Raw genomic sequence first — 55,237 nt, 5'->3', positions numbered from 1 at the left:
ACAAGAGCGTCGGCGCGGATGCTGTCGGCGATCTGGCCGATGGTGCGGGCCTGCGGGTTGTCGGGGTGCACGTCGTAGTACTTCGCCATCCGCCGAGCTTATGCCGCCGGTGCGGGTCGGCGGCGCAAGGGGGCCGGGTTCGGGGACACGGGCCCCCGCCGTCCGGGGCCCGGGCCGGAGGAGAGCCCTCCGGACGTGAGGTAACGTCCCCGACCGGTGTGCCGGAAGCGGCACCAGGAGCGAGGGGAAGGCCCAGGTGGCTGGCCGAGAGGACGGGAACCGGCAGCAGGAGACTCAGGCCGGCACGGGTCCGGCGTGGGCGGCGGAACTGCTGGAGCATCTGCGCCCGGCCGGGCGCGACGTCCGCAGAGTCGTCGCCTGGCTCTCCGGCACCGTGGGCGCGACCGTCGCCCTCCAGGACGCCGCCGGGAACCTCGTCGCCGGAAACCGGCTCCCCCTGGACGAGGACCTGGTCGCGGACATCACCGCCGGCCGGATCGCCTCAGCGGCCTGGGAAAGCCAGGAACGCCACCTGCGACTGGTCAGGGTGGAACACCCGTCCCACGCGTGCGTGCTCGCCGTCTCCCGGCACACCCCCTTCGACCGGCGGGCCTCCGACATCGTCACCCACACCGCCCAGGTGGTCGAGCTGCTGCTGACGGTGAGCGAGTCGAACGCGGCCGGATACCGGCTGCGCCGGGCCACCGCCGATCTGCGCCTGGCGATCCTGCAACTGCTCATGGTCGAGGACACCATCGCCGCCCGTCGCGTCGCCGCGGGACTCTGGCCCGGCCTGCTCGACGCCGAGACGGCGAGCGTGTACGTCGTCGAGTCCGCCCCCGCCGCACGCGACCGCATCGCCGAGGAGTGCCTGGACAGCACCCGGGAGGACGCCCTCGTCGTGCGCTGCCCGGCCATGGACGGGCACGTGATCGTCGTCGGCCCCCGGGAGGCCACGGGCGACGCCCTGCGGTCCCTGGTCCGACGCCACCCCGACCTCTTCCTCGGCGGCAGCGTCCGGCAGAGCCTCGCCCGGACCGCCACCGCCTACGGGCAGGCCGTCAGCGCCCTCGCCGTCGCACACTTCCGGCCCGACAAGACGGCCGTCTACGCCGAGCGCACCCACCCCGAACGCCTCATGGACCCGGTGGCGCTGCGCGGCTGGACGTCCCGGGTGCTGCGCCCGCTGGACACCCTGCCGCACCACACCCGCGCCGAACTCCTCGCCACCAGCCGGCTCGGCCTGGAGTTCACCGCCGTCAACGCCGCCAAGGTCCTCGGCGTCAGCCGCAACACCGTCCGCGCCCGCATGGAACGCGTCGAGACCCTGCTCGGCACCGACTTCACCGACCTCACGGCCCGGGCCGTCGTCCACCTGGCGCTCAACACCCAGATCGGCCTGCCCGACACCCCGCGCGCCGACGGCACCGAAGACCCCGGGCTGCGGCTCGCCGACCTGCTGTCCGGCCCCGCCGTACGCACCTGGGCGCAGGACCTGCTGGGCCGGCTGGACGCCGACACCAGGAACCCGCGCCGGACGCTGCGCACCTGGATCGCCGCCGGCGGCAACGCCGAACGGGCCGCGCAGGCCCTCGGCGTGCACGCCCAGACCGTGCGCGAACACGTCCGCAGCGCCGAACCGGTCCTGGAACGCCAGCTCCTCGCCGCGGGCACCGACCTGTACGAGGTCGTGCTGGCGCACCTGGCCGTGGGCGACCTCGATCTGCCGGAACTCCGGCGCCCCGCCTGAGCCGGTCCTCCGCCGGGACAACCGGTGTGCCAGGTCAGGGCGGGACGAAACCGGGCCATCCGGACTCAGCTGTGCACGGGTGAGCCCCGCTGAGCGTGCAGTGGGCATCGACACGGTTCACAAGGCCACGGCCCTGGACGTAGGTTCAACCAACAGCGGGGGCACGACCGGAACGGGGGACCGGTCGCGCTCCCGCGCGCTGCTCTCACGCGGCGGCGCCCGCCGGTGCCGTCAGCCCCGCAGCCGCACCGGGATCTCCTGCCAGCCGAACGCGATGAACGACGGCACCTGCCGCAGACCCTCGTCGCCCTCGGCCAGACGCAGGCCGGGGAACCGCTCGAACAGCGCCGGCAGCGCGGTCAGGGCCTCCAGCCGGGCCAGCGGCGCCCCGATGCAGCGGTGCACGCCGATCCCGAACGCCAGATGGTCGTCGGCGCCGCGCGCGGCATCGAACCGGTCGGCGTCCGGCCCGTAGTGCGCGGGATCGAGCCCCGCGGCGGCGTACGTCGTGATGATGGCGTCGCCGGCCGGGATCGTCACCCCGCCGACGACGACGTCGGTGACGGCGAACCGCAGCGGCAGTGACGCGATCGACGGGTGCGCGCGCAACGTCTCGTCGACGACCGCGTCCCAGCCGATCTCGCCGGACCGCACGGCCGCCAGCTGCCCGGGACGGCGGAGCAGGGCGACCACCGCGTTGCCTATCAGGTTCACCGTGGTCTCGAAACCGGCGCCGATCACCAGCAGGAGCGTGTACAGCAACTCCTCATCGCTCAGCCGGTCACCGTCCTCGTCCCGGACCCGGATCAGCTCCGTCGTCATGTCGTCCCCGGGGTGCGCGGCCCGGTGCGCGATCAGGGCGGGCAGCACCGTCCCGATCTGCCGCTGCACGGACGCCGCGTGCTCCGGGCTCGGGTCGGAGGTGTCCATGATGGCCGCGATGAGCCGGCCGGTGTCCTCCCGCAACTCTTCCGGCACGCCCATCAGTTCACAGATCATCCGCATCGGCAGTGGATGCGCGAAGCCGGCCTTGACGTCGACGACCTCGCCGTCGGCCGCCTCCAGCGCGGCCAGCAGCTCCGCCGTGATCGCCTCCACCCGGGGCCGCATCGCCTCGGTGCGCCGGTGCGTGAAGCTGGGCGCGACCAGTTTGCGCAGCCGGGTGTGGTCCGGGCCGTAGGTGGAGAGCATGTTGACCACGCCGACCCAGCCCAGGATCCAGGCCCAGGACGGTTTCTCGGCGATCTCGGGCCACAGCCGCCAGTGCAGCCGCGGGTCCTTGCTGACCCGCGGGTCGAGGATGAGCTCCTTCAGCGTGTCGTACCGGGTGGGCGCCCAGGCGGGGATGCCGCCGGGCAGCTCCACGGGCACGATCGGGCCCAGGGCACGCAGCCGGGCGCTCTCGGCGGCGATGTCGGTGCCTAACGGGTCCAGAGCGATGCGGTCGGTCACGGTCACGGTCGGCCTCCTGGCTGGTCGGGGGTGCGGGGGCTGAAACGGACGGGCAGCGCCGTCAGCGAACGGTGGAACGGACCGGGCCGCCACGTCAGGCGCTCGCGCGGCAGCACGGGTTCGAGGTCGGGCAGCCACTGGGTGAGCCGTTCGATCGCCTCGGTGGCGATGAGCAGGGTGTGCTGCTTGACCGGGCAGGCGTGCGGGCCCGCCGACCAGGACAGGTGCGAGGCGTCGGACCGGTGCCGGCTCGCCCCGGGCTCCCGCTCGGCCGCCTCGGCGAGCGCTCCGTAGGAGATCACCACCGGGACAGCGGCCCTGATCCAGGCCCCGTGGAAGGTGACGGGCGTACGGGCGTAGTGGATGCCGTAGTTGGCGAGCGGCGTCTCGTGGTGCAGGACCTCCAGCACCGCGTCCGTCACCGGGCGGGCGCCGCTGGTCAGCGTCGAGTAGTAGGCCGGGTTGCCGAGGATCCGGGACAGCGCGTTGGACACCAGGTTGGCCGTCGGCTCGTGCCCCGCGCCGAGGGTGAGGAACACCTGCCAGGTGACCTCCTCGGGGGTCAGCCCCGCCGGGTGGTCCAGCAGCCAGCTCGGCAGGTCGTCGCCGCGCCGCTCGGTCTTGGCGGCGATCAGCTCCAGCACGTACCCGCCGAACTCCGCCTCGCCCTGCGCCGCCTGGGCGCCGCCCTCGATCAGCTTGCCCAGCGCGGCGTTGAGCCGGTCGCTCGCGCTGTCCGGCAGCCCGAACAGGCTGTTGAACACCAGCGCCATCAGCGGCCGGGTGAACTCGCCCACCAGGTCGGCCTCGCCGCGCGGCCCGATCCGGCTCACCAGCAGGTGCACCGCCCGGTGCACCCGGGCCCGCAGATCGTGCGGCTCCACCAGGTCGAAGGCGTCGATGAGCGAGGTGCGGTAGCGCAGGTGGGCGCCCCCGTCGGCGAACAGGGTGTTGGGCCGCCAGCGCATCATGCCCAGCACCGGCGAGTCGTCGGGGACGGTCGCCTCCCACGGCCGGGGATCGTGCGAGAACGTCTCCGTGTCGTGCAGCAGGTCCAGTGCCGCCCGACGGTCGGTGACGACGTACGCCGGGACACCGGGCGCCAGTTCCGCCCAGCCGACCGGACCGTGGGCGCGCAGGGCGGCGTAGTAGGGGTGGGGGGCGCGGGCGAAGCCGTCCTCCCACAGGCGGACGGGCGCGGCGAGGGAGAAGGCCTGCTCGGCGGGGGAGGGGTGGGTCACCGGGGCTCCGGGGGAGGGTCTTGGTCGATCAGGTGCTGCACCAGCGCGAGCAGGGCGTCGACCGACGAGTCCGCCTCCCGCGCGTCGCAGGTCACCATCGGGGTGGTGGGTTCCAGGTCCAGGGCGGCGCGCAACTGCTCGGGCGTGTGGTGGCGGGGGGCGTCCGGGAAGCTGTTGAACGCGACCGCGTACGGCAGTCCGGTCTCCTCCACCAGCCCCAGCACGTCGAACGAGGCGTCGATCCGGCGGGCGTCGACCAGCACGAGCGCGCCGAGCGCCCCGTAGGCGATGTCGTCCCACAGCGGCCGGAACCGCTCCTGGCCCGGGGTGCCGAACAGGTACAGCACGACGCCGCCCGGCAGGCTGATCCGGCCGAAGTCGATGGCGACCGTGGTGGTCGACTTGTCCCGTACGCCGGAGAGATCGTCGACCTGCGCGGACGCCTCGGTGAGCTGCTCCTCCGTGTGCAGCGGGCGGATCTCGGAGACGGAGCGGATCAGGGTGGTCTTGCCCACCCCGAACGGCCCCGCGATCAGGATCTTCACCAAGTCCTGGGCGGTGTCGGGGAGATGGACGTCCGCACCGCCGGGCCGGTCGTCAACGGTGCTTGAGGTCGCGCAGGCCATCGGCCACTCTCTTCAGCAGGTCGGGGTCAAAGCGCCGGGCGGGCGGGATAGGAGCGCGGGCCAGTACCAGGCCGCGGTCGAGGAGGCCGGCGGCCAGCACGAGCACCGCGGAGACGGGCAGCCGCAGCAGGGCGGCGGCCTCCAGCACCGTCAGCGACCCGTACTCCAGCTCCTCCAGCAGGGCCGCCTGGGCGGCGGGCAGTTCCGCGGGGGCCGGCTCACCGCTGCCGGTGAGGACGGACAGCCGCTCCAGATGGGCACGGCTGGGCCGCGCCACCCCGCCGGTGGACAGGTACGCGGGAACCAGGGGCCGGCCGCCACGGCGGCCCGTCATGCCGGCGTGTCGCCGTCGGCACCTCGGGGCCCGGCGGCCATGGCCTTCTCGCCCAGCCGCGCCACCTGCGAGTGCACCCGGTGGGCGAGCAGGTCCAGCCGCACCTCGGGATCGCCGTACGCGGCGACGCAGGTGCCGTGGTCCGTCGGCACGATGAGCACATAGCCGTGGTCCGACTCGATGACGACCTGCCGGATCTCGGCCCGGTCGGTGTCGGCGAACGCCGCGGCCGCGGTACGGCAGGCGCCCTGCACGGTGCTGGTGATCGCCGCGACCCGCTCGGCCGACGGCCGTGACAGCGCGTCGGTGTAGCCGGTGACGAGTCCGTCCCGGGTGAGCAGGGCGGCGGCCACGACGTGCGGCACCTCCAGAACCGGTTCGAGCACCCATGCCGTGTCCCCCGCTGCGCGGCTGGTCATCGAGCCGTTCCCCCTTCGTCGTCGTTGCTGTGGGCGTCCTCGGACGCCGGGTCGGCCGTGGTCGCGGCCGGACTACCCTCAGGTACGGCTGGGACGGCGCCGGTGTTCGACCCGGCGGCGAACCGCGCCGCCGCGGTGCCCGACTGGAGGGCACCGAGGGCGGCGGCGGACTCCTCCGGGCGGCGGGGGCGGCGCTGTGGCGCGCCTTCGGCCGCGGCGGGACCGGCCGGAGCCGTGGAGCGGCCGCGGCGGCGCCGCTGGGGGAGGCCGCCGCTCTCCCGCGGGCCGTGGTGGCCGACGGCGGCCGGGGCGTCGGCGTCCTGCTCCCTGCCGTAGCCGTGATCGTGGCTTGTGGCGGGGGGAGGCGGCCCGGGCCTGTGCGACGCGGCGGCCGGCTCGGATCCGGCCGAGTCCTCGGAGCCGTCAGGGGCGTCAGGGGCGTCGGCCGGGGCGGATTCGGGTGCGTGCGGCGGGACGGCTGGGGCGGCCGGGGCGGGCCGGGGTGTCGGGGGGTCCGGGCGGGGCGGGGCTTGGCGAGGGGCGGAGGCCGAAGGGGGCGGATCGCGGGGTGGGGTGCGGGTCGGACGGGCCGGGGCCCGGAACGTGGGACGCGTGGGGCCCGTCGGAACCGCTTCCGGCGTCCCGCACCGCCGCCCTCCGGGTCGTACGCGGGGCGCTGGCGGCCGGAGGCAGTTCCTCGGGGTCGATCCGCGTCAGCAGATGGCTGTCCACCCGCAGCACCGCCCGGACTCCTCCGTACGGCGACGGGGAGGTCAGGTCCACGCTCAGATCGAACTGCCGGGTCAGCTGGCCGACGGCCGCCAGCCCCATGCGCGGCGGGTCGCCGAGCTCGGTCAGCAGGATCGGGTCCGAACCGGCGACCATCCGCTGGGCCCGGGCGCGCTCGTCCTGCGTCATGCCCAGGCCTGCGTCATCCACGGTGACGCACACCCCGTGGTGGACCGCCTCCAGATTGACCACGACCTCCGTGTCGGGCGCGGAGTGCCGCAGCGCGTTGTCGAGGAGCTCGGCGACGATGATGGCGACCGGCTCGACGGCGTGCGACACCAGAGCCGTACCGGCCGCGAGGTGGTTGCTGACCCGGACGCGCCGGTAGCCCGCGAGCCGGGCCTGACCTCCCGTCACCGCGTCCACGAGGTGGGATTCCTCCCGGGCGAGCCCCACCCAGGCCCCGCACACCACCGCGGCGATCTGGGCGCGCCGCAGCGACTGCTCGTTCTCGTGGTCCAGCTCGAACAGGGTCTGGGCCAGCTCGGGGTCGTCGTAGCGCTGCTGCAGTCCGCGCAGGGCGTCCTGCAACCGGTACAGCGCCGCCTGGATCTCCCGGGTGGCCCCGCGCATCCCGGCCTGCGCCGCCGCGTCGATCCGGGTGCGCTGCGCGGCCAGCTCGGCGTGCAGGCCCTTCAGGACCTGCTCCAGGGCGGAACCCAGCGGCGAACCGGCCAGCTGCGGGTTCAGCGGGCCGGGCTCGGTGACGTGGGAATGTGCGGCCTGCCGGGCCGCGGCGGGCACCCGCCGCGCCGCCAGATGCTCGACCTCGGAAGTGAACGCCCGCGACGTCCCTTCGAGTTGGGCCCGCAGTGCGACCGTCTTGGCGCGCTGCGCGGCCAGTTGCCGCCGTGAGCGCAGCAGGCCGCCGCCGAGGGCGAACGCGGACAGTGTGCCGAGGGCGAGGGCGCCGACAGCCAGGTCCGGTACTTCGATCATCGAGTCGATTCCAGGAGGGAGTCGGGCAGGGGCGGGTTCGAGGTGCTCTGGTGAGAGCCCCGCAGCACAGTACACACCGTCATCGACCGGTCTCGCACGGTGTCGCGCCACTTCGTTCCGAAAGTGACCGGCGTCTGGGGGTTTCCGAGGTAAGTGTCCTAATTGCCGTACAGGAGAGGGCAGTTGATGATGCGTACGGGTCTGACCGTCCGACGCCCGTGACCGTGATCCCGCCGTCACCGCCTGTGACCGGAATCGACTGTGTGCCCCACAGGAGGAGGGGTACCCGTCCGGCGCCTGAAGAGGTCCGCTCCGCGATAAGGAGGCCCGCATGAGCAGTGGATCGGAGACCGGCGGTGTGACCGGTACGCAGGACAAGGACTACAACCTGATCTGGTATGTCGAGGCGTGCCTGGACAATGCCCTGCGCCTGGAGAGCTACATCCAGGACGCGGAGCGCGCCAAGGACACCGAGGTCGCGGACCTGTTCCGCAAGGCCCAGGCGGACAGCCGCAAGGGCGCCGAACTGGGCAAGGGACTGCTGCGCGCCCGCCTCGACGGAGGCTGAGGCTCACCGGCCCCCGAAGGTCCGGACCCCGCGGGGGTCCGGGCTTCCTCCGTGTCAGAGCCTCCGTGTCAGAACTTCTGAGCCTCAGAGCCGGAAGATCTCGCTGACCCGCTCGGCGAGTTCGTCCTCCGTCAGCGTGCCGTCCACGGTGAGGGCGGGCAGCCCCAGGCGCGCGGTCTCCTCGTGCAGCCGCTCGGTGAACAGGGCGTCCCGGACGGCGATGTTGTGCTCCGCCCGCAGCGGATCACCGGTCCGCTGGGTGAAACTCCCCTCGGATGCGGCACGGCTCCTGAACGCGGCCCGGCGGAATTCCGGTGTGGGCAGCAGCCAGACGGCGTGTCCGGGCTCGGTGAGCGGCTCCACCAGGTGCGGCAGCAGGCGGAATCCCTCGACGACGACAGGCGTCTCCCTGGGCATCCGCGCGAGATCCTCGACGATCAAACCGAAGGCCTCGCCCCGGAACCAGTGGAACGTGTCGAGCATGGTCCGAGGGGACCGGCGGAGCCATCGCTCGTCCATGTCCATGGCCATGAACGCGTGCAGGAGGGGCGCCTCCGCGGCGGTGGTCCGACGCGCGTGATCCGCCATCACATCGTCGGTCGCGTAGAGACGCCAGCCGTGCCGGCCGGCCAGCCGGCGGGCGATCGTGGACTTGCCCGCGCCGCTCCCGCCCCCGATCCAGTAGACGTGCCGCACGCTTCGCCCCTCCTGTGGCCCGGCCCCGTTGTCAGTGGCGGACGCCACGATGCCGGCAGTCCACCATCGCATCCCCGGGCGAGAAGGAGTTGATCGTGCGCAGGCCGGTCGGGGAAGAGGCCCATGTGCACTACGGGCAGATCCACGTCCACGGCGACCCGGACAGCTACGGGCCCACCGCCCGCCCCGGAACCGGCCGGTACGGCATGCTCGTCGGCTTCGGGCCGCCGGGTCCGTCCCTGCGTATCTCGCAACCGCACGTGGCCCTCCCCGCCGTGAGCGGCGCCGCCGAACCCGACCCGCTCCGGGCGGCCGTGGACACGGTGTACGCGGCCGTCGTCACCTACGGTGAGGGCCGGCCCGCCCTCCTCGCTGACATGGGTTCCCTCCGCCGGGAGTGGCGCGCCGGGTCACGTGGACGTGAGTGACCCCGCGGTTGCGGGTACCCGGCCCGTCCCGCCAGGACCGGCCGGGCGGTTGCTCACGGCACCGGCCCGGCCGGCGCCGGTCACGAGCCGAAGGAGCCCACGCACATGACGGACGTATCCGGTACCGGCCCCGCTCCGGGCGACGACCGCAAGGTACTCACCAACCGCCAGGGCCATCCGGTCTACGACAACCAGAACCAGCGCACGGTCGGCGCCCGCGGCCCCGCCACGCTGGAGAACTACCAGCTCCTGGAGAAGATCAGCCACTTCGACCGGGAGCGCATCCCCGAGCGCGTCGTGCACGCCCGCGGCGTCACCGCCTACGGCCACTTCGAGGCCTACGGCACCTGGGGCGACGAGCCCATCAGCCGCTACACCCGGGCCAGGCTGTTCCAGGAGCGCGGCAAACGCACGGATGTCGCCGTCCGCTTCTCCACCGTCATCGGCGGCCGCGACTCCTCCGAGGCGGCCCGCGACCCGCGTGGTTTCGCCGTCAAGTTCTACACCGAGGACGGCAACTGGGACCTGGTCGGCAACAACCTGGGTGTCTTCTTCATCCGCGACGCCATCAAGTTCCCGGACGTCATCCACGCCCTCAAGCCGGACCCGGTGACCTTCGAACAGCAGCCGGGCCGCATCTTCGACTTCATGTCGCAGACGCCCGAGGCGATGCACATGCTGGTCAACCTGTTCAGCCCGCGCGGCATACCCGCCGACTACCGCCACATGCAGGGCTTCGGTGTCAACACGTACAAGTGGGTGAACCCCGACGGCGACACCAAGCTCGTCAAGTACCACTGGATGCCCAAGCAGGGCGTACGCAGCATGACCGAGGAAGACGCGGCCAACGTCCAGGCCGACACCCTCGGCCACGCCACCAAGGACCTGTACGAGGCGGTCGCCCGCGGTGACCACCCGGAGTGGGAGCTGCTCGTCCAGATGATGGACGACCACGACCACCCGGAGCTCGACTTCGACCCCCTGGACGACACCAAGACCTGGCCCGAGCAGGACTTCCCGCCGAAGCCGGTGGGCCGGATGGTGCTCGACAGGATGCCGCAGGACTTCTTCGCCGAGAACGAGCAGATCTCCTTCGGCACCGGCGTCCTCGTCGACGGCCTGGACTTCTCCGACGACAAGATGCTCATCGGCCGGACCTTCTCCTACAGCGACACCCAGCGCTACCGGGTCGGCCCCAACTACCTGCAGCTCCCCGTCAACCAGGCCAAGAACGCGGACGTGCGCACCAACCAGCGCGACGGCCAGATGGCCTACCACGTGGACGGCGGGGGCGAGAACCCGCACGTCAACTACGAGCCGTCGATCACCGGCGGCCTGCGCGAGGCGCGGTACCCGACCCACGACGAGCAGGGTCCCGAGATCACCGGCCGGCTCACCCGCAAGCGCATCCCCCGCACCAACGACTACCTCCAGGCCGGGCAGCGCTACCTGCTGCTGGAGGACTGGGAGCGCGAGGATCTGGTGAAGAACTTCATCGGTCAACTGTCTCAGTGCGACCGGGCGATCCAGGAGCGCATGGTCTGGCACTTCCTGCTCGTCGAGAACGACCTCGGTCTGCGGGTCGGCGAAGGACTCGGCATCGGCCCGGAGGACGTGGCCGGACTGGAGCCACTGGCGAGCCAGGACCTCACGGACGAGGACCGCGAACGCCTCGCCAACCTCGGCAAGAACGAGCCGCGCGACGTGGAGGGCCTCACGATGACCCACTGCGTCCCCGACGAACGGCACGTCGTGACCCGCTGACGGGTCACCCCTCCCGGGCCGAACGGGCCACCGCGAGGGCCTGTTCCGCGTAGTCCCGGCCGAACAGCACGGCGTGCACCAGCAGCGGGAACAGCTGGTGCACGCCGACGCGGCCCGCCCAGCCGTCCGCGAGCGGCGCCACCTCCTGGTAGCCGTCCAGCACCCGCTCCAGATGCGGACAGCCGAACAGGCGCAGCATCGCCAGATCCGTCTCCCGGTGCCCGCCGTGCGCGGCCGGGTCGATCAGCCACACCCGTCCGTCGGCCGCCCACAGCACATTGCCGCTCCACAGGTCGCCGTGCAGCCGCGCGGGCGGCTCGGCCGGCCCCGCCAGCGCGGGCAGCCGCTCGCACAGACGCTCCACGACGGCCGCCTCACCGGCCAGGACCGTGCCCTGGTCGACCGCCCGCCGCAGATAGGGCAGCACGCGCTGCTCGGCGTACCAGGGCGGCCAGTCGGTGCCCCGCTCGTTGCGCATCGGCGCGAGCCCGATGTACGCGTCCACCGGCCCGCCCGGTGGCGACGCCCCGAACGCGGGCGCCCCGGCGGCGTGCAGCGCCGCAAGGTCCCGGCCGAACCGCACGGCCGCCTCCCGGCTCGGCCGCCCCTGCGCAATGCGGTCGATGACCAGCCGGCCCTCCTCGTGCCCGTGCACGCCCGGCAGCGGCACGCTGCCGGCGGCGGCCAGCCACCGCAGCCCCGCCGCCTCGGCCCGCGCCGCCCCCGGTTCGGCTGACCGCTTGACGACCACGACCCGCCCGTCGTCGAGAGTGACCTCGGTGAGAGCCACCGACAGCGGTCTCGCATCGCTGACCGCCCGTCCGGTGAGCCGGGCCACGACATCGGAACAGACGGTCATACGAGCTCCTTCTCGATCCTCAAGGGGCGTTCCGACTCCAGGACATGCGCCACGCGCCGGTCACGCGGGACGGTGAAATCCCGCCGCCGGCCGACAGAACCGGCCACCGCCGGGGGAGCAGTCGGGTCATGACGAGTTCACCGTTCCAGCGCACCATCGCCCTGCCCGCCCCCGTGTGCGAACAGGCCGCACAGCACCTGGAGCAGGCCGCGCACCGGGCCATCGACGGAGCCGCGATCCCCCTGAAGGCGTTCCGCACGGCCGCCGACAACGACTTCACCCTGCCGGTCTCGGTCGTCGAACAGGCGGCGGCCTGCCTGCTGGTCCTCGCCACCGAGACCGCCCAGACCGTACGCCCGTCCGCCCTGCGCGCCACCATCACGGTCGCGCTACGGCTGCGCGACGCCGTACAACTGGCCCATCAGCCCGCCCTCAGCAGCAGGTTCTGGTGAGCCCGGCCCGGTCCCTCAGGCAGCGCGGAAGGCGACCAGAACCTGCTTGTGGCGCAGTGCCTCCAGCGTGGCGTGCTGCCGCCGGGCCCGTTCGATGAGTTCGTCAAGCTGCCGGGCGTCGAGGCGTTCGTCCGTGGTGGCCAGATCGCGGAGCGTCTCCCAGCCCGCCATCTTGCCCTCCACACCGAGCGCCAGCGCTTCCAGCTCCCAGAGAGTGCTCAGCGGGGACCGCCGTACCAGGCTGCCGTTGCTCTTCAGCCGCCCCACCTGCTCGGCCGCCCGGCCCGCGTAGACCTTGTAGCGGCGTACCGGGACGTCCAGCCGCCGCATGATGTGCAGCAGGCTCGTCCGGTCGTCGGCGATCTCGGCGGCGACCGGGGCCAGCGCGTCGGCGAGCGCCGAGCCCCGGCACGAGCGCAGCAGGTAGCGCACCCGCGCGGTCCCGGCGGTGGAAGCGGCGAGATGGTCGTTGAGGTAGATGCCCAGCAGGGACATGTCGGTGGCCGGGGCACGCTCGGCGCCCGGCGAATCCGCTCGCTGTTCCGTCATGACGCGGCTCCTGTCGTACTCCGGTCCTGCTCCACGGCCACCGTCGTGGTGATCCGCACGAGGCAGGGAGGGCGGGGCGTCGAGCCGGTCCCGAAGCGCACGGGGGGCTCGACCGGGACGAGGGCACCGAGGCTCTCGCCCTCGTAGGTGACGGTGGCCGAGGTGACCGGGTGCAGATCCCGGGCGCCGTACCACTGGTGCCGTCCGGCCCGGGCGCTGCCGTGGGTGCGCGCTCCCAGCAGCAGACGGGCGGGCCGGTCCCACAGCGCGATCCAGCCCGGACGGGTGGCGAGCCGGCCCGGGACCGCCCGCAGCGCCAGGCCCGGCAGATTCCGGCGGCCCGTGCTGAAGCGCAGGTGGAGCGGCGGGGCGGTCACGGTCCAGTGCCGGCGGCCGGCGACCCGCACCCCGACCGGTACGACCCGCACCTCGTCGAAGACGTACGTACCGGCGACGAAGTCCGCAGTCTCGCCGGTCGGCGCCAGCAGCAGCCGGCGTCCGCCGGCCTCCTCGACCATCACATCGCTGAACGGCCCCCACGGCGACCGCGGCCAGTGCCCGAGCACCACCCGGACACCGGACGTCGTGCCGATCCCCGCGATCCAGCCGTCGAAGCGCAGCGAGCGCACCGGCGACCGGGCACCTGCGCGCCGGGCCGGACCAGCGGGTTCGCGGCCGTGGGGGAACACGCGGGCCGGGTGCCCGGCCCCTCTGCCGCGAAACGAGCCGCCGCGGCGGTGCGGCTTCGCCCGTCGGCCGATGTGGCCGAGGCCACGTCCCGGACGAGGTCCCGGTCACGTCCGGGCTCCGGATGCGGCGGTTACCGTCTACGACCAGATCCCCGCTCCCTTCCTCCGGACGGCCCGGCAGTGCAAGCAGATCTCTCCCCGGTCATCGCGGCCACCGCCCAGTGGCTGACCCACGCCTTCCCCGCCTCCGGCGGCGCCCTGGCCTCGGCCCTGTGCGAGGTCCAGGCCCGCCAGGCCGTGACGGTCGCGGCCTGGCTCAGGTACCCGACGGCGATGGACGCCGCCCTGCTCGACATGGCCGGACCCGGCGGCTCCGGGCGGCTCGACTGGGTCACCGGCGCCGACGCGGCCCTCGGCGACGACCCGGACGCACACGCCTGGCGCACCTGGGTGGACGAGGTCGTGGCCAGCTGGGCGGCCTGTCTGCTCACCGACCCGGAGCTGGCGGCCCGGGCCGTGGCCGCCCTCGCCGACGGCAGCCACAGCACCGCGGCACCGGCCGAGTTCCGCCGCCTCACCGCCCCCGACGACGGCGACCGGAGTGCCGCGGCCCTGCTGCGCCACCCCGACCTCCTCGCCCCCGTCGCCGACCTGCACCAGAACCAGCTCCTCGACCGCCTGAACCCGGGCCGCACGCTGATCGCCTGACACCCGGGCCTCCCCGGCCACCGACCGGTACTCCCACCTGCCGCCGGTCTCCGACGGGCACCGCCGGTGGTGTCCGCCCCGCCGGAGGGCGGCCTGTGCCCGCCCGGCGATGCTCCGCACGGACGGCCCTTGCCCGGCGATGCTCCGCACGGACGGCCCTCGCCCGGCCCTCCCTCCGCCCCGGCCACGCATCCGGCCCACGCGGACCGCCCCGTTCCCCGGCTCCTCACCCTCCGTGACTCACCGGTTTGCCGTACATGGCCGTGCCGTGCGCGCAGGGTCGTCGGAGGCTGAGCGCGGGCTCGACGGCCCTCCGGCCAGCCCTTCGCCGGACCGCAGCGGCCGTCGTGCCGCGCGCCGCCGCCGACGGAGGAGTGACCGACATGACCACCGCCCTCTCACGGAACTGGGAACACGCCGTCGTCACCGGCGGCGCCGGGTTCGTCGGTTCCCATCTGTGCGCCGCCCTGCTGGACGCCGGCGCGGCCGTCACCTGCGTGGACGACTTCAGCACCGGCCGGCCCGAGAACATAGCGCCGCTGCTCGAACAGCCCGGCTTCACGCTCGTCCAGGCCGACGTCGCCGAGGAGCTGCGGATCAAGCGGCCGCCGGACCTCGTCCTGCACTTCGCCTCCCCGGCGTCCCCGGCGGACTACCTGCGCCTCCCGCTGCACACGCTGGAGACCGGCAGCCTCGGCACCCGCAACGCCCTGGAACTCGCCCACTCCTGCGGCGCCCGCTTCGTCCTCGCCTCGACCTCCGAGGTCTACGGCGACCCGCTGCAGAACCCCCAGGACGAGCGCTACTGGGGCAACGTCAACCCCGTCGGCCCGCGCAGCGTCTACGACGAGGCCAAACGCTTCGGCGAGGCGCTGACCACCGCCCACGCCGACGCCCAGGGCACCGACACCTGCATCGTGCGGCTGTTCAACACCTACGGCCCCCGGATGCGCGGCCACGACGGACGCGCGGTGCCCACCTTCGTCCGGCAGGCCCTGGCCGGTGAGCCGCTCACCGTGACCGGCGACGGCCGCCAGACCCGGTCGTTGTGCTATGTCGACGACACCGTGCGCGGCATCCTCGCCGCCGCCGCCCACGGCATGCGCGGCCCCGTCAACATCGGCAACCCGACCGAGATCACCATGCTCGACCTGGCGCGCCTGGTCGTCGAACTCGCCGAGTGCTCCTCGGAGATCCGCTACATCGAACGCCCGGTGGACGACCCGGCCGTGCGCTGCCCGGACATCACCCTGGCCCGCGACAAGCTCGGCTGGGACCCGCAGGTCCGCGCCGAGGAGGGGCTGCGGCGCACCATCGCCTGGTTCCGCGAGGCCGGCACCGAGGAGTGACCCCGCCCGGGTACACCGCACCCCCGCGCCCCGATGTCCCCGACCGCCGAAAGGCCCGCCTCCCCATGCGCATCCTCGGAATCAACGCCCTCTTCCACGACCCGGCCGCGGCCCTGGTGATCGACGGACGGACCGTCGCCGCCGCGGAGGAGGAGCGGTTCTCACGGCGCAAGCACGGCAAGAGGCCCCTGCCGTTCTCCGCCTGGGAACTGCCCGAGCAGGCCGCGGCCTGGTGCCTGAAGCGGGCCGGGCTGCGCCCGCAGGACCTCGACGCGGTCACCTACTCCTTCGACCCCCGACTCGCCCGGCCCGCCGCGGACATGGGGCTGGACGACCCCTGGGACCACCTGCGGCTGACCTACGCCCGCGAGGCACCCGCCTTCCTCAAGACCGCCCTGCCCGGTCTCGACCCCGGCCTCGTCCGCTTCGTCCCGCACCACATGGCCCACGCCGCCTCCAGCGCCTTCGCCGCGCCGGACGCCGGGAACTCCTCCGTCCTGGTCCTCGACGGCCGTGGCGAACGCGCATCCCACCTGGCCGCCCGCCGGGTGGGCCCCCGCCTGGAGGCGCTGCACGCCCAGGACCTGCCGCACTCGCTCGGCCTGGTCTACGAGGAGCTCACCGAACACCTCGGCTTCCTGCGCTCCTCCGACGAGTTCAAGGTCATGGCCCTCGCCTCCCACGGCAGGCCGCGCATGCTCGCCGAACTGCGCCGCCACGTGTACCCCACCGGAGACGGCGGCTTCCACGCCACCGGCGTGCCCTGGCACGAGCTGTGTCCGCCCCGCGGGCCCGACGAGCCGTGGACGCAGGACCACGCCGACGTCGCCGCCAGTGCCCAGGCCGTGCTGGAGGAGACCCTGCTCGACCTGGTGCGCTGGCTGCACGGCCGGACCCACGACCGGGTGCTCACCCTGGCCGGCGGCGTCGCCCTCAACTGCGTCGCCAACTCCCGTATCGCCCGTGAGGGCCCCTTCTCCCGGGTGTGGGTGCAGCCCGCCGCGGGAGACGCCGGGACCGCCCTGGGCGGAGCCCTGCTGCTGTCCGCAGTGGAGGGCGACGAGCCGGAGGCCATGACCGGTGCCGACCTCGGCCGGGAGTGGTCCGACGCCGAACTCGGAGCCTGGCTGAAGGCCGCCGCCGTCCCCTTCGAACGGCCCCCGGACATCGCCGCCACCGTCGCCCGCGCCCTGGCGGACAACGGGATCGTCGCGTGGTTCCAGGGCCGATCCGAGTACGGCCCCCGGGCCCTCGGGCACCGCTCCCTGCTGGCCCACCCCGGCCACGCGGGCAACCTGGAACGGCTCAACGACGTCAAGGGCCGCGAACAGTTCCGGCCCGTCGCCCCCATGGTCCTCGCCGACCGCGCAGCCGACCTCTTCGACGGCCCGCTGCCCAGCCCGTACATGCTGTTCGTCCACGACGTGGCCCCCGCGTGGCGGGAGCGTGTCCCCGCCGTCGTGCACGTCGACGGCACCGCCCGCATCCAGACCGTCGACCCGGCCCGCGAACCGCTGGTCGCGGCCATGCTCGGCGAGTTCGAGCGGCTCACCGGCCTGCCCGTGGTCGTCAACACCAGCCTCAACACGGCCGGCCGGCCCATGGTCGACGACCCGCGCGACGCCCTGGAGTGCTTCGGCTCCTCGCCCGTCGACCTGCTGGCCATCGGCCCGTACGCGATCCGGCGCGGCGACCTCTTCCGTACCGACCCCCGCAGCGACGACGCCGGAGGCCCCCTATGACCGGACCCGACGCCGAGTACGCCGTGGTGATCCCGACCCTCGGACGGCCCAGCCTGGGCGCATGCCTGCACGCCCTCGCCGGGGCCACCGGGCCCGGCCCGGCCCGGATCGTCCTCGTCGACGACCGGCCCGACACGGAGCGGACCGCCCTCACCGCCGCCGTCCCGCCGTCCCTGCGCGCCCGCACCGTCGTCGTGCCCGGCGGGGCACGCGGACCCGCCGCCGCACGCAACCTCGGCTGGCGGGCCGCCGGTGACGTGCCCTGGATCGTCTTCATCGACGACGACGTCGTCCCCGGACCCACCTGGGGCGACGACCTGACCCTGGACCTGGCCGCGGCGACCGCGCGCACCGCCGGGATCACCGCCCGCATCGAGGTGCCCCTGCCCGCCGGCCGGCGCCCCACCGACTGGGAACGCAACACGGCCGGTCTCGCCGACGCCCGCTGGATCACCGCCGACATGGCCTACCGCCGGGACGCGCTGGTGGCCGTCGGGGGATTCGACGAACGCTTCCGGCGGGCCTTCCGGGAGGACGCCGACCTCGCCCTGCGCACGCTCGACGCCGGCTGGACGCTCACCACCGGCCGGCGCACCACCACCCACCCCGTACGGCAGGCCGGGCGCTGGATCTCCGTGCGCCTCCAGGCCGGCAACGCCGACGACGTGCTGATGACCCGGCTGCACGGCCGTCACTGGTGGCGCCGGGCGGAGGCCCCCCGCGGGCGCCTGCCCCTGCACCTGGCGGTGACCGGAGCGGGAGTCACGGCGCTCGGCTGCGCCCTGCTCGGCCGGCACCGGGCCGCCGCGGCCTGCGCGGCCACCTGGCTGGCCGGCACCGCCGAGTTCGCCCTCGCCCGCATCCTGCCCGGACCGCGCACCCGCGACGAGGTGCTCACCATGACGATGACCAGCGCCCTCGTCCCGCCCGCCGCGACCTGGCACTGGCTGCGCGGGCGCCTCGTGCACCGCAAGGCCCGGCCGCACACCCCGTTCCGGAGCGGCGAGCCGACGCCGGTGACCCGCCCGGCGGCCCGGGAACGGCTGCGGTCATGACGCCGCGCCCCGGCCCCTGGCTGCTCCCCGGGCAGGTGCGGCAGCGCCCGTACGATCCGGGCAGCCCACTGCCCGCGGCCGTCCTCTTCGACCGCGACGGCACGCTCGTCTCCGACGTCCCCTACAACGGCGACCCGTCGCGGGTCGCGCTCATGCCCGGTGCCCGGCAGGCCGTGGACGCCGTGCGCGCCGCCGGGGTGCCCGTCGGTGTCGTCACCAACCAGTCGGGCGTGGGCCGGGGACTGCTGACCCGGCGCGAGGTCGAGGCCGTCCGGCTGCGGGTGGAGGAGCTGCTCGGGCCGTTCGCCGTCTGGGCCGTGTGCCCGCACGTGCCGCAGGAGGGCTGCGACTGCCGCAAACCGGCCCCCGGCCTGATCCTGGCCGCGTGCCGCCGACTCGCCGTCCCGCCGGAACGCACCGCCGTCATCGGCGACATCGGAGCCGACATGCAGGCGGCGCGGGCCGCGGGGGCCCGTGGGGTCCTGGTTCCCACGGGCGTCACCCGTGCCGAAGAGGCAGAGGAGGCAGAGGCCACGGCACCGGACCTGCCGACGGCCGTGCGTCTCGTCCTCGCCAGGGCCGTCGCGGCCCGGGAGCCGCGATGACGCCGAGCCGCCTACCCCGCACCCTCGTGGTCCGCCTCGACAGCTCCGGAGACGTACTCCTGGCGGGCCCCGCCGTACGGGCCGTCGCCGCCGGGTCCTCGTACACCGCGCTGCTCTGCGGACCCCAGGGCGCCCCGGCCGGGCGGATGCTCCCCGACGTCGACGAGGTGCTGACGTTCGACGCCCCCTGGGTCGGCCTGGAGCCGCCCCCGGTCACCCGGGCGGCCACCCGGCAGCTGATGGAGACGCTCTCGGCAGGCCGCTTCGACCGCGCGATCGTGCTGGTGTCCTACCACCAGAGCCCGCTGCCGATCGCCCTCCTGCTGAAACTGGCCGGGATCGGACGGACCGCCGCCGACTGCGAGGACTACCCGGGCGCACTCCTCGACCTGCGGCACCGCAGACGGCCGCACCGTCACGAGGCTCTGGCCGCCCTCGACCTGGCCCGCGCCGCGGGCTTCGAGCTTCCGCACGGCGACGACGGCCGGCTGCGCGTCCTGCCGCCGCCGCACACCACCCACCTCACCGGGCCCGGACCGTACGTCGTCCTCCATCCCGGCGCGGCCGTGCCCGCACGGGCCTGGACACCGGGCCGGGCGGCACGTGCCGTGGCCGCGCTGTCCGAGGCCGGGCACCGCGTGGTCGTCACCGGCGGGCGCGCCGAGCGCGAGCTGACCGCCCGGGTGGCCGGGCGGCACGCCCTGGACCTCGGCGGCGCCACCGACCTGCCGCAGCTGGCCGGAGTCCTGGCAGAAGCCCGGGCCGTGGTGGCCGGCAACACCGGCCCGGCGCACCTGGCCGCCGCCGTGGGCACGCCTGTCGTCAGCCTCTTCGCCCCGGTCGTGCCGGCCGAACGGTGGGCCCCCTACGGCGTACCGCACATCCTGCTCGGCGACCCGCACGCCGCATGCGCGGACACCCGCGCCCGGCACTGCCCGGTGCCGGGACACCCCTGCCTCGACGGCATCGGCGACGCCGAGGTGCTCGCCGCCGTGGCGGCCCTCACGGGCCACCCGGCGGACCGGGGAGAACACACCCAGCGAGGAGCGGCCGTATGAACATCCTGCTGTGGCACGTGCACGGCTCGTGGACGACCGCGTTCGTCCAGGGCCCGCACACCTACCTCGTCCCGGTCACCCCCGGCCGCGGCCCGGACGGCCTCGGGCGGGCCCGCACCTTCACCTGGCCGGCCTCGGTCCGCGAGGTCACTCCCGAGGAACTCCGCGACACGCAGGTCGACCTGGTCCTTCTCCAGCGGCCCCACGAGTCGGCGCTGGCCGAACGGTGGCTCGGCGGGCGCCGCCCCGGCCGGGACGTACCCGCGGTGTACCTGGAGCACAACGCGCCCGACGGCGACGTGCCGGACACCCGGCACCCGTGCGCCGGCCGCGACGACCTGACGCTCGTCCACGTCACCCACTTCAACCGGCTGTTCTGGGACTGCGGAACCACCCGCACCGAGGTCATCGAGCACGGCATCGTCGACCCGGGCCACCGCTACAGCGGCCGGCTCGCCCGCGCCGCCGTCGTCGTCAACGAACCCGTGCGACGCGCCCGGTACACCGGAACGGACCTGCTGCCCGTCCTGGCCGAGGCCGTGCCGCTCGACGTCTTCGGCATGGGCACCGAAGGCCTGGCCGGACACCTGGCCCTGCCGGCCGACCGCTGCCGCACGGCCGATCTTCCCCAGAGCGAGCTGCACACGGCCCTGGCCGAACGCCGCATGTACCTGCACCCGGTGCGCTGGACCTCACTCGGCCTGTCCCTGCTGGAGGCGATGCACCTCGGCCTGCCCGTGCTGGCGCTCGCCACCACTGAGGCGGTCGAGGCGGTCCCGCCCAACGCCGGCACCCTGACCACCCGCCCCGACGTCCTGGCCCGCGCCGCCCGCCGCTACCTCCACGAACCGGAGGCGGCGGCCGCGGACGGAGCCCGCGCCCGGCAGGCGGCCCTCGAACGCTACGGGCTCAAGCGCTTCCTGGCCGACTGGGAGCGCCTGATCACGGAGGTGTGCTCATGACCCCGTCCCTCACCCCCCTCCCCGCCGGACCGCGCGGCGGCGACCCGCTCGACCCGGGCGTCCTCGCCATCGCGCTCGTCTCCGAGCACGCCAGCCCCCTGGCCGCACTCGGCGGCGTCGACGCCGGCGGACAGAACGTTCACGTCGCCTGCCTCGCCGCCGCACTCGCCGACCGCGGCCACCGCGTCACCGTCCACACCCGCCGCAACGCGCCCGACCTGCCCTGCCGGGTGGAGCTGCGCGACGGCGTCGAGGTGCACCACGTACCCGCCGGGCCGGCCGAGCCTCTCCCCAAGGACGAGCTCCTGCCGCACATGGACGCCTTCGGCCGCCACCTCGCCCGCGCCTGGCGCACCCGGACCCCCGACGTCGTGCACTCCCACTACTGGATGTCGGGCCTGGCCGCCCTGCGCGCGGCCCGCGAGCACGACCTGCCCCTGCTGCACACCTACCACGCCCTCGGCACGGTGAAGAGGCGGCACCAGCGGCTCGCCGACACCAGCCCGCCGGAGCGGATCCCCGGCGAGATCGAGGTCGGGCTGGGCTGCGACCGCGTCATCGCCACCTGCCGGGACGAGGTCCGTGAACTAGCCCTCATGGGCATCCCCGCGCACCAGGTCGGCATCGTGCCGTGCGGGGTCGACACCGACCGGTTCACCCCGAAGGGCCCGGCCGCGCCGCGCGGCCCGCACCCGCACCGGATCCTCCAGCTGGGCCGGCTCGTGCCGCGCAAGGGCACCGCCGTCACCGTCACCGCACTGGCCCGGCTGCCCGGCACCGAGCTGGTCGTGGTCGGCGGGCCGCCCGCCGACCGGCTCGACGGCGACCCGGAGGTGCGGCGGCTGCGCGGCATCGCCCGGGACGCCGGGGTCGCCGACCGCGTCCGCTTCACCGGCGCCCTTCCCAGCGAGGAGGTGCCGTCGCTGCTGCGTTCCGCGGACGTCGTCGTGTGCCCGGCCGACTACGAACCCTTCGGCATCGTGCCGCTGGAGGCCATGGCCTGCGGCGTGCCCGTGGTGGCCACCGCGGTCGGCGGGCAGCTCGACACCGTCGCCGACCCCGGCACCGGGCGGCTGGTGCCGCCCCGCGACGCGGCGGCCCTGGCCGCCGCCGTCGCCGCACTGCTCGCCGACCCGGCGGCCCGCGCCGCCTGCGGAGCGGCCGGCCGCCGTCGCGTCCTGAGCCGGTACGGCTGGGGCCAGGTCGCCGTCGCCACCGAGGCCGCCTACTGCGAAGTCCTCGACACCGAGCCCGCCGCGACCCGCGCCGGCTGACCGCCCGGCCCCCGCTCCCCGCCCGACGACAGCCACCAAGGCCCGACGTGCCACATCCGAAGGAGGTGCGGGTTCGCCGCCTTCACCGACGGCGGTACGCCCGATCGACATGAGCGAACCCCCCGCACACCCCGTCCTGGAAACCGCGCGACTGCACTGCCGGTCACTGGAGGAAGCCCTCGGAGGGTTCCGCAGGCACGGCCTCGACCGGGTCGCGGACTGGGGCGGCCGTCTCGCCGACGTCCTCACCGGCGGCGGACGGCTGCTGGCCGCGGGCAACGGCGGCAGCGCCGCCCAGGCCCAGCACCTCACCGCCGAGCTGGTCGGCCGCTACCGCCGGGAACGCCGCGCCTACTCCGCGCTCGCCCTGCACGCCGAGACGTCCAGCATGACCGCCATCGGCAACGACTACGGGTTCGACCACGTCTACGCCCGTCAGGTCACCGCCCACGGCCGCCCCGGCGACGTCCTCATGCTGCTCTCCACCTCCGGGCGCAGCCCCAACCTCATCGCCGCCGCCGTGACGGCCCGGCAGGCCGGACTGCGCGTGTGGGCCCTGACCGGACGCGGCCCCAACCCCCTCGCGGAAGCCGCCCACGCCTCCCTGTGCATCGACGCCGGCAGCACCGCGAACGTCCAGGAGATCCATCTCGTAGCCGTCCACCTGCTCTGCGAGTGCTTCGACACGGCCGTAGCCGCACGGTCGGCACGCCGCGCGGTCCTCACCCACGGGAGCACCTCATGACCGTGCCCCGCCCTCTCGTCGTCGTCGGGGACGTGCTCCTCGACGAGGACATCGAAGGCGTCTCCCCCCGCCTCTCCCCGGACGCCCCCGCCCCGGTCGTCGACGTCACCGGCGACCGCCGCCACCCCGGCGGAGCCGGTCTGGCCGCCGCCCTCGCCGCCCGCGGTGGCCGGGACGTGGTCCTGGTGACCGCGCTCGGCGACGACGAGGCCAGCGAGGCGGTACGGCGCGGGCTGCGCGGCCGGGTCCGCCTGCTGGAGATCCCGCTGGACGGCACCCTGCCGGTCAAGACCCGCGTGCTCGCGGGCGGGCGGCCGGTGGTCCGCATCGACCGGGGCGGCGGCACCCCCGGCGAACCCGGCGACGCGGTCCGTGACGCACTGGCCGGCGCGCACGCCGTCCTGGTGGCCGACTACGGCCGGCACACCGCCGGGGTCCTGCGGCCGCTCCTGGAGGACGCCGCCCGTCGTACGCCCCTGGTGTGGGACCCGCACCCCAAGGGCGACCCGCCCGTGCCGGGAGCCCGCCTCGTCACCCCCAACGCGGCCGAGGCACAGGCGCTGCACCCCGGCTCCGGGGAGACCTCGCTGGGCGCGTTCGCCGAGAGGGGGGCCCGGCTCGCCGAGCGCTGGCGTGCCGCCGGGGTCGCCGTCACCCTCGGGGAGCGCGGGGTGCTGCTGGTCCGGCCGGGCTCCGGCACCCCGATGCTCGTCCCCGTGCCCTACCGGGCCGCCGGGGACCCCTGCGGCGCGGGCGACTGCTGCGCCGCCACGACGGCGGCGGCCCTCGCCGACGGCCTGCTGCCCGAGGAGGCGCTGCAACGGGCCGTCGCCGAGGCGGCCGCGTTCGTCGCGGCGGGCGGCGCGGGCAACCCCGGCCTGTGGCGGACCGAGCCCGCGGCCGGCCCCGCGGTCGAGCCCGCGCACGACGCGTTCGGCCTCGCCGAGCGGGTCCGGTCCCGGGGCGGTACCGTCGTCGCCACCGGCGGCTGCTTCGACCTGGTGCACGCCGGTCACGTCGGCCTGCTGGAGAGCGCCCGGCGCATCGGCGACTGCCTCATCGTGTGCCTGAACTCCGACGCGTCCGTCGCCCGCCGCAAGGGCCCGGGCCGCCCGCTCAACCCGGCGGCGGACCGCGCCCGCGTCCTGGCCGCGCTGGGCAGTGTCGACGCCGTCACGGTCTTCGAGGAGGACACTCCCGAGGCGGTACTGGCCCGGCTGCGGCCGGACGTCTGGGTCAAGGGCGGCGACTACTCCGTCCAGGACCTGCCCGAAGCGGAGGTGCTCCGCACCTGGGGCGGCCAGGCCGTGGTCCTGCCCTACCTCGACGGCCGCTCCACGACCCTGCTGGCCCGCCGGGCGGCAGTGGCGGCCAAGGCGGCGATGCGGCCGTAGGACGCCTGGGACGCAGCCCTGCCGGTGTGTGCCGTGCGCCGGGAGTCGTCGAGGGCCGCGCAGCATCCCCCAGCCCCGGCCGGCCGCCGCCGGGGGCCACACACCCCGCGGGCCCTGGTGACGAGCCTGGCTCAGGCGGCCGGGCTCAGCGCCGGCTTGCCCAGCGTGTCGTGCTCCTCCTTGCGGAGCACCACCGGCGCCGCGGCCCGGCGCCGGCGCAGCAGGGAGCCCGTCCCGATCGCGCCGGCGATGAGCAGTCCGCCGGTGACGAGGGCGCCGCGGGGCCCGGCCAGTTCCATGAGGAGGCCCAGTGCGGGCGGGCCGCCCAGACCCCACACCGTGCCGATGCTGCCCCACACGCCCAGCACCCGTCCCCGCAGGTGGGCGGGCGGGTCGGTCTGCAGGACGGCCGTACCGGCGGTGTCGGAGACGGACTCCACCACGGCCATGGGCAGTACCAGCACGATCAGCACCGCCAGCGACGGCGACAGCCCCGCCACCACCTGCAGCAGCGCCCCCGCGGCCGCCAGCGCGCCCACGAGCCGTACCGACGGCCGGCGCAGCCGGGCGCCCAGAACCGCGCCGAGGATGCCGCCGGCGGCGAGCACGGTCGACACGGTGCCGAACGAACCGGCGCCTCCCGCGAGCGGCCCGGTGACCAGCACGGCCAGGGTGAGCCCGTAGTTGCGGCCGAACACCGCGCTGATCCCGGTCACACCCGCCAGCGCGACCAGGCGCGGCCGCCGCGCGAAGTAGGCCAGCCCCTCGCGCACGGTCAGATCCGAGCCGACGCCCCCGGGCTCCCGGCCGGTCTGCCGTACCGCACCGGCGGCGGGGCGCAGGAAGGGGATGACCGAGGCCACGAAGAGGAACGAAAGGCCGTTCGCGAAGTACGCGGCGGACGTGCCGAGGAACCCGACCGCGACACCGGCCAGGGCCGCTCCCACCAGGCGGCCCGCCTGGTGCACCAGCGCCCCGACGCCGATGGCCGAGGGCACGTCCTCCGCGGGCACGAGGTCATTGCCCAGCAGCGCGCACGCCGGGTTGTCGACGGTCGCGACGACACCCGTGACGGCGGCCAGCACCATCAGCGAGGTCATGTCGATCCGGTCCAGCGCCACGAGGACGGCCGTGGTGAACGCGATCGCGCCGAGCAGCGCCTGGCTCACGGCTGCCGTCAGCTTGCGGGGCCACCGGTCGACGGCGGCCCCGCCCAGCACGCTGATCAGCAGCGCCGGGGCGGCCTGCACGGACATGGAGAGACCCGTCGCGGCGGCGGACCCGGTGATCTCCAGGACCAGCAGGTTCTGCACGGTGAGCTGCATCCACGTACCGGCGTTCGACACGAAGTTCGCGACGGACCACCAGCGCATGCTGCGGTACCGCAGTGACCGCCAGGGCGAGCGTGAGCCGGGCAGGGCAGGGGGAGGGGAGGAAGACACAGTGCGGTACTCGAAGACGAGTCGGAGGACTCAGGAGAAGGGGACGAGGGGCGGGGCACACCGGCCGCGCTGCGCGGTGGCTCCCCTCGACGGGTACGGCGCCGCCCATCGTGGCAGAGAGGACCGGAGAAGCGGTTCCTCCGCATCTCGATCCGCCGTCCCGCACTTCCAAATCCTCTGCCGCGCACGGGCCTTGAGGTCACAGTGTGGTTACTCACACGCACACGGAAGCGGGGCCCGTCGCCTCGGCGACGGACCCCGCACAGACGGTGACGGCGACTGCCCTACTCGAACTTGCCGCGGCCGCTCAGCGCGTCCCGCAGCCGGTCCACCATCCCGGTGCCCGGGGCCAGGAGCTTGTTCGCCGGGGGCTTGTCGGGGGCCGCCGGGTGGGGCCGGGTCGGAGCGGTCTTCTTCGCCTTGCGCACCTTGTCGCCCAGCTCGTTGAGCGCGTCCATCGGACAGGCCTGCCGCAGCCGCGGGAAGAGGTTGCCCTCCTCGTCGGCGATGTGCGAGCGGATCTCGCTCATGAGCATGCCCATCAGCCGGTCGAAGTCGGCGTCGCCCGCGTCACAGCCCTCCAGGTCCTTCATGATCTGCTCGGCCGTGGCGTGGTCCTGGAGCTCCTGGTCGGCGATGGCGTCCCCACCGGCCACGTGCTCGCGGACGGCCGGGTACAGGTAGGCCTCCTCGGCCACCGAGTGCCGTACGAGCTCCATCGTGACCTGGTCGGCGTACACCTTGCGGTCCTGGTGGCCGGACGGCAGTGCCTCGATCCTGCCGAACATCTCCTCGACCTCGCGGTGATCGGTCACCAGCTCGTCGATGACGTTTCCTCCGTGTCCCATGTCCTTCACCTCCAGCGCTCGGGTCCCCCCGGCCTCATGCGGTCAACGTGCGGTCCCGCCGGTGTCGTACCGGCGGTTCAGGTGGTTCAGGCGGGGAGCTTGGCCCGGACGCGCCCGGCCGCGGCGGCCGGCCGTGCGGTGGCGCGAACGGAACGGCGCACCAGACCCGCGTCGCGCCGCAGACCACGGGCGGCGTGCGTGCCACGCCACACCACCGAGGGGCGGGCGCCGGTGTCGTCGGCGGCGATCAGCAGCCCGCCGAGCATGGACAGGTTCTTGAAGAAGTGGATGCGCTGCTGTGCCCGCTCCTCGGGGTCCTCCGCCTCCCAGAAGCGGTGCCCGGCCAGCGTGGTGGGCACCAGGGTGGCAGCGATGGCCAGCGCCGCCGGACGCGGCATGCGCCCCGTGGCGAGCATCAGCCCCGCGGCGACCTGCACGGCGCCGCTGAGGCGTACGACCTGCTCGGTGCGGTCCGGCAGGGCCGAGACGCGCTCGGTGACCGGTTGGACGACGGGCTCGGCGGCGTCGGCGACCTGCTTCGGGTCGCGGACGGAGCTCATGCCGCCCGTGAGGAACATCGAGGCCAGCATGGGGCGGCCGAGCACTCGCAACAGACTCATGGCCCTCTCCAGGGGGTCGGTGGGTACAGCGTTCGCCGGGTTCCCCAGCCGGAGCCGAACCACTCACACCGCCCGGTGCCGCGTCCAGGTCTCCTCGCGCAGTTCTCCGGACAGCAGGACGTCGGTTGCGGTGCAGGCGAGTACCTCGCCCGTGATCGCGACGAACGGGTGGAGGGCGGGCATCCGCGTGCTGACGTTGCCGATGTCGGACGATCCCAGGTACACGCGGGCGCTGGCGGCGCCGGCAGCCTCCGCCCCAGCACGGCCGGCACGTTGAACAGGTCCACGAGCGCCGCCTGCGCGCGACCCCCTAGGTCGGGTTGCCCGTGGGGTGGGCGGCCCGGCCGTGGAAGGCGACCCGGTACTGCACCTGCGCGGTCAGCGGCGCCCGCGTCCAGCTGTGACGCGGCCGACTCCACGGTCCGGACTCTGCGGGTCGCGGCGCGCGGCGCGTGACGCACGCGCGAGATGTTGAAAATGTTATTTAAGTGAATTCTGAGAAAGTTGGCATGCTTTGTCCGATTCCGGAGATCCGAAAGGTGAAGGTACTCGCTCAGCTCAAGGAGATGGTGCTATGCCTTCCAAGGAAAAGGTCATCGAGGAACTGACCGGCGTCCCGAGTGTCGACATCGAGGCGGCACTCGACCCGACCGAACTCGACGGCGTCTACCGCGACAGCCGTGAGTGCGCAGCACTGGCACTGTCCTCCGGGGCAACCAAGCTGCTGCTGTCGCCGCCGACCCCGCGCCCGAAGAAGGGCTAGTGATCGACGGGAGTAGTCAATGGAGCAGTCTGGCACTTCGACCCTCTTGCAGGGCGCGGTGCAGGGCCTCGCCTCCAGTGTGGTCTCCGCCCTCCGGGGCGGAGACCACGCGCGAGCGGCCGCCCCCGGGCCGGTCGACGTGGAGGAGGGAGGCCTCGCACTCGCGGCCGTCCGCGTGCTGGGAGCCGACGCGCTGTTGCCGGCCGTCCTGCTGGGCACCCCGCCCGACCCGGACGAACTCGCCGTGTTCCGCAAGTCCGCGGAGTCCTTCCCGCCCCGCCCCGACGCGGCACCCACCGTGCTGTGGAGCCACTGGGCCATGGGGCGCACCCTGCGCGTGCTCGACCCGCCGTCCGCCGCCGCCCCCACCGACGGCACGGAACCCGGTGGTGAGTGGCTCGACGGCGCGAGCTGGCAGGTCCTGACCCATCAACTGGCCGTGCTGGCCCCCCTCGCTCTGCCCGGCGAGGACTGCGCCGTGTCCCGCCTGGCACAGGGCCGCCCCGTGGACGTCGCCCGCGGATTCGTGCGCGCGGTGCGCCGCAGGGACTGGCGGCAGGCCGCCGGTGCCGGCCGCTGGCTCACCCTGCTGCACGGCGTCCCCGAAACGCTCGGTCTTGCATCGGGCCTGGACTTCGTGGAGCTGATGGGCGGCCACGACCCGCTCGTCGCACTCCAGGTGACGGCGGCCCGCCGCCTGCGCACCGGAGCGCCGGTGTGACGACGGCACAGGCCCCGGAGATCCGGCAGGTGGCGCGGGCCGCGCTGGCCTGGGCGTCCGCGCACCGCGCGGACTTCGCCCTCGGCGAGGACGCGCTGGCCGCCGACGGACAGGTCAACAGCAGTTGGAAGCCGCTCGGCGAGCTGGCCCAGGTCTGCGCGAGCGTCACCCGCCGCACGCCCGCCGCCGACCCCCTGCACGCCTGCGCGGCCGACCTGCTGGCCTTCGCCTGGCGGCAGACCGGCGACGGCGAGCTGTTCCTCCTGCTGCAACGGCTGGAACCGTTCGCCACCTACCCCCTGGAGGTCTACGCCGCCCTGGCCGCGGCCGGATACCGGCACCCCGCCTACGAAGCCGCCACCGCCACCGTGGCCCGCACCCGCGGCTGGCAGCTCACCGAGCAGGAACCGACCCGCCGCCTGGGCGTCCTCAAGGCCGGGGAACGGGCCGGCACGCACCGGGACGAGTCCGCGGAGCGGGTGCTGCGCCGCACCTGGCTGGGTGGCCTCCCGGAACCCTGGACCTTCGAGCGGTCCGCCGGATATGCGCTCACCCACGTCGTCTTCCACCTCACCGACTGGGGACGCGCCACCACCGGGGGAGTGCCGTCCGACCTCACCGCCTACCTCGCCGACTGGCTGCCGCCCTGGCTCGACACCTGCCTGGACGCGCGGATGTGGGACCTGTGCTGCGAACTGCTCGCCGTGGCCGCGAGCGTGCCCGGCCTGCCCGGCGACGCCGTACCGGCCGACGCCTGGGAGCGGATCGCGGCGGTACAGGACGCGTCCGGCGCACTCCCCGAGGAGGGGGACGCGGGCGACCCGGGCCGTTACTTCGCGCACCACTACCACTCCACCCTCATGGCGGCCTTCGCGGCGGCTCTCACCGCCGGACAAGGAGCACCGGTATGACCGACACCCGCCTGATCCACACCGTCGGAGTGGGCGCCATCGAATGGCTGTGGGCCCACCGGGACGGATTCCGCCTGGAGCCCGACGTCGACCCCGAAGTCGGCTTCCTGGAGCGCTTCAAGCCCGTCGGTGAACTGGCGCTGATCTGCAAGGTGCTGTTCCGCGAGGGAGTGGCCGGCTCCCGCCAGGCCGAGCTGGCCCGCCGGCTGCTCGACCACGCCTGGCGCGAGACCCTCGACGGCGGCACGATGCTGGTCCGCGGACAGCGGACCGAGCCGATCTCCCCCATCCCGTTCGAGGTGTACCTCCCCTTCAGGGAACTCGGCTACAGCCAGCCCGACATCGAGCGGGCCGCCGTACTGAACCACCGGCTCGACAGCTGGGTCGCGTTCGAGACGACCCCGACCAGGCGGCTGGGCCTCTCCGCGTTCCAGCGCCGCTACGGCCTCACCCCCCGCCCGCCCGAGGCCGACCTCGTGGGCGCGACCTGGCTGGCCCGCACCCCGGAGCCCTGGACCGTCGAGGGCCACATCGCCTACGACGTCACCCACACCGTCTTCCACCTCACCGACTGGGGCGAGGACCCGGACGGCCTGCCGCCCGGCATCGCCGACTACCTCGCCACCTGGCTGCCGGTGTGGATCGACGACTGGCTGGACCTGGAGCGCTGGGACCTGCTCGGCGAACTCCTCGTCGTCGACGCCTGCCTGCCCCGCCCCACCCTGGACGAACGCGCCTGGCAGGCCTTCGCCGCCGCGCAGCAGCCCGACGGAGCGATGCCCGCGATCCGCACGATGCCCGAGGGCACGCCCGACGAGGTGTTCGACATCGTCTACCACCCGACCCTGGTGGCCGCCTTCGCCTCGGTCCTGGCCACGTCCCGGGCCCTGTCCGGCCTGGCGCACGCGTCGTGACGACCCGTCGGCCGCTTCCCTGGCCGGGCGAACCCGGGACGCCCGGCGCCGGGGACCCGGGTCCTCGTGCGACCACACCGGCGGACCGGGCCGCGGGCCAGGGTGCCGAGTCCGCGCTCCAGACCCCGCGCGCCCCGGCAGCCGAAGCCCGCCCGGACGACCGGCTGCTCGCGGACGCCGTCACCGCCTCCGACGCCCCCGACGTCGTCTTCGCCCTCTCGCGCGGTGGCCGCCGCACCGTCCTGAGCGGCGGCACCGCCCCGCCCCCGCCACTGCCCCGCGAGGACCTGCGCTACGAGATCGGCTCGGCCGGCAAGACGTTCACCGGCCTGCTCCTGGCCCGGCTGACCCACGCCGGCGTGCTGTCCGGAGGCGAACCGGCCACCGCTCTCCTGGACGGCGGACGGCCCGTCGGCGCGACCCCGGTGACGCTCGCCCACCTGATCACCCACACCTCCGGCCTGCCCGCCCTCCCGGCCGGCTTCCTGCGCCAGGGACTGCCCGCCTGGCGCACCAACCCCTACGCCCGCTTCCCGGCCGACCGGGTCGTCGACGCCTACCTGCGCCACCGGCAACGGCACCGCCCGGGCACCCGATGGCGCTACTCCAACTTCGGCGTCGCCGTCCTCGGACACGCCCTGGCCGCCGCGACCGGCACACCGTGGGAGGACCTCCTCACCGGCCAGGTGCTGCGCCCGCTCGGCCTCGACGGCACGACCCTGCGCGCGGACGGCTCCGGGCTCGACGCCGTCGGGCACGGCAAGGACGGCGAGACACCCGTGCCGCCCTTCGACGCCGGCGGTTTCCAGGCGGCCGGCGCCGTGCGGGCCACGCCGTACGACCTGCTCGCCTTCCTGGAGGCCCACCTGCGGCCGGGCGACGCGCCACCGGAGCTCGCCCCCGCCCTGCGCGCGGTACGCCGTCCCGTGCTCCGCCGGGGCCTGACGCACCGCCACGTGCACACCATCGCCTGGTTCCGTCACCCCACCGACGGCGGGCCGATGTTCTTCCACAGTGGCGCCACCCTCGGCCAGCAGGCGTTCCTCGGCTTCCGCCCCGACACCGGCACGGCACTGGCGGCCGTCTGCACCCGCCGCTTCCGCGCCCACGACCCGTTCGTCGCCACCGCGTACGCGCTGCTCGCGGAGGACCGGCCGGACCCGCCCGGCGCCGGCGCCACGTGCCGCCCCGGCGCCGGGCAGCCCTGACCCCTCGTCACACCCGCTGCCACAGGGCGGGGGTGTGGGCGGGGACCCACGGGCCCTGGGCCTGGTGCGTCTGCAGGCACTGGTAGCGCACACCCGCGTGCGTCACCGTGACGCCCGCCTCGTACACACGGCCCGCGGCCCACGTCGGGGCGGCATTGCCCTGCGGCTCCGGGGACTCGGCCTCGGCGGTCTTCAGGGTGAGGCCGAACTCACTGAGCAGCGGGTTGACCGGCTGGTAGAACGTGGTGCCGCCGGTCTTGCAGTCGCCGGTGCCGCCGGACGTCACGCCCTGCGCCTGGACGCCCGAGACGTACGGCCCGCCGGAGTCGCCCGGTTCGGCGCACACCGTCGTCTGGGTCAGCCCGTCCACCTTGCCCTCGGCGTAGCTGACACTGGTGTCGTGCTGCTCGACCGTGCCGCAGTGCCACCCCGTGGTGGAGCCCGAGCGGCAGACCGCCGCCCCGACCAGCGCCTGGACCGAGCCGGTGACCTGCACCGTCTGCCCGCCCTCGCCCTTCACGTTCGGTGTGGCCTTCCACGGGTCGGTGACGGCCACCCACGACATGTCCTTGCCGGGGAACGTGGAGGCCTGGAACGTGCCCTGGTCCGCCTTGTTGTGCCCGGTGGTCTTGGCGCCCTGCTTGCCGCAGTGGCCCGCCGAGGCGAAGCCCTCCTGCTCGCCCTTGGTGACGGAGAAGCCGATGGAGCAGCGGGCGGTGCCGTCGATGTAGTAGGCGTCCCCGCCGGTGAGATCCTCCATGAGCCGCGGCCGGTTCGCCGTGACCTTCACGCCCACGCTCTTTCCGTCGAGACCCGCGGCCTTGACGAACGCCGCCGCGGCGGCCTTGCTCCCGGCCTCCACCACGACCCGGTTGCCCGGGATGTCGACGTACCACAGCGGCGTCTCGCGGGTGCTGACCCGGGCGGCCGCCGCGTCCAGCTTCTCCTTGGCGGCCCGCAGGTCGCGCAGCGTCTTCTTCACGACGCTCGCCTTGGCGCCCTGCGCCTTGATGGCCGGCACGTCCGCGGCGTCCGTGGTCGCCACCACGAGTTCCTGCGACGTCGTACCGCGCAGCCAGGCCCCCGCGAAGCGGTCGCCAAGGGCGTTGCGCAGCCGTCCCGCCCGGGTGCCCGCCTCCGCCTCGTTGACCAGACGCCGGGACGCCTGGGCGGGGGTCAGCCCGAGGTCGCGCTCCATGGCGCGCAGCACCGGAGCCGACGGCCGGTCCGCGCCGAGGGTCTGGGCGGCCGTGGGCAGGGGGCCCGCCGCGGGCGTCGGCTCGGCGGCCACGGCGGCGGGGATCCCGGTGGCGACGAGCGCGCCGAGCGCGGTCAGCGCCACCCGGCGACCGGTCACGGCATGTCTGTGGACCATGCGATGCGTCTCCTTCGATCTCAGCGTTCGGTTCGGGGTGTCGATCATGGTGAGCTCCCGCACAGGCCTTGCCGGAACGGGCCGGCGCGATGCCCCCGGCCGTCCCGTTTCGCGCTTTGGTGCGGGGAACGGCGCCATGTGCAGTACGGGCGGACGCCTCACGCGGACTTCAGGCCGGGTGAACCCACCTCGGTCACGAAGGACGCGGTCGTGGAGATGCCCCCGCCGGGCGTCGTGATGGCCGCGACGGTCCGGAAGTCGACCTGGGCGTTCTCACGGCCCATCTCGACCCGGACGTAGCCGCGCCGGCCGTCGAAGTACTTCATGTGGGGGTTGGCCTTCATGTACGTGTCCCAGTCGCCCGGCTTCGCGGTGCCGTTGCCGCCGCTGGCGACGGAGGTGCAGGTGAACTCCGTGCCGACCGTCCTGGAGGCCGGATCGTCGAAGTTCTCCTTGATGTCGAAGGCGTATCCGACGTGGACGTCACCGGTGAGGACCATCCAGTTGTCGATGCCGGCGGCCTTCGCGCCCGCCATGACGCGGTTGCGGGAGGCCCGGTAGCCGTCCCAGGCGTCCATGGAGACCCGGGCCGGTTCGGTCAGGTCGAACTTGCGCTGGGAGAAGCACACCTGCTGGGGCAGGACGTGCCACAGGGCGTTCGACTTCTGCCAGCCGTCCAGCAGCCAGCGTTCCTGATCGGCGCCGGTGAGAGTGCGGGCCGGATCGTCCGACTCGGCGCCCGGTGCGTGAGGCCGGTCGTTGTAGGCCTGGTCGGAGCGGTACTGGCGGGTGTCGAGGATGTCGAACTGCGCGAGCGAGCCCCAGGTCAGCCGCCGGTACAGCCGGGCGTCGGGCCCGTTCGGCAACTGCTCGGCGCGCAGCGGCTGGTTCTCCCAGTACGCCCGGTAGGCCGCGGCCCGCCGCACCAGGAAGTCCTCCGGGGCGCTGCCTTTCTCGTCGTAGGCGCCCGCGTAGTTGTTCTCCGTCTCGTGGTCGTCCCAGGTCACGACGAACGGGTGCTGGGCGTGCGCGGCCTGCAGGTCCGGGTCGCTCTTGTAGAGCGCGTAGCGCAGCCGGTAGTCCGCGAGCGTGGTCGCCTCGCGGTTGAACAGGTCGGGCAGCTTGCGGTCGGTGTAGCGGCGGGCCCCGCCGGCGGAGTCCACGGCGTACTCGTACAGGTAGTCGCCGAGGAAGAAGACCACGTCGACGTCCTCCTGCGACAGGTGCCGGTGGGCGGTGTAGTAGCCGTCCTGGTAGGCCTGGCAGGCGACGGCGGCCAGCCGCAGGCTGTCGGTGTCACTGCCCGGGGCCGGGGCGGTGCGGGTGCGGCCCACGGGACTGATCCAGGTGCCCACCCGGAACCGGTAGTAGTACTCGCTGTCCGACCGCAGGCCCTTGACGTCGACGTGCACGCTGTGGGCGTACTCCGGGTGGGCCGTGGCGGTGCCCTCCTGCTCGACGATGACGAACCACTCGTCCAGGGCCACTTCCCAGGAGACGGCGACCCGCTCCTGGCCGAGGCCGCCGTCCTCCGCGAACGGCTGGGGCGCGAGCCGGGTCCAGATCAGCACGGAGTCGGACAGCGGGTCCCCGGAGGCGATGCCGAGGGTGAACGGGTTGTCGGTGATCCGGGCCGCGTCGAGTTCGCGGGCGGCGGTGGCACCGCGCGCCGGCCGGTTGGTGCTGAAGGCGAGCATCGCGGCAGCCGCGGTGACGGTCAGGAAGCGACGGCGGGCGAGACTCGGCGCCGCGCTGCGCAGTACGGCGTCGTGCGGGGAGAAGGCATGCTCGGAGGGTGGTCTTTGACGGCCCGTCAGCGCCATCTGATGTCCTCTCGTACGGGGCACGTGCGCCCCGAGTGGACGCGTGGGGACATCGCCGACGTGCGGAGCGCGGAGTTCGCATGCTAAGCAGACAAAATGCCTGAAACGGGCACGACGTGCGGGGGGTTCACACCACAGGCGGTACCCGGGCGGTGCGGTGCGCCGGGCGGCGGACAACAGAAAACGCCGCCGGCGAACGCCGGCGGCGGAAGGGGGAAGGGGCCCGCTCAGCGGGCCTGTTGTACGGCGGCGCCGGTCGCGGCGGGCTCCCGGACCGGCAGGTGGTAGACGTGGAAGGCCCGTTTGATGACCGGCTGGGCGACGTTGCGCACCCGCACACCGCCGCTCGTCATGCCGTGCTCCGTGCCGGCGTGCGCGTGCCCGTGCACCGCGAGGTCGGCACCGGCGGTGTCGATCGCCTCGGCCAGCAGATAGCTGCCCAGGAAGGGGTAGATCTCCAGCGGCTCGCCGGCCAGGGTGTCCGCGACGGGGGAGTAGTGGGTCAGCGCGATCCGCGCGTCACAGCCCTCCTCGCCCAGTTGCTCCAGCGCGGCCCGCAGCCCGTCGGCGCTCCGCCGGGAGTACCGGACGAACTCCTTCATGACCGGCTCGCCGAACTCCCCGGCGCAGCGGCCGACGAACCCGCCGCCGAATCCCTTGGTCCCGGCGACACCGATCCGCGCCCCATCGCTCTCCACCACCGTGCCCTGCCCTTCCAGGACATGGGCACCGGCGTCCCGGAGGATGGCCGTGACCTCGTCCGGGCGGTCGTCGTGGTGGTCGTGGTTGCCCAGGACCGCGACGACGGGAACGGCGAGGTCCCGGACCTCCCGGGCCACCACCCGCATCTCCTCGGGCGTGCCGTGCCGGGTGAGGTCCCCGGCCAGCAGCAGGAGGTCGGCGCACTCGGGCAGGGTCTCGAAGGCGGGGCGCAGCACGCCCTGGCTCTCGGGCCCCATGTGGATGTCTCCCACGGCTGCGATGCGGATCATGAGAGTTCCTCCGCGTGGTCGGGGGAGGACGCCTCGGTGATCACGAGGTCGCTGTGTACGGGGAAGCCGGCGAGCTCCTCCTCGACGGTGCGCACGATCTCCTCGCGGCAGGGCGCCGAGGGCACGGTGCCGGTGAGCAGCACCGTCCTGCCCCGGGCCTCGACCCGTACGCCCAGTTCACCGAGTTCGCCGGAGGCGAGACGGTCCTGGAGGTGGGCGATGCGGTACTCCAGGTTCTCGGCGGGCGGCCCGCCGCCCGCGTCCTGTGAACCGAGGGTGCTCATGTGGGTGCTCCTTCAGATGACGTTCAGGCGCTCCAGGAGGAAGAAGAACGCCGCGGGCATGGGCTCGTCCCCGCACTCGCGCCGCACCTGCTCCCAGTCGACCTTCTCCCGCAGCGCACGTGCGATGGGCAGGGCCGCCCCGAAGTCGCAGTGGTGCTCGGAGAACGCGGCGGTCAGGCTCCACAGCAGATCGGTCGGGGCCAGCACGGGCATGCGCACCGAGTCGACCGACAGCTCCTCGGCCCGCTCCAGCATGTCCGCGCCCACCGGCCGGTGCGCCAACTCGAAGATGATGTCGACCGGCTGCCCGAAACACGTGGCCTTGATCAGCCAGTCCTCCGGCGGCGTGTAGACCGTCAGCCCGGCTTCGCGGAGCGTGGCCGCCACCGCTTCCGCGTCCTCGGGGCGGATCGCGAAGTCGACGTCGTGCTGCATGTTCTTCTCGCCGCCGTGGGCGTACGCGGCCACGCTGCCGGCCAGGGCGAACAGGTGCCCCTTGCGCTTCAGCAGGGCGCCGACCTGCTTGGCCGCCTCCAGGATCGCCTGGTTGCGGTCGAGGGGCAGTTCCTGCGGCGGCTGGTCCGCCTGCGGGTCCTGTGGTGGCGCGGGCTCGGCTCCCTCCGGTGCCATCCGGAGGTCGGGGATCCCCGGTCGCCGGACGAGCGTCGCGTCATCACCGTTCTGCGTCATGACCACTCCTTCGCCGAACCGGACACTCCGCTCCCGTGCGGTGTCCGGACCCGAGACGGCCTGTTTGCCTGCACTGAGTACCCGGCGCGCCCGACCCGACACGGACGGCTTCCGGCGACCGCCGGATCCGCACGATGTCGCTTTCGTGGAAAGCCGGTTCACGCCCGGGCCGCAGCTCCCGGGCCCCGGGTTCGGGCCGCTGGGCCCTTCCCCCGAGTGGCGGCCGACTCGCCCCCTGCCCAGCCTGGGACGGGCCGGACCGTCCGGCCGTCCATCCCTGAGGGAGCCCCGATGCGCACGTTGTCGTACGCCCTGCTCACTGCCCTGACCGCCACCGCACTCGCCGCTCCGGCGACTGCCGCCGCCCTCCCGGCGGACGTCACCGCGAGCCAGTGCGTCGCCGGTGGCGGCATGATCGTCATCTCCGCCGTGGGCGACGGATCGCCGTCGTACAGCAAGCGCTGCATGGGCGGGGTCCACGACGGCGAGACGGTCCTCTGACGCCCGGCCGAACAAGACAAGCGCATACCATGCCAAAGGCGGAATATAGGGCAAAGAGCTGGGAAACCGGATGACGCCGCTGGACAACGCGCTCGTGGAGGTCGACATGAACCAGGAGACATCACGTTCGTCCGATCTTCCGCAGCCCCTGCGGGCCATGGCCTCCGGCCTCAGGCACCTGCCGGGTGCGGAGCAGGTGGGCAAGGTGGCCACGGACGCGCTGGACCGGATCGGCGCGGTCTCGCCGCGCGGCCGCCGGATGGCCGTCTACGCCGGCGCCGGAGTGCTCGGCGTGGCCGGAGTGGTGGAGTGGCCGGTGGCGGTGACCGGCGCGGCCGTCGCCTGGCTCACCCAGCCGCGTCCCGGGCAGCGGCCCGACGGCGCGTCCCCGAACGGCGCAACACCGGCCGGAGAGAGCGGGGACCGCCGCTCCGCCCGGTCCGGCCGGGACGACGAGGACACCTCCGCGTACGGACCCGGCGGCAGACTCGCCGCCTCCCACTACCGGCACGACCGGCCGGAACAGCACGTCCATGAACAGCCCGCCAAGGTCGGCGACACCGCCACCGCCTCAGCGCTGAAGCAGGTCGCCGAGGCCACCGCGCACCACGGCGAGGAGCAACCCCACGGGCAGACACACGACAGCCGCCCCACCGGCTGAGTCGGGACAGCAGCAGATGCTCACACTCTTCGACGTCACCCCGCTCGTCGGGGCCGTGGCCGGGGCCGCCGCAGGCGCCGCCCGCAGCACCGCCCAGTCGGTGACGTCCGTCTACGACACCACCCGCCGCGTCCGCAACGTCGCGCGCAACGCTCTGACCGGCGGGCAGCACTGGAAGGCCGGGCAGCGCCTTCACCTCGCGCTGCGGCACCCCGACGGCGAGGCCGAAGCCCTCGCCCACAAGCTCGCCGAGGAACTGGTCGAGCACCCGGACGTGCTCACGGCGTACTGGGACGGGGGACTGTCCCGCCTCGTGGTCACCGTCGCCGAGGACGCCGCCACCGACCGCGTCACCGAGCGGGCAACCGCACTCGCCACCCGCCTCGGCCTGGACGAGGGCACCGATCCGAACGCCCGGGACACCAGCCACCCCGGCGACCCCGCCGAGGTGCGCCTCACCGCGGCGGCGATCCTGTTGGACGCCGCCGGCGCGGCCGGCGCCCTGGCCGGCCGGTCCCTGCGGATCCCGCCCACCTCGCGCATCATCACCGCCACCGTCACGCTGCTGCGCGAGAACCCCCGCTTCCGGGCCGTGCTCAGGCAGCGGTTCGGCACGTCCGGCATGGAACTCGTCCTCGCCGCCGCCAACGCCGCCGCCCACGGCATCGGCCAGACCCCGCTGGCGCTCGTGCTCGACGGCATCCTGCGCGGCAACCAGCTCACGGAGGCGGTGGCCAGGGCCGCGGCCTTCGAGGCGCTGCACGACGACGTCTGCCACCACAAGCGCACCAGCCTGCCCTGCCCCACGGACGCCCGGCCACCGCTCAAGGTGACCCCGGCCGCGGAGTACGCCTCCCACGCCAGCACCGGCAGCCTCGCCGGCGCCGCCGCCACCCTCCTCGTCACCCACAGCGCGAACGACGCCGCCGAAGCGGTCCTCGCCGGATCCCCGAAGGCCGCCCGCTACGGACCGGCCGCCTTCGGCGCGACCCTCGGCGCCTTCCTCGCCCACGCCGGGATCCTCCTGCGCAACGGGGAGCGCCTGCGGCAGCTGGAGATCGCCGACGCCCTCGTCCTGCACGCCGACGCCCTGCGCAGCCTGCGGCAGGACGACACCGACGACGGCCTTCCCGACGACCCGGTCCACCCCTTCGCCGAGGCCGTCCTGGACGCCGCCCGCCGAGCAGGGCTGCACGTCGTGATCGCGGGTGGCTCCGACCTGAAGGACATCACCCGGCTCGCCGACGAGGTCGCCCCGAGCGCGGTTCCGTTCGGAGACGTCGTACGGGGCCTGCAGGACGATGGGCACGTCGTCGTGACCGTCGCCCGCCTGGACGCGTCAGAGGACGGGAACGTCGCGGCCGGGCTGTCCGCCGGCGACGTGGCCATCGCCCTCACCGACGGCGGGGGCGCCGTCTCCTGGGGCGTCGACGCGCTGGTCCGCGGCGGCCTCGCCGATGTCTGGCGGCTGCTCACGGCGATCCCCGCCGCCCGGCGCGTCGGACGCCGGTCGCAGACCCTCGCCCGGGCCGGCGCGGCCCTCTCCGGACTCCTGGTCGCCCGCGGCGGACAGCCCCCCGGCCGGCGCCTGCTGTGGCCCCTCACCCGGCACGCCCCCGTCAACATCGCCGCCGTCAACGCCCTGGTCACCGGCTGGTTCGAAGCCGTCCGCGTCGCCCGGGCCACCCCGCCCCAGCCGCGCCTGCACATCCCCTGGCACGCCCTGGAACCCCACGAGGCCCGCGACCGGCTGCGGCGCGCCGACCACGACGGCGAGCCCCGCGGACTCACCCTGCTCGCCGACCGCTCACGGCAGCAGGCCGCACGCCTGACCCGGCACCCGGCCGCCACCCCCGCCCGCTGGACCTGGCAGGCGGCCGGCGCCGTACGCCGCGAACTCGACGACCCGCTGACCCCCGTCCTCGCCACGGGCGCCGTCGCCTCGGCGCTGCTCGGCTCGGTCGTCGACGCGCTGCTCGTCGTCGGCGCCATGGACCTCAACGCCGTGACCGGCGGACTCCAGCGCCTGCGCGCCGAACAGGCCCTGGCCCGGCTCGCCGCCCGGCAGCAGCCCAAGGCCCGCAAGCAGGACAGCCGTAAACGCACGGTCACCGTCGACGCCGCCCGGCTGCGGCCCGGCGACGAGATCAGCCTCGGCGCCGGCGACGTCGTACCCGCCGACGCCCGGCTGCTGGACGTCGACGGCCTGGAGGTCGACGAGTCGGCGCTCACCGGCGAGTCCCTGCCGGTGACCAAGACAATCGAGGCCACACCCGGTGCGCCCGTGGCGCAGCGCACCTGCATGGTCTTCGAGGGCACCACCGTCGTGGCCGGAGGGGCCACGGCCCTGGTCGTGAACACCGGCGACCAGACCGAGGCGGGCCGGGCCGTCACGCTCGCCGCCCGCACCCCGCCGCCCGCCGGCGTCCAGGCCCGGCTCCAGGAACTGACCCGCAAGGCACTGCCGGTGACCTTCACCGGCGGCGCGGCCGTGACCGGGCTGTCCCTGTTGCGCGGCAGCCCCGTCCGGCGCGCCGTCAGCGGCGGCGTCGCGGTCGCCGTCGCCGCCGTACCCGAAGGGCTCCCGCTCGTCGCGACCGTCGCGCAGATGGCGGCGGCCCGCCGACTGTCCCGGCGCGGCGTCCTGGTCCGCACCCCACGCACCCTGGAGGCGCTCGGCCGGGTCGACACCGTCTGCTTCGACAAGACCGGCACCCTCACCGAGAACAGACTGCGCCTGGTCCGCGTCGCCACCGCCGACGGCACCGTCCTCGCCACCGACGACGAACAGGCCGCACCGGTCGTCCGCCTGGCCGCGCGTGCCTGCCCCCAGGAGGAGACGGGGGAGGGCCGCCGGGTCGCGCACGCCACCGACGAGGCCGTCCTCGATGTCGCCCCGCCCGACGAGGACTGGGCAGCCACCGGCGAGCTGCCCTTCGAGACCCGCCGGGGCTACGCCGCCGCGATCGGCCGCGACGGCGACCCGGACATGGGCGAACTGCTCGTCGTCAAGGGAGCCCCCGAGACGATCCTGCCCGCCTGCCGGGACCTGCCCGCCCACGCCTGGGACACCGCCCACGAGCTCGCCGGGCAAGGACTGCGCGTCCTCGCCGTCGCCCGCCGCGCCTGCCGGGCCGACGACGCCGAGGCCGAACTCGACCTGCCCCTCGCCGACCTGGAGTTCAGCGGCTTCGTCGCCCTCGCCGACGTCCCGCGCGACACCTCGCACGCCCTGCTCGCGGACCTGCGCCGCTCCGGCATCCTGCCCGTCATGCTCACCGGTGACCACCCGGAGACCGCCCGCGCCATCGCCCTGCAACTGGGCTGGCCGGAGGAGACCGAGGCCGTGACCGGTGACGAACTCGTCGCCATGGAGCGCCGCGAACGCGTCCGGGTCCTGCGCGGCGCCGGCGTCATCGCCCGGGTCGCACCCGAGCAGAAGCTGCACGTCGTGGAAGCCCTGCAACAGGCCGGGCGGGTCGTGGCGATGGCCGGCGACGGCGCCAACGACGCCGCCGCCATCCGAGCCGCCGACGTCGGGGTCGGCGTCGAGTCCCGTGGCTCCGCCGCCGCCCGCAACGCCGCCGACCTCGTGCTCACCACCGGCGACCTGTCCGTCCTCGTGGACGCGGTCGCCGAGGGCCGCGCCCTGTGGCGCAGCGTCGCCGACGCGGTGAGCATCCTCATCGGTGGCAACGCCGGCGAGGTCGGCTTCAGCGTCCTCGGTACCCTGCTCGCCGGTGCCTCGCCCCTGTCCACCCGTCAACTGCTGCTGGTCAACCTGCTCACCGACATGTTCCCGGCCATGGCCGTGGCCGTCACACCGAGCAGCGACCCCTCGACCGCCGAGCACGCCGCGACCGGCCCGATGGGCCTCGACGTCCTCGGCGCGCCCCTGCTGCGCTCCATCCGCCGCCGCGGCATCACCACCTGCTTCGGGGCGGCCGCGGCGTACCTCATCGGCCGCCTCACCCCCGGCACCGAACGCCGGTCCACCACCATGGCCCTGTGCGGTGTCGTCGGCGCGCAGCTCGTGCAGACCCTCTCCGGACGGCGCCACAGCACACTCGTCTGGGTCACGGCCCTCGGGTCGGCCGCCGTCCTCGCCGCCCTCGTCCAGACCCCCGGCGTCAGCCACTTCTTCGGCTGCACCCCGCTCGGGCCCGTCGCCTGGGCCGGCGTGGCCCTGGCCATCGCCCTGTCGGCTCTGGCTCCCCGTCTGGAGCGCCTCCGGGCGGTCCACGCCCTCTACGACGCCGCGACACGACTCGCCCTGCGCCTGGGCGACCTGAACCGGCAGGCCCGGCAGTTCTTCCGGAGCGGGATCGCCGCGCCGGTGGCGTAGCGGACGGGCACAGCGCAAGGCCGCCACCACGTGCAGTGGTGGCGGCCTGCTCACGCCCGGTCAGACCTGGCCGCGCCAGGCGCCCGTCTCGGCCCCGCGGGTCTCCATGAACTCCTTGAACCGACGCAGATCACCCGAGAGCTGCCGCTTCACGAAGCCGAGCTTGTCGCCCACGGTCTCGGCCACGCCGTTGGGGTCGAAGTCCATCTGCAGCATGACCTTGGTCGTGTCGTCCTGGATGCGGTGGAAGGTCACCACACCGGCCTGCCGCGCCTCGCCGCCCACGGTGGTCCAGGCGACGCGCTCGTCCGGGACCTGTTCGGTGATCTCCGCGTCGAACTCCCGCGCCTGTCCGCCGACCTTCGTGACCCAGTGCGTGAGGGTGTCGGTGCGCTGCTCGATGCGCTCGACACCGTCCATGAACTCGGGGAAGGACTCGAACTGCGTCCACTGGTTGTACGCGGTGTGCACCGGCACGCGGACCTCGATGGATTCCTCTACCTGCGACAAGGCGATACCTCTCTTTCTCGTCTCTGAGCGGCGGACGGGTACCAGATCTCGCGCGGCTCACTCATCGTCATCACGAGTTGTCCGACCAGGTGTCCTTTCCGCCTTTCCGGGGGTACCCGGCCCGCAACACGGACCGGGAGGTGATCGCCATGACGGACACGCACCGCACGGCCTCCGCCGCTCCCCGCACGGGGAGCGCGCCGACGGCCGGAGACGAGCCGGTGGGCGAGCTGGTACAGCGGGCCACCGAGCAACTGACCGACCTGGTGCGCGGCGAGATGCGCCTCGCCCGGGCGGAGATGACCGAGAAGGGCAAACGCTTCGGGAAGGGCGGCGGCCTGTTCGGCGGCGCCGGCGTCCTCGGCTTCGTCACCCTGCAGGCCTTGGTCGCCACGGCGATCGCCGCCCTGGCCGTACCGCTGCCGGTATGGGCGGCGGCGCTCATCGTCACGGGCGTGCTGGCCGTTGCCACGGGCCTGACGGCGCTGGCCGGCCGCAAGCAGGTGCGCAGCGCCACCCCGCCCGCCCCGCAGCAGACCATCGACAACGTGAAGGCCGACGTGGCCGAGATCAAGGAGAGTGCACAGCGATGACCCAGCCTCCGCACGACGAGCCGACCGCCCGCAGCCAGGAGGAGCTGCGCGAACAGGTCGAGCAGACCCGCCACGAACTCGGCGACACCGTGCAGGCACTGGCGGACCGGGCCGACGTCAAGACCCGTGCCCGCGAGAAGGCCGTCGCGGTCAGGGAGCAGGCCGGGGCCAAGGCGCAGGAATGGAGCGGGCAGGCCAGGACCAAGGCCGCGCACATGGCCCACACCGTGGAGGAGAAGCTGCCCGAGCCGGTGAAGCAGAAGGGCGCCGCCGCCGCTCAGGGCGCGAAAGAGAAGGCCGCCCAGGCCGAGCAGGTCTGGCAGGACAAGGCCCCGAGGCAGATGCGCGACCACCGGGCCGCCCTGCTGGCGGGCGCCGGTGCCGTCCTGGTGGCCGCCCTGCTTATCCGCCGTCGCGGCAACCGCTGAGCCACGGCACACCGACATCCGGCCCCCGTCACCGCTTGCGGTGGCGGGGGCCGGACGGCAAGGTCAGGTGCCGTGGCCACTTTGCTGATCGTCCATCACACGCCCTCGCCCCACTGCCAGGCGATGTTCGAAGCCGTCCTGTCCGGTGCGACGGACCCCGAGATCGAGGACGTGAGGGTCGTCCGGGTGCCCGCCCTGTCGGCCACCGCCTCCGACGTCCTCGCCGCCGACGGCTTTCTCCTCGGCACTCCCGCGAACCTCGGCTACATGTCCGGGGCCCTCAAGCACTTCTTCGACCAGGTCTACTACCCGTGCCTGGACGCCACCCGCGGCCGCCCCTTCGGCTACTGGGTGCACGGCGGCAACGACGTCACCGGAGCGGTGCGCGGGATCGAGTCGGTGACGACCGGCCTCGGCTGGCGTCGCACCGCCGAGGCCGTCACCGTGACCGGCGAGCCGGACAAGGACGACCTCGGGCGGTGCTGGGAACTGGGCGCGACGGTCGCCGCCGGACTCACGGGCTGAACCGAACCGTCGGACGGGTCAGGTCTGTTCCAGCCGGCGGCGGTCCTGCTCGTCCCACGCCCGGGTGTCACGCGGCTGGGTGTACGGCTCGTCCTCGGGCGGATGACCACCGGCAATGGCGCGCTGCCGCACCGTCTCCGCGTCGAACTCCAGCCCCAGCAGGATCGCCAGGTTCGTGATCCACAGCCACACCAGGAAGACGATGACACCGGCCATCGTGCCGTAGGTCTTGTTGTACGAGGCGAAGTTGGCGACGTAGACCGCGAACCCGGCGGACGCGACCATCCAGATCAGCAGCGCCAGCAGACTGCCGGGTGTGATCCAGCGGAATCCCTTCACCTTGGCGTTCGGGGCCGCCCAGTACAGGATCGCGATCATGAGCACGACCAGCAGCACCAGGACCGGCCACTTGGCGATCGACCACAACGTCAGCGCGGTGTCGCCGACGCCCAGTGCGTCTCCGGCCTGCTGGGCCAGTCCGCCCGAGAACACCACGATCAGTGAGCTGATGACGGCCAGCACCAGCAGCACGACCGTCACGCCCACCCGCATCGGCAGCAGCTTCCACACCGGCCGGCCCTCGGGCATGTCGTAGACGGCGTTGGCCGAGCGGATGAACGCGCCCACGTAGCCGGACGCCGACCACAACGCCAGGACCAGACCGACGATCGCCATCAGCGAGCCGATGCCGGAGTTGCCCTGCAACTGGTTCACGGCCCGGGTGATGATGTCGCCCGCCGAGCCGGGCACGAGCTCGCGGACGTTCTCGGTCACCTTGTCCGTGGTCGACCTGCCGGTGAGGCCCAGCATCGACACCAGCACCAGCAGTGCGGGGAACAGCGCCAGCACGCCGTAGTAGGTCAGCGCGGCCGCCCGGTCGGTCAGCTCATCGTCCTTGAACTCCCGCACGCTGCCCTTCAGCACCGCGACCCAGGACTTCCGGGGCAGGTCCCTCAGCGTGTCCGGTGCCGCGCGCTCCACCTCGGGGTCCGGCCCGGGCTCCTCGGCAGCGGGCGCGGGTGTTTGCCGGCCCTCCGCTCCGGAAGCCTCCCGGCGTTCCGCCTCCGAGGTCCCGAAGCGGTCCGCATCGGCATCCTCCCGGCGTTCTGCTTCGCGAGACTCCCTGCGTTCCGCCTCGAACCCCGGGCGTTGGCTCTCCGGAGGCGGTGCCTCGGTCTCGTGTTGTTCTTTTCGTCCCGGAATATGCAGCTTCACCATGTGAGCCGGGTAACCCCGGGCGGGGGCCTTAAGCCGCGCTCGTCCAAGCCGGTCACGGGACGCCGGCGTGAAATGGCCCCGGCAGACCGGCCGGGCCCCTCGGCGGACCGCGGGGAAGGGACTTGAGGGAGCGCTCCCACCGGGTGCACGATGCCGCCATGACCACGTCACCCGCGATCCGCCCGTACCGCCCCGAGGACCGCCCGGCTCTCGACGGCATCTGCATCCGCACCGCCCATCAGGGCGAGGACAGCCGCCCCCACTACGCGGACCCGGGCATCTTCCCGGCGACCTTCGCGGCGCCGTACGTCCATCTGGAGCCGGACCTGGCCTTCGTGCTGGACGACGGGCGGGGACGGGCGGTCGGTTACATCCTCGGCGCGGCCGACACCGCGCGCTTCGCCGCAGCCTTCCGCGCCACGTGGCTTCCCCTGGTCGCCGGCCGTTACCCGGAACCGCCCCGGCCGCCGCGCACCCCGGACGAGGCGATAGCGGGCCTGTTGCACGACCCCGAACGGATGGTGTTGTCCGAACTGGCCGCCCACCCCGCCCACCTGCACATCGATCTGCTGCCCGACTGGCAGCGCCGTGGCTACGGACGCCGGCTGATGCGGACGCTTCTGCAGACCCTCCAGGACAGGGGAGTGCCGGCCGTGCACCTGGCCATGGCGACCGCCAACACCCGGGCCCGTGCCTTCTATGCCCGCCTGGGCTTCGAGGAGATCGCGGTGCCCGAGCCGGGCGCGGCCACCTACCTCGGACGCACCACGAAGGAACTGGACCGGCTCTGACCGACACGGAAGTGGCGCAATCGCGCATTGCCGACTCGTGTCATCGGGTGCAGCCTGTGTGATATGGGAGCGCTCCCACATCGAAACATGATCGAAAAGCATGAATGAGTGAACGCACGGCAACCCCCACACCCGAAAGAGAGAGATCATGAATTGTCATGGTCATGATGTCGATCAAGGTGCATCACGCCTCCCCAGGCTCAGGTCCCGCCTGACGCTCGCCCTGAGCGTGCTCGTCGCCGCGCTGCTCAGCCTGATCCCGTGGAGCGGCACCGCCGTCGCCCACGGCTCGGTCGTCGACCCGGCCTCCCGCAACTACGGCTGCTGGCTGCGCTGGGGGAGCGATCACCTGAACCCCGCGATGGCCCAGCAGGACCCCATGTGCTGGCAGGCGTGGCGGGCCGACCCCAACGCCATGTGGAACTGGAACGGCCTGTACCGCAACGGCTCCGGCGGGAACTTCCAGGCCGTCGTCCCCAACGGCCAGCTGTGCAGCGGCGGCCGGACCGAGGGCGGCCGGTACAACTCCCTCGACGCGGTCGGCGCCTGGAAGACCACGGACATCACCGGCAACTTCACGGTGAAGCTGTACGACCAGGCCAGCCACGGCGCCGACTACTTCCTGGTGTACGTCACGCGGCAGGGCTTCGACCCCACCACCCGGCCGCTGACGTGGAACGACCTCCAGCTCGTCAAGCGCACCGGCAGGTACGCGCCCAGCCAGAACTACGAGATCCCGGTGAGCACTTCGGGGCTGAGCGGCCGGCACATCGTGTACACGATCTGGCAGGCCTCGCACATGGACCAGACCTACTTCCTGTGCAGTGACGTGAACTTCCGCTGACCTGCGCGTCCCCGCCGGACAGGGCGTCCGGCGGGGCTCGGGCCGCCCCGTGCTTCATGAGAGTTCTCCGAAAATTTTCGAAGGGGGTGAACACCCGGCTGCTCCCGTACGTATGGGGCGAGGGGATTTTCATGCCCGGCACGCCACAAGCGCAGGAGAGCACCCTTGGGACGCAACACGCGAAGACGCCCTACCGGCCCACGACGCGCGACCTTCGCCGCATTCGCACTGATCCTGGGCGGAGGCGGCCTGATGGCCGCGAACGTCTACGCCTCGGCCACGGACGGCGGTTCGGGCGGTGACTCCGCCGCGACGCGGTCCGGCACGGGGGTCCGGACCGCGGGCGCCACGATCGACTGCCCGGACGTCGGCAGCAAGCTGACCTCGGTCCCCGAGCGGGCGCGGGGGGAGGTCGACAAGGAACTCGCCCTCCTGGACGAGCAGATCGCCAAGGCGTATCAGCAGCTGAGCGAATCGGCACAGCAGATGGACCAGGATCCCGGCTTCGCCGGCAACGCGATCGTGAATCCGCTGGAGGAGAAGCGGAGGGCGACCCTCGATCGCATCGCGATCGCCATCGACCGCGTGGGGGACCGCCCCGAGGGGCTGAAGGCCCTGGCCGCCTGCACGGTGCAGGACGGCAACCAGGCTCCCGCGCAGGGCGAAGGCCAGGACGGCGGCGCCGGCGAGGAACAGGGCCAGGCCGGCCAGGAGCAGGGGAACGGCCAGGGCCAGGGCGCCAACGGCGGACAGGCGGGCAACGGCCCCGTCGCCGCCGACTTCGCGGACATCAAGAGCGTCCAGCCCAACGTGAACGACCCCCGCCCGCAGGGCGACGCGTCCCGCGGTTCCTTCGCCACCAGTTGCGGCGTGAACGAGAACGGCCTGTTCAACTCCGACAACATCATCGCCGCCCCGGGCGTCACCAACGGCGCCCACCACTTCCACGACTACGTCGGAAACCAGGCCAACAACGCCTTCGCCAGCGACCAGGACCTCGCGAACGCCGAGACCAGCTGCGACGACCAGGGCGACAAGTCGTCCTACTACTGGCCCGTCGTACGCCTGCAGAACGGCACCCAGGAGCAGGACGCCAACAAGCCCGGTGGCGGCATCGAGGGCAACGCCGGCGAGATCGTCACGCCGAAGCAGGTCACGCTGACGTTCGTCGGCAACCCCCGTGAGAAGGTCACGGCCATGCCGCGTCTGCTGCGCATCATCACGGGCGACGCCAAGTCGTTCGTCAACGGCCCGGCCAACGCCAACGCCTCCTGGAGCTGCACCGGCTTCGAGGACCGGCAGCTGAAGGACAAGTACCCGCTGTGCCCGCAGGGCAGCGACGTCGTCCGCACGTTCAAGTTCCAGAGCTGCTGGGACGGCCGCAACATCGACAGCGCCAACCACCGTACCCACGTGGCGTTCTCGGACGCCGCAGGGAACTGCCCGTCCGGCTTCCGCCCCATCCCGCAGCTGGTCCAGCGCATCGTCTACGACATCGACGCGCCGAGTCTGAACGACGGCGGCCGCACGACGCCGCTGTTCGCGGTCGACTCCTTCCCGGAGCAGCTGCACAAGCCGGGCACGGACCACGGTGACTTCATCAACATCTTCGACGAGGATCTGATGGGGGAGATGGTCGACTGCATCAACGACGGCCGTAAGTGCGGAGCCGGAGCGGACGGCGGGCAGAACCCGGGGCCGGGCGAGGAGCCCCAGGAGGAGCCGACGAAGACGCCGGAGGCCCCGCAGGAGGAGCCGACGAAGACGCCGGAGGCCCCGCAGGAGGAGCCGACGAAGACGCCGGAGGCCCCGCAGGAGGAGCCGACCAAGACGCCCGACGCCCCGCAGAACGGGAACGGCGGCGGCAAGCCCGGTGACCAGGGCGACGACGGTGACGACGGCAAGGGTGAGGCCGCGAAGCCCCCCGCGGACAAGCCCAACCCCGAGCCGGAGCCCGGCGACGCGTCCACCGCCCCCGGTGGCGCTCAGCCGGAGGTGAAGGCGACGGCCTCCGCCGACGGCGGCAACGCCGCCGAGCAGGGTGGCGGTTCGAAGAACGGCGACGACGCGGACACCGACGGCCTCGGCGACTCCCAGGCCGTCGGCCAGGCGACGAGTGCCGCCCCGACCCCGTCGGTGCCGTCCCGGACCGAGCCGCAGGCGGTCGGCGAGGGCGGCCTGGCCGACACCGGCGCCCAGCTCTGGCCGGCCGCGGCCGGTGCCGTGCTGGTGATCGCGGGCTTCGTGGTCCTGCGCCGGGTGCGCCGGGGCTAGGAGCCACGTCCGGACGTGAGCCGTGAACGGCGGCGGGATCCCCACCGGATCCCGCCGCCGTCGTACGTCCCGGGCCGAGTCCCTTCTCCGGCACCCTTGCACGGGCGCCGAACGGTCCACCCTCTAGCGTGACCCCATGAACCTCAGGGGAAACGGCACACGCGGCGGAGCGGCGGCGTGACGCCGTGGGAGATGGCCGCCGTGCTCGCCGCCGGCACGGGCGCCGGGGCCGTCAACGCCGTCGTCGGCTCGGGGACGCTGATCACCTTCCCGGTACTGCTGGCCACCGGCCTGCCCCCGGTGACGGCCACGGTGTCGAACGGCCTGGGCCTGGTGCCCGGTTCGATCACCGCGGCCCTCGGCTACCGCGAGGAACTGCGTGGCCAGGGCCGGCGCGTCCTCCTGCTCGGCGTCGCTGCCGTGCTGGGCGGCCTCGCGGGCGCCGTGCTGCTGCTGACCCTGCCCGCGTCGGCGTTCGAGCGGATCGTGCCGGTCCTGGTGGGCCTCGCCCTGGTCCTGGTCGCGTGCCAGCCCTGGATCGCCCAGCGGGTGCGTCGCCGTCGCGCCTCGGGCGGTCCCGTCCGCCGCGACGGCGGCCCGCTGCTCTTCACCGGACTGACGCTCGCCAGCGTCTACGGCGGGTACTTCTCGGCCGCGCAGGGCATCATCTACGTCTCCCTGATGGGCATGCTGCTCGACGAGACGCTTCAGCGGCTCAACGCCGTGAAGAACGTGCTGGCTGCCGTCGTCAACACGGTCGCCGCCCTGCTGTTCCTGTTCTTCGCCGACTTCGACTGGACGGCCGTCGTGCTCATCGCCGCCGGATCAGCGCTCGGCGGCCTGATCGGAGCCAGAACGGGCCGCCGCCTCAGCCCCGCCGTCCTGCGCACCCTGATCGTGTCGGTCGGCACCGTCGCCCTCGTCCACCTGGTGCTCCACTGATCCCGTCCCGGCGGGCACGCGGGGCGCCCGGGGGAGGGCCTCGGCCCTCGCGCCCCGGGCGCCCCGTGGAGATCAGCGGCGGCGCCGCTGGTCCCCGTGCTCGTCGGTTCCCTCGGTTCCCTCGGTTCCCTCGGTTTCGATGCGTTCCTTGCGGACCTCGCCGGTGACGGTCTCCTCCTCCGTGACCTCTTCGGTGGTCATGCGGACCCGCTCCTTCGGCACGGCCCTGGTCTCCACCACGGGCTGCTCCTCGTAGAGCGTGACGTCGTGTTCCGCCTCGGTGATGTCCGGGCCGGTCATCGCCCTGTCCCGGTTGGCGTCGGTGATCGGCTCGCGTTCGACGCGGACCTCTTCATGGCGTACGGGGACGGTGTACTGCTGCTCTTCGGTGACGACGTACTTGCGCAGCCGCGCCCGGCCGGCCTCGCGGCGTTCGACACCGACGTGCATCTCCTCCTCGGACCGCGTCATCGCCTCGTCGCCGGTGGTGCCGGTGGTGCCGGTGGTGCCGGTCGCCTGGCCGGTGCCGGAATGCGGGTCCTGCCACGAGGCGTCCCAGTCGATGCCGTAGTACTGGTACAGGCGCTGTTCCTCCTGTTCGGACAGGTGGCCGCCGGCGTCTATGTCGACGTTGGGCGCGTCCTTGACCTGGTCCTTGGCGTACGGCACTTCGAGGTGGTCCTCGACGAGGGCCGCATCGTGGATGGGTACGAAGGACTCGCTGGTGCCGAACAGGCCCGTCCGTACGCTGACCCACTCGGGCTCGCCGGTGACGTCGTCGAAGAAGACGTGCCGGGCATCGCCGATCTTGTCGCCCCTGGCGTCATGGACGGGGTGGTCCAGCACGGTGTCAATCTGCTCTCGGGTGATCATTTCGCTGTCTCCTGCACTCTCGGTATCGATCCGGCCGACGGACTCGGGCTGTGCTGGTGTCAGAGTGCGGCCGGCCGGGCGGCGGGGTGCCTACGGTCCGGGGCTGCCGGTCTGTCCGCGTGCTTCCCCGGCCGCCGTCTGTGCGGACCGGCGAGCCTGTTCCGTGACGTGCCCGGCTTGCTCTCCGGCCTGTTCCTTGGTGGCTCGGGCGGCTTCGGAGGCGGTGTCCTTGACCTCTTGGGCGGCTTGGCGTCCGGCCTGGGTGGCGTCCTCCTTCAGTTGCTGCGCGGACTCCAACGCGGCCTGTTTCACGGGCTCGACGGCCTGTCCGGCCCGCTCCGCCGCCTGCTCCTCGGCCTGCGAGGTGGGCAGCAGCGAGGCGGTCAGCAGTCCCGCGCCGAAGGCGATGAGGCCGGCGGCGAGCGGGTTGCCCTGCGTCTGCCGCATCGCTTGCCCGGGGGCCTGCCGTGCCGCGTCGCCGGCCTGCCCGGCGGTGCCGGCGACCTTTCCGGCGGCCTGGCGCGCGGTGTCCGCCGCCTGACCGGTGGATTCCTGTACCGACCGGGCGGCCTGCTGCGTGCGGTCGGAGGTCTGCCCGGTGAACTCCGAAGCGCTGCCCATCACTCGTTCCCTGACCCCGTGCAGAGCTCCGCGGACGCGCCGGGTGCGACGCCGTACCATCCGGCGGGGGCGGGCGCGGTCGGCCAGTCGGGAGACGTCCTCGGACAGTCTTTCCCGGGTGGATTCGATGTCGGCCCTTATCTGGTCGGGTGCCGTGCCCATTGCATGTCCTCCTTCAGCGTCTGCATGGTCTGCTCCGGCTTCGGCGACACGGTGCGCATCCGCGCGCGGCCCCGGCGGTAGAGGACCAGGCCGACCACCGCCCACACTCCGGTGACGATCAGCGCGGCCCATCCCGTATCCATGACGTTGGCCAGGGCGAACATCGCCGCCAGGGTCAGAAAGACCGCCACCATGTAGCCGGCGAAACCGGCTCCGCCGAACATCCCGGCCGCCTTGCCCGCCTTCGTGGCCTCTTCCCGGATCTCGGCCTTGGCCAGTTCCGCCTCCTGGCGCAGCAGCTGCTGCACGTCCGACGTCACCGTCGAGAGCAGCTCTCCCACCGAGCTGTCCTCCTGCCCGCGGTGCTTCGGAGCGTGCCGATGCGGGGCGTGTGGCGTGAGCGACGACATCTCAGACCTCCCCGTGACCCGGCAGCCCGGACGGCACCGCGTCCTCGGGCAGGCTCCGGGAACCGGAGGTGGGCGGCTGCGCCGAGCGGTCCGGTCCGGGACCGTCGGCCTTGCTGCCGGCCTTACTGCCGGCCTTGGCGAGCCGTCCGACGGCGAATCCGGCCACGACCGCTCCGCCGAGGAAGGCGCCGGGGCGCCGGCGGGCGAAGTCCTGCAGGTCGTCGACCAGGCCGCCCACGCCCCGGGTGTCCAGGTAGTCGGCGGCACGGTGTCCGCGGTCGGCCGCCTGCGTCACGAGGCTCCTGGCGGGTGAGTCAGCGTCGGCGCTGTCCGCGAGACCGGACAGGTCGTCCGCCCACTGCCGCATCACCTGCGCTCCGCGCCGGGTCTGGCTCTCGGCTTCCTCGGTGACCCGCGTCCGCAGATCCCCGGCCATCGCACCGGCCTGAGCCCTGGCCTCGCCGGTTACGGCTCTGACCTGGTCGGTGGCGGTGCCGACGACCTGACTCGCGCCTTCCCTGGCCTGACCGGCCGTGGCCGAGGCTTCCTGTTTCGCCGTCTGCCCGGCCTGCTGGGCACGACCGGTGCTCTCGTTCACCATCTCGCTCATGGGCCCTCTCCCTCAGGCACCGCCCGTGGATTCGGTCTCGTCGGGATCCGGACCGCCCGCGGCGACGGCGTACGCCGTCCACCACCGCGCGTCGGCACGCCCGGCCGGTGCGGGGCTCGCCGCCGGCTTCCCGATCCGGCGGCCGTCCCGCACGCACCCTCCTCGATTAACCACAGCAACTAGGTCAAAACAGAAAAATGGGATTTTTCGGGCCCGGGGGTTCGGGATGACGAGGGAAGCCGTGGCAAGCAGCCGATGCCGTACGCGAGTTGGGGCAGCGTGGGCGGTCGCGTCTCAGTGAGAGGCCGAACGCGCCTCGGCCTGTGCCCCCTCGGCGGCGATGTGCGGCACCACCCGGTCCAGCCACCGCGGCATCCACCAGGCGTGCCGCCCGAGCAGTGTCATCACGGCCGGCACCATGAGCAGGCGTACGACGGTCGCGTCGATGAGCACGCTGACGGCCAGTCCCAGTCCGAGCATCTTGACCACGATGTTGTCGCTGACGACGAACGCCGCGAACACGCTCACCATGATCAGCGCGGCACAGGTGATCACCCGGGCCGTGATCTCCAGGGCGTGCGCGACCGATCCCTTGGCGTCCCTGCTGCGGAGCCAGGCCTCATGGACACGCGACAGCAGGAAGATCTCGTAGTCCATGCTGAGGCCGAAGACGATGGCGAACATCATCATCGGCACGTAGCTCTCGATGGGCACCTTGCCGTGGACGCCGAGAGCGGGACCGCCCCAGCCCCACTGGAAGACCGCGACGACCACCCCGTACGACGCGGCGATCGACAGCACGTTCAGGACGGCCGCCTTGACGGCGACGAGCAGCCCCCGGAACACGGCCAGGATGATCAGGAAGGCCAGACCCACCACGACGGCGATGATCACGGGCAGCTGGGAGGCGACGATGTCACGGAAGTCGACCTGGGTCGCCGTCGTACCGGTGACGTACCCCTTGGCGTCCGTGCCCTGGACGGCGTCCGGCAGCGTGTCGTCGACGAGACGGTTGGTCAGGTCCGTGGTCGCGGCGTTCTGCGGGGACTTGGCCGAGTAGACCGTGCCCGTCAGGATGTCCCCGTCCTGCGTGGGCGTCAGGGGAGTGACCACGGCGGCGCCTTGGACCTTGTCGAGTGACTGCTGGGCCTTCGATGCCAGGGCGGAGCGCTGCGACTGCGGCACGTTCGTCTGGTCGATGACGACCGTGAGCGGGCCGTTCGAGCCGGGCCCGAAGGCGTCGGCCATCAGGTCGTACGCCCGTCGGTCGGTGAAGGAGGCCGGGTCCGCGCCGTCACCGATGTGCCCGAGCTGGATGGAGAACAACGGGATCGCGAGGACCGCGACCACGACGACCCCCGCCGACAGGAACGACAGCGGTCTGCGCTCCACCCGCTGCGCGTACCGGTGCCAGGTGCCCTGCGGCGTGTCACCCGCCCCGGCTTCGGTCTCGGCGATGGGCGGGCGCACGTGGTAGCGGTCGATGTGCCGGCCGATGAGGCCGAGCAGGGCCGGCACCAGGGTGAGCGCGCCGACGACGGCCGAGACGACGGTGACGGCGGCGGCGAGACCGAGCAGGGCGATGAAGGAGACCCCGGACGCGGACAGGCCCGCCAGCGCGATGATCACCGTGCAGCCCGAGACGAGAACGGCATGGCCGCTGGTGCTCGCGGCCTGGCCCGCCGCCCGCACCGGGTCCATGCCGTCGACGAGGTTCTGCCGGTGCCGGGTGAGCATGAACAGGGCGTAGTCGATGCCGACGCCGAGGCCGATCATCGTGGCCAGGGTCGGTGAGACCGTCGCGAAGGTGAAGGCCGCCGCCAGCAGACCGAGGATGGCGAGCCCGCCGACGACGCTGATCAGTGCGCTCAGCAGCGGGACGACAGCGGCG

General features: G+C 73.6%; 57 protein-coding genes and 2 pseudogenes (2 of these 59 running past the window's edge). 30 read left to right on the top strand and 29 right to left on the bottom strand.

All coding sequences use genetic code 11. The annotated features are described in order from the left end of the window. Nucleotides 1–89: the 5' portion of an L-threonylcarbamoyladenylate synthase gene (locus A4E84_RS01965; RefSeq protein ID WP_062924872.1), read on the bottom strand. It extends 532 nt beyond the left edge of the window; 89 of the gene's 621 nt are visible here — the first part of the coding sequence; its start codon is at nt 87–89; its stop codon lies off the left edge, out of view. A gap of 167 nt (nt 90–256) precedes the next feature. On the opposite strand from A4E84_RS01965, the gene A4E84_RS01960 reads away from it, so the two are divergent. Next, a complete protein-coding gene (locus tag A4E84_RS01960) occupies nt 257–1,750 on the top strand; it encodes a helix-turn-helix domain-containing protein (protein WP_062924871.1) in 1,494 nt (497 codons plus the stop codon). Between the two features lie 231 nt (nt 1,751–1,981). Here the strand turns inward: A4E84_RS01960 and A4E84_RS01955 are convergent, their stop codons facing one another. From A4E84_RS01955 to A4E84_RS01930, 6 genes are all read right to left on the bottom strand, one after another. Continuing rightward, nucleotides 1,982–3,208, bottom strand: a complete 1,227-nt coding sequence (locus tag A4E84_RS01955; RefSeq protein WP_062924870.1) for a cytochrome P450 family protein — start codon at nt 3,206–3,208, stop codon at nt 1,982–1,984. Beyond that, nucleotides 3,205–4,443: a cytochrome P450 family protein gene (locus A4E84_RS01950; RefSeq protein WP_062924869.1), complete on the bottom strand. Its 1,239-nt coding sequence runs from the start codon at nt 4,441–4,443 to the stop codon at nt 3,205–3,207. Before A4E84_RS01950 ends, A4E84_RS01955 begins: the two co-directional genes overlap by 4 nt. Continuing rightward, nucleotides 4,440–5,069, bottom strand: a complete 630-nt coding sequence (locus tag A4E84_RS01945; RefSeq protein WP_062924868.1) for a GTP-binding protein — start codon at nt 5,067–5,069, stop codon at nt 4,440–4,442. The genes A4E84_RS01950 and A4E84_RS01945 overlap by 4 nt, the downstream gene beginning before the upstream one ends. Continuing rightward, complete coding sequence (locus A4E84_RS01940) at nt 5,041–5,403, bottom strand: DUF742 domain-containing protein (protein ID WP_062924867.1); 363 nt, start codon at nt 5,401–5,403, stop codon at nt 5,041–5,043. The genes A4E84_RS01945 and A4E84_RS01940 overlap by 29 nt, the downstream gene beginning before the upstream one ends. Continuing rightward, entirely contained in the window at nt 5,400–5,822 is a 423-nt protein-coding gene (locus A4E84_RS01935) for a roadblock/LC7 domain-containing protein (protein WP_062924866.1), read from the bottom strand. Before A4E84_RS01935 ends, A4E84_RS01940 begins: the two co-directional genes overlap by 4 nt. A gap of 432 nt (nt 5,823–6,254) precedes the next feature. Next, the gene (locus A4E84_RS01930; RefSeq protein WP_237304785.1) at nt 6,255–7,550 is read right to left on the bottom strand and encodes an ATP-binding protein; all 1,296 of its coding nucleotides are present in this window, start codon (nt 7,548–7,550) and stop codon (nt 6,255–6,257) included. A gap of 331 nt (nt 7,551–7,881) precedes the next feature. On the opposite strand from A4E84_RS01930, the gene A4E84_RS01925 reads away from it, so the two are divergent. Continuing rightward, nucleotides 7,882–8,118 carry a hypothetical protein gene (locus A4E84_RS01925; RefSeq protein ID WP_062924865.1) on the top strand — a complete coding sequence of 79 codons (237 nt, stop codon included), beginning with the start codon at nt 7,882–7,884 and terminating at the stop codon, nt 8,116–8,118. An 84-nt stretch (nt 8,119–8,202) separates the two neighbouring features. Here A4E84_RS01925 and A4E84_RS01920 read toward each other — a convergent pair whose 3' ends face one another. Further along, nucleotides 8,203–8,814, bottom strand: coding sequence for a hypothetical protein (locus A4E84_RS01920; RefSeq protein ID WP_107308250.1), 612 nt, complete (start codon nt 8,812–8,814; stop codon nt 8,203–8,205). A gap of 95 nt (nt 8,815–8,909) precedes the next feature. Between A4E84_RS01920 and A4E84_RS01915 the strand changes: the two genes are divergently transcribed. Further along, nucleotides 8,910–9,242 carry a hypothetical protein gene (locus A4E84_RS01915; protein WP_237304783.1) on the top strand — a complete coding sequence of 111 codons (333 nt, stop codon included), beginning with the start codon at nt 8,910–8,912 and terminating at the stop codon, nt 9,240–9,242. A gap of 105 nt (nt 9,243–9,347) precedes the next feature. Next, a complete protein-coding gene (locus A4E84_RS01910) occupies nt 9,348–11,006 on the top strand; it encodes a catalase (protein WP_062924863.1) in 1,659 nt (552 codons plus the stop codon). 4 nt (nt 11,007–11,010) lie between these two features. On the opposite strand, the gene A4E84_RS01905 is transcribed toward A4E84_RS01910, so the two are convergent. After that, complete coding sequence (locus A4E84_RS01905; protein WP_062924862.1) at nt 11,011–11,865, bottom strand: fructosamine kinase family protein; 855 nt, start codon at nt 11,863–11,865, stop codon at nt 11,011–11,013. 128 nt (nt 11,866–11,993) lie between these two features. On the opposite strand from A4E84_RS01905, the gene A4E84_RS01900 reads away from it, so the two are divergent. Continuing rightward, on the top strand, nt 11,994–12,317 hold the full coding sequence (locus A4E84_RS01900; RefSeq protein WP_062924861.1) for a hypothetical protein: 324 nt from the start codon (nt 11,994–11,996) through the stop codon (nt 12,315–12,317). Between the two features lie 15 nt (nt 12,318–12,332). On the opposite strand, the gene A4E84_RS01895 is transcribed toward A4E84_RS01900, so the two are convergent. Continuing rightward, the gene (locus A4E84_RS01895; protein WP_062924860.1) at nt 12,333–12,866 is read right to left on the bottom strand and encodes a hypothetical protein; all 534 of its coding nucleotides are present in this window, start codon (nt 12,864–12,866) and stop codon (nt 12,333–12,335) included. Then, nucleotides 12,863–13,495 carry a hypothetical protein gene (locus A4E84_RS01890; protein ID WP_062924859.1) on the bottom strand — a complete coding sequence of 211 codons (633 nt, stop codon included), beginning with the start codon at nt 13,493–13,495 and terminating at the stop codon, nt 12,863–12,865. The genes A4E84_RS01895 and A4E84_RS01890 overlap by 4 nt, the downstream gene beginning before the upstream one ends. A 240-nt stretch (nt 13,496–13,735) precedes the next feature. On the opposite strand from A4E84_RS01890, the gene A4E84_RS01885 reads away from it, so the two are divergent. The 10 genes from A4E84_RS01885 (at nt 13,736) to rfaE2 (ending at nt 24,447) form a co-directional block, all read left to right on the top strand. After that, nucleotides 13,736–14,263 carry a hypothetical protein gene (locus A4E84_RS01885; protein ID WP_062924858.1) on the top strand — a complete coding sequence of 176 codons (528 nt, stop codon included), beginning with the start codon at nt 13,736–13,738 and terminating at the stop codon, nt 14,261–14,263. 383 nt (nt 14,264–14,646) lie between these two features. After that, nucleotides 14,647–15,612 carry an NAD-dependent epimerase/dehydratase family protein gene (locus tag A4E84_RS01880; RefSeq protein WP_062924857.1) on the top strand — a complete coding sequence of 322 codons (966 nt, stop codon included), beginning with the start codon at nt 14,647–14,649 and terminating at the stop codon, nt 15,610–15,612. Between the two features lie 65 nt (nt 15,613–15,677). Continuing rightward, nucleotides 15,678–17,354, top strand: coding sequence for a carbamoyltransferase family protein (locus A4E84_RS01875; RefSeq protein ID WP_062924856.1), 1,677 nt, complete (start codon nt 15,678–15,680; stop codon nt 17,352–17,354). After that, nucleotides 17,351–18,409, top strand: coding sequence for a glycosyltransferase family 2 protein (locus A4E84_RS01870; protein ID WP_062924855.1), 1,059 nt, complete (start codon nt 17,351–17,353; stop codon nt 18,407–18,409). The genes A4E84_RS01875 and A4E84_RS01870 overlap by 4 nt, the downstream gene beginning before the upstream one ends. Continuing rightward, complete coding sequence (locus A4E84_RS01865) at nt 18,406–19,014, top strand: D-glycero-alpha-D-manno-heptose-1,7-bisphosphate 7-phosphatase (RefSeq protein ID WP_079128824.1); 609 nt, start codon at nt 18,406–18,408, stop codon at nt 19,012–19,014. The genes A4E84_RS01870 and A4E84_RS01865 overlap by 4 nt, the downstream gene beginning before the upstream one ends. Then, nucleotides 19,011–20,072 (top strand): glycosyltransferase family 9 protein, encoded by a 1,062-nt coding sequence (locus A4E84_RS01860; RefSeq protein WP_062924854.1) that lies wholly within the window; start codon nt 19,011–19,013, stop codon nt 20,070–20,072. Before A4E84_RS01865 ends, A4E84_RS01860 begins: the two co-directional genes overlap by 4 nt. Beyond that, the gene (locus A4E84_RS01855; protein WP_062924853.1) at nt 20,069–21,034 is read left to right on the top strand and encodes a glycosyltransferase; all 966 of its coding nucleotides are present in this window, start codon (nt 20,069–20,071) and stop codon (nt 21,032–21,034) included. Before A4E84_RS01860 ends, A4E84_RS01855 begins: the two co-directional genes overlap by 4 nt. Continuing rightward, a complete protein-coding gene (locus A4E84_RS01850; RefSeq protein WP_079128823.1) occupies nt 21,031–22,308 on the top strand; it encodes a glycosyltransferase in 1,278 nt (425 codons plus the stop codon). Before A4E84_RS01855 ends, A4E84_RS01850 begins: the two co-directional genes overlap by 4 nt. A gap of 109 nt (nt 22,309–22,417) precedes the next feature. Then, on the top strand, nt 22,418–23,053 hold the full coding sequence (locus A4E84_RS01845) for a D-sedoheptulose-7-phosphate isomerase (RefSeq protein WP_062924852.1): 636 nt from the start codon (nt 22,418–22,420) through the stop codon (nt 23,051–23,053). Next, complete coding sequence (gene rfaE2, locus A4E84_RS01840; protein WP_062924851.1) at nt 23,050–24,447, top strand: D-glycero-beta-D-manno-heptose 1-phosphate adenylyltransferase; 1,398 nt, start codon at nt 23,050–23,052, stop codon at nt 24,445–24,447. The genes A4E84_RS01845 and rfaE2 overlap by 4 nt, the downstream gene beginning before the upstream one ends. Before the next feature lie 131 nt (nt 24,448–24,578). On the opposite strand, the gene A4E84_RS01835 is transcribed toward rfaE2, so the two are convergent. The 4 genes and pseudogenes from A4E84_RS01835 to A4E84_RS40235 all read right to left on the bottom strand — a co-directional run. After that, entirely contained in the window at nt 24,579–25,820 is a 1,242-nt protein-coding gene (locus A4E84_RS01835) for an MFS transporter (protein ID WP_237304781.1), read from the bottom strand. Nucleotides 25,821–26,173: 353 nt separating this feature from the next. Further along, on the bottom strand, nt 26,174–26,737 hold the full coding sequence (locus A4E84_RS01830) for a hemerythrin domain-containing protein (RefSeq protein ID WP_062931234.1): 564 nt from the start codon (nt 26,735–26,737) through the stop codon (nt 26,174–26,176). An 86-nt stretch (nt 26,738–26,823) separates the two neighbouring features. Beyond that, nucleotides 26,824–27,357: a DoxX family protein gene (locus A4E84_RS01825; protein WP_062924849.1), complete on the bottom strand. Its 534-nt coding sequence runs from the start codon at nt 27,355–27,357 to the stop codon at nt 26,824–26,826. Between the two features lie 63 nt (nt 27,358–27,420). After that, a pseudogene (locus tag A4E84_RS40235) lies at nt 27,421–27,760 on the bottom strand (amidohydrolase); the annotation flags it as partial. A gap of 171 nt (nt 27,761–27,931) precedes the next feature. Here A4E84_RS40235 and A4E84_RS01820 point away from each other — a divergent pair. From A4E84_RS01820 to A4E84_RS01800, 5 genes are read left to right on the top strand one after another with little or no spacing between them, the layout of a single operon-like run. Next, nucleotides 27,932–28,120, top strand: a complete 189-nt coding sequence (locus A4E84_RS01820; protein ID WP_030853640.1) for a hypothetical protein — start codon at nt 27,932–27,934, stop codon at nt 28,118–28,120. 19 nt (nt 28,121–28,139) lie between these two features. Further along, complete coding sequence (locus A4E84_RS01815; protein WP_062924848.1) at nt 28,140–28,841, top strand: hypothetical protein; 702 nt, start codon at nt 28,140–28,142, stop codon at nt 28,839–28,841. Continuing rightward, nucleotides 28,838–29,752 (top strand): DUF6895 family protein, encoded by a 915-nt coding sequence (locus A4E84_RS01810; RefSeq protein WP_062924847.1) that lies wholly within the window; start codon nt 28,838–28,840, stop codon nt 29,750–29,752. The genes A4E84_RS01815 and A4E84_RS01810 overlap by 4 nt, the downstream gene beginning before the upstream one ends. After that, on the top strand, nt 29,749–30,666 hold the full coding sequence (locus A4E84_RS01805) for a DUF6895 family protein (protein ID WP_062924846.1): 918 nt from the start codon (nt 29,749–29,751) through the stop codon (nt 30,664–30,666). Before A4E84_RS01810 ends, A4E84_RS01805 begins: the two co-directional genes overlap by 4 nt. After that, nucleotides 30,663–31,874, top strand: a complete 1,212-nt coding sequence (locus A4E84_RS01800) for a serine hydrolase domain-containing protein (protein ID WP_418082164.1) — start codon at nt 30,663–30,665, stop codon at nt 31,872–31,874. Before A4E84_RS01805 ends, A4E84_RS01800 begins: the two co-directional genes overlap by 4 nt. Before the next feature lie 7 nt (nt 31,875–31,881). Here the strand turns inward: A4E84_RS01800 and A4E84_RS01795 are convergent, their stop codons facing one another. The 5 genes from A4E84_RS01795 to A4E84_RS01775 form a co-directional block, all read right to left on the bottom strand. After that, nucleotides 31,882–33,249: an alpha-lytic protease prodomain-containing protein gene (locus A4E84_RS01795; RefSeq protein ID WP_062924845.1), complete on the bottom strand. Its 1,368-nt coding sequence runs from the start codon at nt 33,247–33,249 to the stop codon at nt 31,882–31,884. A gap of 158 nt (nt 33,250–33,407) precedes the next feature. Further along, nucleotides 33,408–35,072, bottom strand: coding sequence for an alkaline phosphatase D family protein (locus A4E84_RS01790; protein ID WP_062924844.1), 1,665 nt, complete (start codon nt 35,070–35,072; stop codon nt 33,408–33,410). 227 nt (nt 35,073–35,299) lie between these two features. Further along, the gene (locus tag A4E84_RS01785; protein ID WP_062924843.1) at nt 35,300–36,064 is read right to left on the bottom strand and encodes a metallophosphoesterase family protein; all 765 of its coding nucleotides are present in this window, start codon (nt 36,062–36,064) and stop codon (nt 35,300–35,302) included. Beyond that, a complete protein-coding gene (locus tag A4E84_RS01780) occupies nt 36,061–36,348 on the bottom strand; it encodes a BON domain-containing protein (protein WP_062924842.1) in 288 nt (95 codons plus the stop codon). Before A4E84_RS01780 ends, A4E84_RS01785 begins: the two co-directional genes overlap by 4 nt. Nucleotides 36,349–36,360: 12 nt before the next feature. Beyond that, complete coding sequence (locus A4E84_RS01775; RefSeq protein WP_033311752.1) at nt 36,361–37,038, bottom strand: nucleotidyltransferase family protein; 678 nt, start codon at nt 37,036–37,038, stop codon at nt 36,361–36,363. A gap of 291 nt (nt 37,039–37,329) precedes the next feature. Here A4E84_RS01775 and A4E84_RS01770 point away from each other — a divergent pair, with 291 nt between their 5' ends. The 3 genes from A4E84_RS01770 to A4E84_RS01760 all read left to right on the top strand — a co-directional run bounded on the left by A4E84_RS01770 (nt 37,330) and on the right by A4E84_RS01760 (nt 42,545). Next, nucleotides 37,330–37,539, top strand: coding sequence for a hypothetical protein (locus A4E84_RS01770; protein WP_062924841.1), 210 nt, complete (start codon nt 37,330–37,332; stop codon nt 37,537–37,539). A gap of 70 nt (nt 37,540–37,609) precedes the next feature. Continuing rightward, nucleotides 37,610–38,200, top strand: a complete 591-nt coding sequence (locus tag A4E84_RS43195; RefSeq protein WP_237304778.1) for a hypothetical protein — start codon at nt 37,610–37,612, stop codon at nt 38,198–38,200. Between the two features lie 16 nt (nt 38,201–38,216). Beyond that, nucleotides 38,217–42,545: a cation-translocating P-type ATPase gene (locus tag A4E84_RS01760; RefSeq protein WP_062924840.1), complete on the top strand. Its 4,329-nt coding sequence runs from the start codon at nt 38,217–38,219 to the stop codon at nt 42,543–42,545. 60 nt (nt 42,546–42,605) lie between these two features. On the opposite strand, the gene A4E84_RS01755 is transcribed toward A4E84_RS01760, so the two are convergent. Beyond that, a complete protein-coding gene (locus A4E84_RS01755) occupies nt 42,606–43,055 on the bottom strand; it encodes an SRPBCC family protein (RefSeq protein WP_062924839.1) in 450 nt (149 codons plus the stop codon). Nucleotides 43,056–43,204: 149 nt separating this feature from the next. Here A4E84_RS01755 and A4E84_RS01750 point away from each other — a divergent pair, with 149 nt between their 5' ends. The 3 genes from A4E84_RS01750 (at nt 43,205) to A4E84_RS01740 (ending at nt 44,601) form a co-directional block, all read left to right on the top strand. Continuing rightward, nucleotides 43,205–43,648: a phage holin family protein gene (locus A4E84_RS01750; RefSeq protein ID WP_167455399.1), complete on the top strand. Its 444-nt coding sequence runs from the start codon at nt 43,205–43,207 to the stop codon at nt 43,646–43,648. Continuing rightward, on the top strand, nt 43,645–44,076 hold the full coding sequence (locus tag A4E84_RS01745) for a DUF3618 domain-containing protein (RefSeq protein ID WP_062924838.1): 432 nt from the start codon (nt 43,645–43,647) through the stop codon (nt 44,074–44,076). Before A4E84_RS01750 ends, A4E84_RS01745 begins: the two co-directional genes overlap by 4 nt. Nucleotides 44,077–44,148: 72 nt before the next feature. After that, a complete protein-coding gene (locus tag A4E84_RS01740; RefSeq protein ID WP_062924837.1) occupies nt 44,149–44,601 on the top strand; it encodes a flavodoxin family protein in 453 nt (150 codons plus the stop codon). Nucleotides 44,602–44,619: 18 nt separating this feature from the next. Here the strand turns inward: A4E84_RS01740 and A4E84_RS01735 are convergent, their stop codons facing one another. Then, nucleotides 44,620–45,819 carry a YihY/virulence factor BrkB family protein gene (locus tag A4E84_RS01735; protein WP_237304776.1) on the bottom strand — a complete coding sequence of 400 codons (1,200 nt, stop codon included), beginning with the start codon at nt 45,817–45,819 and terminating at the stop codon, nt 44,620–44,622. Between the two features lie 158 nt (nt 45,820–45,977). Between A4E84_RS01735 and A4E84_RS01730 the strand changes: the two genes are divergently transcribed. The 4 genes from A4E84_RS01730 to A4E84_RS01715 all read left to right on the top strand — a co-directional run bounded on the left by A4E84_RS01730 (nt 45,978) and on the right by A4E84_RS01715 (nt 50,670). Beyond that, nucleotides 45,978–46,610, top strand: a complete 633-nt coding sequence (locus tag A4E84_RS01730) for a GNAT family N-acetyltransferase (protein ID WP_062931230.1) — start codon at nt 45,978–45,980, stop codon at nt 46,608–46,610. A 148-nt stretch (nt 46,611–46,758) separates the two neighbouring features. Further along, on the top strand, nt 46,759–47,454 hold the full coding sequence (locus A4E84_RS01725) for a lytic polysaccharide monooxygenase auxiliary activity family 9 protein (protein WP_079128822.1): 696 nt from the start codon (nt 46,759–46,761) through the stop codon (nt 47,452–47,454). Nucleotides 47,455–47,706: 252 nt separating this feature from the next. Continuing rightward, nucleotides 47,707–49,728, top strand: a complete 2,022-nt coding sequence (locus A4E84_RS01720; protein ID WP_062924835.1) for a DUF1996 domain-containing protein — start codon at nt 47,707–47,709, stop codon at nt 49,726–49,728. A gap of 177 nt (nt 49,729–49,905) precedes the next feature. Beyond that, nucleotides 49,906–50,670: a sulfite exporter TauE/SafE family protein gene (locus A4E84_RS01715; RefSeq protein WP_062924834.1), complete on the top strand. Its 765-nt coding sequence runs from the start codon at nt 49,906–49,908 to the stop codon at nt 50,668–50,670. A gap of 72 nt (nt 50,671–50,742) precedes the next feature. Here the strand turns inward: A4E84_RS01715 and A4E84_RS01710 are convergent, their stop codons facing one another. The 7 genes and pseudogenes from A4E84_RS01710 to A4E84_RS01690 form a co-directional block, all read right to left on the bottom strand. Next, nucleotides 50,743–51,543 (bottom strand): YsnF/AvaK domain-containing protein, encoded by an 801-nt coding sequence (locus A4E84_RS01710; RefSeq protein ID WP_062924833.1) that lies wholly within the window; start codon nt 51,541–51,543, stop codon nt 50,743–50,745. 90 nt (nt 51,544–51,633) lie between these two features. Continuing rightward, on the bottom strand, nt 51,634–52,164 hold the full coding sequence (locus A4E84_RS01705) for a hypothetical protein (protein ID WP_237305168.1): 531 nt from the start codon (nt 52,162–52,164) through the stop codon (nt 51,634–51,636). A gap of 81 nt (nt 52,165–52,245) precedes the next feature. Then, a pseudogene (locus A4E84_RS44195) lies at nt 52,246–52,326 on the bottom strand (DUF3618 domain-containing protein); the annotation flags it as partial. Continuing rightward, a complete protein-coding gene (locus A4E84_RS01700) occupies nt 52,302–52,667 on the bottom strand; it encodes a phage holin family protein (protein ID WP_237304773.1) in 366 nt (121 codons plus the stop codon). The gene A4E84_RS01700 and the pseudogene A4E84_RS44195, both read right to left, overlap by 25 nt. Before the next feature lie 70 nt (nt 52,668–52,737). After that, on the bottom strand, nt 52,738–53,346 hold the full coding sequence (locus tag A4E84_RS01695; protein WP_062924830.1) for a hypothetical protein: 609 nt from the start codon (nt 53,344–53,346) through the stop codon (nt 52,738–52,740). A gap of 12 nt (nt 53,347–53,358) precedes the next feature. Continuing rightward, the gene (locus A4E84_RS42790; protein WP_159029544.1) at nt 53,359–53,499 is read right to left on the bottom strand and encodes a hypothetical protein; all 141 of its coding nucleotides are present in this window, start codon (nt 53,497–53,499) and stop codon (nt 53,359–53,361) included. 141 nt (nt 53,500–53,640) lie between these two features. Continuing rightward, a protein-coding gene (locus A4E84_RS01690; RefSeq protein WP_062924829.1) for an MMPL family transporter crosses the window boundary here: on the bottom strand, nt 53,641–55,237 show its 3' portion. 656 nt of this gene lie beyond the right edge of the window; the window shows 1,597 of its 2,253 coding nt (coding positions 657–2,253); the start codon falls outside the window, past its right edge; the stop codon is at nt 53,641–53,643.

Source organism: Streptomyces qaidamensis (assembly GCF_001611795.1).
Taxonomy (GTDB): domain Bacteria; phylum Actinomycetota; class Actinomycetes; order Streptomycetales; family Streptomycetaceae; genus Streptomyces; species Streptomyces qaidamensis.
The sequence above is the reverse complement of the archived record's forward strand: the minus strand, read 5'-3'. Positions and strand labels throughout refer to the sequence as shown.

Bases quoted from the DNA above. Each gene is read 5' to 3' on its own strand.
- A4E84_RS01900 (WP_062924861.1), top strand. From the start codon at position 11,994: ATGACGAGTTCACCGTTCCAGCGCACCATCGCCCTGCCCGCCCCCGTG.
- A4E84_RS01870 (WP_062924855.1), top strand. From the start codon at position 17,351: ATGACCGGACCCGACGCCGAGTACGCCGTGGTGATCCCGACCCTCGGA.
- A4E84_RS01830 (WP_062931234.1), bottom strand. From the start codon at position 26,737: ATGGGACACGGAGGAAACGTCATCGACGAGCTGGTGACCGATCACCGC.
- A4E84_RS01880 (WP_062924857.1), top strand. From the start codon at position 14,647: ATGACCACCGCCCTCTCACGGAACTGGGAACACGCCGTCGTCACCGGC.
- A4E84_RS01860 (WP_062924854.1), top strand. From the start codon at position 19,011: ATGACGCCGAGCCGCCTACCCCGCACCCTCGTGGTCCGCCTCGACAGC.
- A4E84_RS01845 (WP_062924852.1), top strand. From the start codon at position 22,418: ATGAGCGAACCCCCCGCACACCCCGTCCTGGAAACCGCGCGACTGCAC.
- A4E84_RS01935 (WP_062924866.1), bottom strand. From the start codon at position 5,822: ATGACCAGCCGCGCAGCGGGGGACACGGCATGGGTGCTCGAACCGGTT.
- A4E84_RS01795 (WP_062924845.1), bottom strand. From the start codon at position 33,249: ATGGTCCACAGACATGCCGTGACCGGTCGCCGGGTGGCGCTGACCGCG.
- A4E84_RS01820 (WP_030853640.1), top strand. From the start codon at position 27,932: ATGCCTTCCAAGGAAAAGGTCATCGAGGAACTGACCGGCGTCCCGAGT.
- A4E84_RS01910 (WP_062924863.1), top strand. From the start codon at position 9,348: ATGACGGACGTATCCGGTACCGGCCCCGCTCCGGGCGACGACCGCAAG.
- A4E84_RS01735 (WP_237304776.1), bottom strand. From the start codon at position 45,819: ATGGTGAAGCTGCATATTCCGGGACGAAAAGAACAACACGAGACCGAG.
- A4E84_RS01780 (WP_062924842.1), bottom strand. From the start codon at position 36,348: ATGAGCACCCTCGGTTCACAGGACGCGGGCGGCGGGCCGCCCGCCGAG.
- A4E84_RS01745 (WP_062924838.1), top strand. From the start codon at position 43,645: ATGACCCAGCCTCCGCACGACGAGCCGACCGCCCGCAGCCAGGAGGAG.
- A4E84_RS43195 (WP_237304778.1), top strand. From the start codon at position 37,610: ATGACGCCGCTGGACAACGCGCTCGTGGAGGTCGACATGAACCAGGAG.
- A4E84_RS01925 (WP_062924865.1), top strand. From the start codon at position 7,882: ATGAGCAGTGGATCGGAGACCGGCGGTGTGACCGGTACGCAGGACAAG.
- A4E84_RS01805 (WP_062924846.1), top strand. From the start codon at position 29,749: ATGACCGACACCCGCCTGATCCACACCGTCGGAGTGGGCGCCATCGAA.
- A4E84_RS01720 (WP_062924835.1), top strand. From the start codon at position 47,707: ATGGCCGCGAACGTCTACGCCTCGGCCACGGACGGCGGTTCGGGCGGT.
- A4E84_RS01825 (WP_062924849.1), bottom strand. From the start codon at position 27,357: ATGAGTCTGTTGCGAGTGCTCGGCCGCCCCATGCTGGCCTCGATGTTC.
- A4E84_RS01895 (WP_062924860.1), bottom strand. From the start codon at position 12,866: ATGACGGAACAGCGAGCGGATTCGCCGGGCGCCGAGCGTGCCCCGGCC.
- A4E84_RS01850 (WP_079128823.1), top strand. From the start codon at position 21,031: ATGACCCCGTCCCTCACCCCCCTCCCCGCCGGACCGCGCGGCGGCGAC.
- rfaE2 (WP_062924851.1), top strand. From the start codon at position 23,050: ATGACCGTGCCCCGCCCTCTCGTCGTCGTCGGGGACGTGCTCCTCGAC.
- A4E84_RS01730 (WP_062931230.1), top strand. From the start codon at position 45,978: ATGACCACGTCACCCGCGATCCGCCCGTACCGCCCCGAGGACCGCCCG.
- A4E84_RS01855 (WP_062924853.1), top strand. From the start codon at position 20,069: ATGAACATCCTGCTGTGGCACGTGCACGGCTCGTGGACGACCGCGTTC.
- A4E84_RS01785 (WP_062924843.1), bottom strand. From the start codon at position 36,064: ATGATCCGCATCGCAGCCGTGGGAGACATCCACATGGGGCCCGAGAGC.
- A4E84_RS01945 (WP_062924868.1), bottom strand. From the start codon at position 5,069: ATGGCCTGCGCGACCTCAAGCACCGTTGACGACCGGCCCGGCGGTGCG.
- A4E84_RS01790 (WP_062924844.1), bottom strand. From the start codon at position 35,072: ATGGCGCTGACGGGCCGTCAAAGACCACCCTCCGAGCATGCCTTCTCC.
- A4E84_RS01835 (WP_237304781.1), bottom strand. From the start codon at position 25,820: ATGCGCTGGTGGTCCGTCGCGAACTTCGTGTCGAACGCCGGTACGTGG.
- A4E84_RS01940 (WP_062924867.1), bottom strand. From the start codon at position 5,403: ATGACGGGCCGCCGTGGCGGCCGGCCCCTGGTTCCCGCGTACCTGTCC.
- A4E84_RS01815 (WP_062924848.1), top strand. From the start codon at position 28,140: ATGGAGCAGTCTGGCACTTCGACCCTCTTGCAGGGCGCGGTGCAGGGC.
- A4E84_RS01875 (WP_062924856.1), top strand. From the start codon at position 15,678: ATGCGCATCCTCGGAATCAACGCCCTCTTCCACGACCCGGCCGCGGCC.
- A4E84_RS01710 (WP_062924833.1), bottom strand. From the start codon at position 51,543: ATGATCACCCGAGAGCAGATTGACACCGTGCTGGACCACCCCGTCCAT.
- A4E84_RS01750 (WP_167455399.1), top strand. From the start codon at position 43,205: ATGACGGACACGCACCGCACGGCCTCCGCCGCTCCCCGCACGGGGAGC.
- A4E84_RS01725 (WP_079128822.1), top strand. From the start codon at position 46,759: ATGAATTGTCATGGTCATGATGTCGATCAAGGTGCATCACGCCTCCCC.
- A4E84_RS01705 (WP_237305168.1), bottom strand. From the start codon at position 52,164: ATGGGCAGCGCTTCGGAGTTCACCGGGCAGACCTCCGACCGCACGCAG.
- A4E84_RS01695 (WP_062924830.1), bottom strand. From the start codon at position 53,346: ATGAGCGAGATGGTGAACGAGAGCACCGGTCGTGCCCAGCAGGCCGGG.
- A4E84_RS01865 (WP_079128824.1), top strand. From the start codon at position 18,406: ATGACGCCGCGCCCCGGCCCCTGGCTGCTCCCCGGGCAGGTGCGGCAG.
- A4E84_RS01930 (WP_237304785.1), bottom strand. From the start codon at position 7,550: ATGATCGAAGTACCGGACCTGGCTGTCGGCGCCCTCGCCCTCGGCACA.
- A4E84_RS01770 (WP_062924841.1), top strand. From the start codon at position 37,330: ATGCGCACGTTGTCGTACGCCCTGCTCACTGCCCTGACCGCCACCGCA.
- A4E84_RS01775 (WP_033311752.1), bottom strand. From the start codon at position 37,038: ATGACGCAGAACGGTGATGACGCGACGCTCGTCCGGCGACCGGGGATC.
- A4E84_RS01905 (WP_062924862.1), bottom strand. From the start codon at position 11,865: ATGACCGTCTGTTCCGATGTCGTGGCCCGGCTCACCGGACGGGCGGTC.
- A4E84_RS01760 (WP_062924840.1), top strand. From the start codon at position 38,217: ATGCTCACACTCTTCGACGTCACCCCGCTCGTCGGGGCCGTGGCCGGG.